The sequence below is a fragment of the Pseudomonas sp. PS01297 genome (genome assembly GCF_029959305.1).
In the GTDB taxonomy this organism is placed as follows: Bacteria; Pseudomonadota; Gammaproteobacteria; order Pseudomonadales; family Pseudomonadaceae; genus Aquipseudomonas; species Aquipseudomonas helleri.
In genome coordinates, this window is record NZ_JASCPQ010000045.1 from 1 (window position 1) to 41,443 (window position 41,443).

Annotated in this window: 42 protein-coding genes and 4 tRNA genes; 30 read left to right on the forward strand and 16 right to left on the reverse strand. The window is 58.3% G+C overall.

Annotation, left to right across the window (positions count from 1 at the left end):
- Window positions 1–82: 82 nt before the first annotated feature.
- The 3 genes from QMX84_RS14730 to QMX84_RS14740 all read right to left on the reverse strand — a co-directional run bounded on the left by QMX84_RS14730 (window position 83) and on the right by QMX84_RS14740 (window position 2,046).
- The gene (locus QMX84_RS14730; protein WP_262126663.1) at window positions 83–355 is read right to left on the reverse strand and encodes a hypothetical protein; all 273 of its coding nucleotides are present in this window, start codon (window positions 353–355) and stop codon (window positions 83–85) included.
- Window positions 356–549: 194 nt separating this feature from the next.
- Window positions 550–891 (reverse strand): zinc ribbon domain-containing protein YjdM, encoded by a 342-nt coding sequence (locus QMX84_RS14735; protein ID WP_048367396.1) that lies wholly within the window; start codon window positions 889–891, stop codon window positions 550–552.
- Window positions 892–1,077: 186 nt separating this feature from the next.
- Window positions 1,078–2,046 carry a polyprenyl synthetase family protein gene (locus QMX84_RS14740; protein ID WP_048388088.1) on the reverse strand — a complete coding sequence of 323 codons (969 nt, stop codon included), beginning with the start codon at window positions 2,044–2,046 and terminating at the stop codon, window positions 1,078–1,080.
- A gap of 241 nt (window positions 2,047–2,287) precedes the next feature.
- On the opposite strand from QMX84_RS14740, the gene rplU reads away from it, so the two are divergent.
- From rplU to QMX84_RS14765, 5 genes are all read left to right on the forward strand, one after another.
- Entirely contained in the window at window positions 2,288–2,602 is a 315-nt protein-coding gene (rplU, locus tag QMX84_RS14745; RefSeq protein WP_007950961.1) for a 50S ribosomal protein L21, read from the forward strand.
- Between the two features lie 34 nt (window positions 2,603–2,636).
- Entirely contained in the window at window positions 2,637–2,912 is a 276-nt protein-coding gene (rpmA, locus tag QMX84_RS14750; RefSeq protein WP_047273595.1) for a 50S ribosomal protein L27, read from the forward strand.
- Between the two features lie 195 nt (window positions 2,913–3,107).
- A complete protein-coding gene (gene cgtA / locus QMX84_RS14755) occupies window positions 3,108–4,334 on the forward strand; it encodes an Obg family GTPase CgtA (RefSeq protein ID WP_048388086.1) in 1,227 nt (408 codons plus the stop codon).
- Between the two features lie 124 nt (window positions 4,335–4,458).
- Window positions 4,459–5,577 carry a glutamate 5-kinase gene (gene proB / locus QMX84_RS14760; protein ID WP_048388168.1) on the forward strand — a complete coding sequence of 373 codons (1,119 nt, stop codon included), beginning with the start codon at window positions 4,459–4,461 and terminating at the stop codon, window positions 5,575–5,577.
- Between the two features lie 13 nt (window positions 5,578–5,590).
- Window positions 5,591–6,052: a CreA family protein gene (locus tag QMX84_RS14765; RefSeq protein ID WP_048367388.1), complete on the forward strand. Its 462-nt coding sequence runs from the start codon at window positions 5,591–5,593 to the stop codon at window positions 6,050–6,052.
- A 158-nt stretch (window positions 6,053–6,210) separates the two neighbouring features.
- On the opposite strand, the gene rpsT is transcribed toward QMX84_RS14765, so the two are convergent.
- A complete protein-coding gene (rpsT, locus tag QMX84_RS14770) occupies window positions 6,211–6,489 on the reverse strand; it encodes a 30S ribosomal protein S20 (protein ID WP_048367387.1) in 279 nt (92 codons plus the stop codon).
- A 249-nt stretch (window positions 6,490–6,738) separates the two neighbouring features.
- Here rpsT and murJ point away from each other — a divergent pair, with 249 nt between their 5' ends.
- The 6 genes from murJ (at window position 6,739) to ispH (ending at window position 14,128) form a co-directional block, all read left to right on the forward strand.
- Complete coding sequence (gene murJ / locus QMX84_RS14775) at window positions 6,739–8,277, forward strand: murein biosynthesis integral membrane protein MurJ (protein ID WP_153334938.1); 1,539 nt, start codon at window positions 6,739–6,741, stop codon at window positions 8,275–8,277.
- Between the two features lie 118 nt (window positions 8,278–8,395).
- On the forward strand, window positions 8,396–9,346 hold the full coding sequence (gene ribF, locus QMX84_RS14780) for a bifunctional riboflavin kinase/FAD synthetase (protein WP_048388080.1): 951 nt from the start codon (window positions 8,396–8,398) through the stop codon (window positions 9,344–9,346).
- The gene (gene ileS / locus QMX84_RS14785) at window positions 9,343–12,174 is read left to right on the forward strand and encodes an isoleucine--tRNA ligase (protein WP_262126662.1); all 2,832 of its coding nucleotides are present in this window, start codon (window positions 9,343–9,345) and stop codon (window positions 12,172–12,174) included. Before ribF ends, ileS begins: the two co-directional genes overlap by 4 nt.
- Window positions 12,167–12,685: a signal peptidase II gene (lspA, locus tag QMX84_RS14790; RefSeq protein WP_048367375.1), complete on the forward strand. Its 519-nt coding sequence runs from the start codon at window positions 12,167–12,169 to the stop codon at window positions 12,683–12,685. The genes ileS and lspA overlap by 8 nt, the downstream gene beginning before the upstream one ends.
- Window positions 12,678–13,115 (forward strand): FKBP-type peptidyl-prolyl cis-trans isomerase, encoded by a 438-nt coding sequence (gene fkpB / locus QMX84_RS14795; RefSeq protein WP_019411874.1) that lies wholly within the window; start codon window positions 12,678–12,680, stop codon window positions 13,113–13,115. The genes lspA and fkpB overlap by 8 nt, the downstream gene beginning before the upstream one ends.
- 65 nt (window positions 13,116–13,180) lie before the next feature.
- Window positions 13,181–14,128 carry a 4-hydroxy-3-methylbut-2-enyl diphosphate reductase gene (gene ispH, locus QMX84_RS14800; RefSeq protein WP_048388074.1) on the forward strand — a complete coding sequence of 316 codons (948 nt, stop codon included), beginning with the start codon at window positions 13,181–13,183 and terminating at the stop codon, window positions 14,126–14,128.
- Here the strand turns inward: ispH and QMX84_RS14805 are convergent.
- The gene (locus tag QMX84_RS14805) at window positions 14,125–14,664 is read right to left on the reverse strand and encodes a GspH/FimT family protein (RefSeq protein WP_282364142.1); all 540 of its coding nucleotides are present in this window, start codon (window positions 14,662–14,664) and stop codon (window positions 14,125–14,127) included. The genes ispH and QMX84_RS14805 overlap by 4 nt on opposite strands.
- Before the next feature lie 232 nt (window positions 14,665–14,896).
- On the opposite strand from QMX84_RS14805, the gene pilV reads away from it, so the two are divergent.
- Genes pilV through thiO form a run of 5 tightly spaced genes read left to right on the forward strand, consistent with a single transcriptional unit; the run spans window position 14,897 to window position 18,127 of the window.
- A complete protein-coding gene (gene pilV, locus QMX84_RS14810) occupies window positions 14,897–15,337 on the forward strand; it encodes a type IV pilus modification protein PilV (RefSeq protein ID WP_282364143.1) in 441 nt (146 codons plus the stop codon).
- Window positions 15,334–16,029 carry a prepilin-type N-terminal cleavage/methylation domain-containing protein gene (locus QMX84_RS14815; RefSeq protein WP_123751292.1) on the forward strand — a complete coding sequence of 232 codons (696 nt, stop codon included), beginning with the start codon at window positions 15,334–15,336 and terminating at the stop codon, window positions 16,027–16,029. The genes pilV and QMX84_RS14815 overlap by 4 nt, the downstream gene beginning before the upstream one ends.
- An 8-nt stretch (window positions 16,030–16,037) precedes the next feature.
- A complete protein-coding gene (locus QMX84_RS14820; protein WP_282364144.1) occupies window positions 16,038–16,580 on the forward strand; it encodes a PilX N-terminal domain-containing pilus assembly protein in 543 nt (180 codons plus the stop codon).
- A gap of 10 nt (window positions 16,581–16,590) precedes the next feature.
- A complete protein-coding gene (locus tag QMX84_RS14825) occupies window positions 16,591–16,992 on the forward strand; it encodes a type IV pilin protein (RefSeq protein WP_048367354.1) in 402 nt (133 codons plus the stop codon).
- Window positions 16,993–17,026: 34 nt separating this feature from the next.
- Complete coding sequence (gene thiO, locus QMX84_RS14830; protein ID WP_282364145.1) at window positions 17,027–18,127, forward strand: glycine oxidase ThiO; 1,101 nt, start codon at window positions 17,027–17,029, stop codon at window positions 18,125–18,127.
- 139 nt (window positions 18,128–18,266) lie between these two features.
- On the opposite strand, the gene QMX84_RS14835 is transcribed toward thiO, so the two are convergent.
- Complete coding sequence (locus QMX84_RS14835) at window positions 18,267–18,497, reverse strand: PP0621 family protein (protein WP_048367351.1); 231 nt, start codon at window positions 18,495–18,497, stop codon at window positions 18,267–18,269.
- Window positions 18,498–18,614: 117 nt separating this feature from the next.
- Window positions 18,615–19,628 carry an outer membrane protein assembly factor BamD gene (locus QMX84_RS14840; protein ID WP_048367350.1) on the reverse strand — a complete coding sequence of 338 codons (1,014 nt, stop codon included), beginning with the start codon at window positions 19,626–19,628 and terminating at the stop codon, window positions 18,615–18,617.
- A gap of 148 nt (window positions 19,629–19,776) precedes the next feature.
- Between QMX84_RS14840 and rluD the strand changes: the two genes are divergently transcribed.
- The 7 genes from rluD to QMX84_RS14875 all read left to right on the forward strand — a co-directional run bounded on the left by rluD (window position 19,777) and on the right by QMX84_RS14875 (window position 24,878).
- Window positions 19,777–20,739, forward strand: coding sequence for a 23S rRNA pseudouridine(1911/1915/1917) synthase RluD (gene rluD, locus QMX84_RS14845; RefSeq protein ID WP_048367800.1), 963 nt, complete (start codon window positions 19,777–19,779; stop codon window positions 20,737–20,739).
- Complete coding sequence (gene pgeF / locus QMX84_RS14850) at window positions 20,736–21,470, forward strand: peptidoglycan editing factor PgeF (RefSeq protein WP_282364146.1); 735 nt, start codon at window positions 20,736–20,738, stop codon at window positions 21,468–21,470. Before rluD ends, pgeF begins: the two co-directional genes overlap by 4 nt.
- 120 nt (window positions 21,471–21,590) lie before the next feature.
- Window positions 21,591–24,158 (forward strand): ATP-dependent chaperone ClpB, encoded by a 2,568-nt coding sequence (gene clpB / locus QMX84_RS14855; RefSeq protein ID WP_282364147.1) that lies wholly within the window; start codon window positions 21,591–21,593, stop codon window positions 24,156–24,158.
- Window positions 24,159–24,465: 307 nt separating this feature from the next.
- A tRNA-Asn gene (locus QMX84_RS14860) sits at window positions 24,466–24,541 on the forward strand.
- 9 nt (window positions 24,542–24,550) lie between these two features.
- Window positions 24,551–24,627 (forward strand) — tRNA-Pro (locus tag QMX84_RS14865).
- A 5-nt stretch (window positions 24,628–24,632) separates the two neighbouring features.
- A tRNA-Lys gene (locus tag QMX84_RS14870) sits at window positions 24,633–24,708 on the forward strand.
- A gap of 93 nt (window positions 24,709–24,801) precedes the next feature.
- A tRNA-Pro gene (locus tag QMX84_RS14875) sits at window positions 24,802–24,878 on the forward strand.
- A gap of 228 nt (window positions 24,879–25,106) precedes the next feature.
- On the opposite strand, the gene QMX84_RS14880 is transcribed toward QMX84_RS14875, so the two are convergent.
- Window positions 25,107–26,633 (reverse strand): amino acid permease, encoded by a 1,527-nt coding sequence (locus tag QMX84_RS14880; protein WP_282364148.1) that lies wholly within the window; start codon window positions 26,631–26,633, stop codon window positions 25,107–25,109.
- Window positions 26,634–26,657: 24 nt separating this feature from the next.
- Window positions 26,658–27,602: a glutaminase A gene (gene glsA / locus QMX84_RS14885; RefSeq protein WP_262126656.1), complete on the reverse strand. Its 945-nt coding sequence runs from the start codon at window positions 27,600–27,602 to the stop codon at window positions 26,658–26,660.
- Window positions 27,603–27,775: 173 nt separating this feature from the next.
- On the opposite strand from glsA, the gene QMX84_RS14890 reads away from it, so the two are divergent.
- A complete protein-coding gene (locus tag QMX84_RS14890) occupies window positions 27,776–29,173 on the forward strand; it encodes a glutamate decarboxylase (RefSeq protein ID WP_282364149.1) in 1,398 nt (465 codons plus the stop codon).
- A 58-nt stretch (window positions 29,174–29,231) separates the two neighbouring features.
- Here the strand turns inward: QMX84_RS14890 and QMX84_RS14895 are convergent, their stop codons facing one another.
- From QMX84_RS14895 to QMX84_RS14920, 6 genes are all read right to left on the reverse strand, one after another.
- The gene (locus QMX84_RS14895; RefSeq protein WP_262126655.1) at window positions 29,232–30,533 is read right to left on the reverse strand and encodes an NAD(P)/FAD-dependent oxidoreductase; all 1,302 of its coding nucleotides are present in this window, start codon (window positions 30,531–30,533) and stop codon (window positions 29,232–29,234) included.
- A 283-nt stretch (window positions 30,534–30,816) separates the two neighbouring features.
- Entirely contained in the window at window positions 30,817–31,446 is a 630-nt protein-coding gene (locus tag QMX84_RS14900; protein ID WP_282364150.1) for a DUF1780 domain-containing protein, read from the reverse strand.
- A gap of 80 nt (window positions 31,447–31,526) precedes the next feature.
- Window positions 31,527–31,733 carry a DNA gyrase inhibitor YacG gene (yacG, locus tag QMX84_RS14905; protein WP_048367331.1) on the reverse strand — a complete coding sequence of 69 codons (207 nt, stop codon included), beginning with the start codon at window positions 31,731–31,733 and terminating at the stop codon, window positions 31,527–31,529.
- Window positions 31,730–32,353, reverse strand: a complete 624-nt coding sequence (gene coaE / locus QMX84_RS14910) for a dephospho-CoA kinase (RefSeq protein WP_282364151.1) — start codon at window positions 32,351–32,353, stop codon at window positions 31,730–31,732. The genes yacG and coaE overlap by 4 nt, the downstream gene beginning before the upstream one ends.
- 1 nt (window position 32,354) lies before the next feature.
- Window positions 32,355–33,221 (reverse strand): A24 family peptidase, encoded by an 867-nt coding sequence (locus tag QMX84_RS14915; RefSeq protein ID WP_282364152.1) that lies wholly within the window; start codon window positions 33,219–33,221, stop codon window positions 32,355–32,357.
- Window positions 33,218–34,435, reverse strand: a complete 1,218-nt coding sequence (locus tag QMX84_RS14920) for a type II secretion system F family protein (protein WP_282364153.1) — start codon at window positions 34,433–34,435, stop codon at window positions 33,218–33,220. Before QMX84_RS14920 ends, QMX84_RS14915 begins: the two co-directional genes overlap by 4 nt.
- Window positions 34,436–34,655: 220 nt before the next feature.
- Between QMX84_RS14920 and QMX84_RS14925 the strand changes: the two genes are divergently transcribed.
- The 3 genes from QMX84_RS14925 to QMX84_RS14935 all read left to right on the forward strand — a co-directional run bounded on the left by QMX84_RS14925 (window position 34,656) and on the right by QMX84_RS14935 (window position 37,141).
- A complete protein-coding gene (locus tag QMX84_RS14925; RefSeq protein ID WP_241486629.1) occupies window positions 34,656–35,066 on the forward strand; it encodes a prepilin-type N-terminal cleavage/methylation domain-containing protein in 411 nt (136 codons plus the stop codon).
- An 84-nt stretch (window positions 35,067–35,150) separates the two neighbouring features.
- Complete coding sequence (locus QMX84_RS14930; protein WP_282364154.1) at window positions 35,151–36,647, forward strand: DNA-3-methyladenine glycosylase 2; 1,497 nt, start codon at window positions 35,151–35,153, stop codon at window positions 36,645–36,647.
- Window positions 36,644–37,141 (forward strand): methylated-DNA--[protein]-cysteine S-methyltransferase, encoded by a 498-nt coding sequence (locus QMX84_RS14935; protein WP_282364155.1) that lies wholly within the window; start codon window positions 36,644–36,646, stop codon window positions 37,139–37,141. Before QMX84_RS14930 ends, QMX84_RS14935 begins: the two co-directional genes overlap by 4 nt.
- Before the next feature lie 82 nt (window positions 37,142–37,223).
- On the opposite strand, the gene nadC is transcribed toward QMX84_RS14935, so the two are convergent.
- Window positions 37,224–38,072: a carboxylating nicotinate-nucleotide diphosphorylase gene (gene nadC, locus QMX84_RS14940; protein WP_048367315.1), complete on the reverse strand. Its 849-nt coding sequence runs from the start codon at window positions 38,070–38,072 to the stop codon at window positions 37,224–37,226.
- Window positions 38,073–38,421: 349 nt separating this feature from the next.
- Here nadC and QMX84_RS14945 point away from each other — a divergent pair, with 349 nt between their 5' ends.
- The 3 genes from QMX84_RS14945 to ampE all read left to right on the forward strand — a co-directional run bounded on the left by QMX84_RS14945 (window position 38,422) and on the right by ampE (window position 41,390).
- A complete protein-coding gene (locus QMX84_RS14945) occupies window positions 38,422–39,912 on the forward strand; it encodes a DUF1631 family protein (RefSeq protein WP_282364156.1) in 1,491 nt (496 codons plus the stop codon).
- 81 nt (window positions 39,913–39,993) lie between these two features.
- Window positions 39,994–40,557 (forward strand): 1,6-anhydro-N-acetylmuramyl-L-alanine amidase AmpD, encoded by a 564-nt coding sequence (gene ampD / locus QMX84_RS14950; protein WP_282364157.1) that lies wholly within the window; start codon window positions 39,994–39,996, stop codon window positions 40,555–40,557.
- Entirely contained in the window at window positions 40,554–41,390 is an 837-nt protein-coding gene (gene ampE, locus QMX84_RS14955; protein ID WP_262126646.1) for a regulatory signaling modulator protein AmpE, read from the forward strand. The genes ampD and ampE overlap by 4 nt, the downstream gene beginning before the upstream one ends.
- The last annotated feature ends 53 nt before the right edge of the window (window positions 41,391–41,443 follow it).

Genomic DNA, 41,443 nt, shown 5'->3' on the forward strand with positions numbered 1-41,443 from the left:
AGCTTGTCTCGCGATCTTTTGATCTTTTAAAAGATCGCGAGACAAGCTCGCTCCTACAGGGCCGTTTAGCTGCATCGTGCGGTCATATTTCTATTTTGGCGTGGTGTTCGTGAGGTTCTGCGGTGCCGATGGGGCGCAATGCCCGGGCATAGCAAAACAGGAACAGGTTACGCACCAGCTCTTTGAGCACCAGCGGCTCGCTTGAGTTGAGGCCGTTGAAGTCCAGGTCACCCTGGTCTTGCAGTTCGTTTAGCGCTTCTTCTTCCAGTACCGCGCAGACTTCGCCGGTTTCCCGGTGCAGGATTCGCAGGTAAGGGTGTGGACGGTCCAGCCATGCATCAATTAAATAAGTCATCGTTGTCATCTCCTAGATGAATGACAATGAGAATAATTCTTATTCAGTTAATAGCAAGTGCCTATTGGCGGATTTCTTTTTTTTCTACGTAAAAACTGCTGTGGGTCAACGTCGGCTGGCTTTTGGGCGGGGCGGGGAAAGTGTTGCGGGGAATGACCCCTTCCTGCGCGGACGCAGGAAGGTCAGCCACAGGATCAGACTTTGCGCACGAACTCGGACTTGAGCTTCATTGGGCCGATGCCGTCGATTTTGCAGTCGATGTCGTGATCGCCATCGCACAGGCGAATGTTTTTAACCTTGGTGCCCACTTTGACCACCAGGGACGTGCCCTTGATTTTCAAATCCTTGATCACGGTGATGGTGTCGCCGTCGTTCAGCACTGTGCCTGCGGAGTCTTTGTAGACTTTTACATCGCTGGCTTCGTCAGCGTCGCCGTTGGCGGACCACTCATGGGCGCATTCCGGGCAGATCAGCTGTGCGCCGTCTTCGTAGGTGTATTCGGAATTGCATTTTGGGCAGGGTGGCAACGTGCTCACTAAAGCTCCTTAAAAGTCAGGATGGCTAAAAGGCGCGCATTATATAGGGTTTTTGTGCCGAAGGGGTGGGGCAAGCACGGCGAACACTGTAGCCGCTGCCGTCAGGCTGCGATGGGTTGCGCAGCGACCCTCAATTTTTGAAGGTCCTGCGGCCCTTATCGCAGCCTGCGGCAGCGGCTACAAGGATCAGTGCGTGCGGGCTACCGCAAACTCACTCAGCTCAACCAGCGCATCGCGATATTCGCTTGGCGGCAGGGCTTCAAGGCAGGCAATGGCGCGGGCAACGAAGTCGCGGGCCAATTGTGCGGTGTATTCCAGCGAGCCCGAGGCTTCCACGGCCGCACGAATGCTTTCGAGGTCTTCAATGCCGCCTTTTTGAATGGCCGTACGCACCAGAGCAGCCTGCTCGGGGGTGCCTTCACGCATGGTGTAGATCAGCGGCAAGGTCGGTTTGCCTTCTGCCAGATCGTCACCGACGTTTTTGCCCAGGGTTTCGGCGTCACCACGGTAGTCGAGCAGGTCGTCAACCAGTTGGAAAGCCACGCCCAGGTGGTCGCCAAACGTGCGCAAGGCTTCGCGTTGCTCAGGGGTTGCACCGGCCAGCGCGGCGGCGCTGTGGGTCGATGCTTCAAAGAGCATGGCGGTCTTGCCGCGGATGACTTCCATGTAGGTTTCTTCGGTGGTGCTGGCGTCGCGGACCTTGGACAGCTGCAACACTTCGCCTTCGGCAATGATGCGGGTGGCTTGTGAAAGAATCTTCATCACCGGCATCGAGCCCAGCTCGACCATCATTTCGAAGGAGCGCGAGTACAGGAAGTCGCCCACCAGCACGCTCGGGGCGTTGCCCCAGGTGGCGTTGGCGGTCTTGCGGCCACGGCGCATGCCGGACATGTCGACCACGTCGTCATGCAGCAGGGTCGCGGTGTGCAGGAACTCAATGGTGGCAGCCAGCAAGCGCAGGTCATCGCCTTCACGGCCCAGGGCCTTGCCGCACAACAACACTAATAAAGGACGAAGGCGTTTGCCGCCGGCCGAAGTGATGTAGTCGCCAATTTTTGAGACCAGCGGTACGCGTGAAGTCAGCTGCTTCTTGATGATGCCGTCGACGGCGCTAAAATCGTCCGCCACCGCGCGGTAGAAAGCTTGGGGTTGCATCAGCGACAGGTGCTCCAGAAGGGTTGCGCGGCATGCTAGGTCGGGGGGCTGGGCCTGTCAAGGCGCGATGGACGGCCCCTTGCAACACCCGCGAGGCTTGCGTACAATCGCGCACCCTGAACTTCCTGGGCAGCACCTGCCTTACGCAATTGCACTTGGGCCGTTCCAGCCCCATGCAGCCATGCCAGCCAATACCTTTACCTATAAAGCGCTGGGTGAGCAGGATTATCGGAGAAATACCATGTCGTACGCAGTAATCGTTACTGGTGGCAAGCAATACAAAGTAGCACCGGGTGAATACCTGAAGATCGAGAAACTGGAAGTCGCTACTGGCGAATCCGTCACTTTTGATCGCGTTCTGTTGGTCGCCAATGGCGACGACGTAAATATCGGCGCTCCAGTTGTTGCTGGCGCCACTGTTGTTGCTGAAGTGATCTCCCAAGGTCGTCACGATAAAGTACGCATCATCAAGTTCCGTCGTCGTAAGCACCACATGAAGCGTATGGGCCACCGCCAGTGGTACACCGAGATCAAAATCACCGGTATTCAGGCTTAATTTCAGCCTAATTCCTCACTAGGAGAATTGACTCATGGCACACAAAAAAGCTGGTGGTAGTACCCGTAACGGTCGCGACTCAGAAGCCAAACGCCTTGGCGTGAAGATGTATGGCGGCCAGGCTATCGTTCCGGGCAACATCATCGTGCGTCAGCGCGGCACCCAATTCCACGCTGGCTACGGCGTTGGTATGGGCAAAGATCACACCCTGTTCGCGAAAGTGGAAGGCGTGATCAAGTTCCAGGTTAAAGGCGCCTTCGGTCGCCGCTACGTAAGCATCGTTCCGAAGACTGAAGTCGTCGCAGCGTAATAGCTTGGTAGCTGGAAGAGCCCTGTCTTGCGACGGGGCTTTTTCGTTTGTGGGGTGAGTCTCTTGCAAAACTGTTTGTATGGGCTTAGGCGCTGGATTTAACGGCTGTTGATTGGGTCGCTGCGCTCATTTTTGCAAGAGTCTTATGTCTTGGTTTTTATCGGCTCGTCCTGATGACGAGAGGCGTGTTTTGTTATGAAGTTTGTAGATGAAGTATCGATCAAAGTAAAAGCAGGCGACGGTGGTAACGGTTGCATGAGTTTCCGTCGTGAGAAGTTCATCGAAAACGGTGGTCCTAACGGTGGTGATGGTGGTGACGGCGGCTCGATCTACATGGTCGCTGACGAGAACCTGAACACCCTGGTTGACTACCGCTACACCCGTCACTTTGACGCGCAGCGTGGCTCTAACGGTGGCAGCACCGATTGCACCGGCCGCAAGGGCGAAGACCTGGTACTGCGTGTGCCGGTGGGCACTACCGTCATTGACGCTGGCACCCAGGAAATCATCGGTGACCTGACGGTTCCGGGTCAGCGTTTGCTGGTTGTACACGGCGGCTGGCACGGCTTGGGCAACACCCGTTTCAAATCCAGTACCAACCGTGCGCCACGCCAGACCACGCCGGGTAAGCCGGGTGAGCAGCGTGACCTCAAGCTGGAATTGAAGGTACTGGCTGACGTCGGTCTGCTGGGCTTGCCGAACGCGGGCAAAAGTACCTTTATTCGTTCGGTGTCTGCGGCCAAGCCAAAAGTGGCTGATTACCCGTTCACCACTCTGGTGCCAAACCTGGGTGTGGTGAGTGTTGATCGCTGGAAGAGCTTCGTGATTGCCGACATTCCGGGCTTGATCGAAGGTGCTTCGGATGGCGCGGGTCTGGGGATTCGCTTCCTCAAGCACTTGGCGCGTACCCGTCTGCTGTTGCACCTCGTCGACATGGCGCCGGTTGAAGGCACTGATAGCGCGGCTGATACCGCTGAAGTGATCGTTAACGAACTGATCAAGTTCAGCCCGTCGCTGGCTGAGCGTGACCGTTGGTTGGTGCTGAACAAGTGCGACTCGCTGCCGGAAGACGAGCACGATGCGCGCGTTAAAGAAGTGGTTGATCGTCTGGAGTGGACCGGCCCTGTGTACGTGATTTCGGCGATTGCCAAAATCGGTACCGACAAGCTGTGCCACGACATCATGCGCTATCTTGAAGACCGTGCTGACCGTCTGGCCAACGATCCGGTGTACAAAGAAGAGCTGGCCGATCTTGATCAGCGCATCGAAGACGAAGCGCGTGCGCAGCTTCAAGCCCTGGATGACAAGCGTGCCCTGCGTCGCAGCGGCGTGAAGAGCGTCCATGACATGGGTGATGATGACTGGGACGAAGAAGATGTTGATGACGAAGATGGTCCAGAAATCATTTACGTCCGCGACTGATTCGTTGCAGTAAACTACAGCGCCGCTCAATTGAGCGGCGTTTTGGTATCTGTGAAACTGTAATCAAGAATAAATCCATGGGTGGCGCTCGGTCGCGCTGCTCTCAGGCATAGGTTGGATGATGATGCGGAGCAAGGTGACAGGTGCGCAGCGTTGGGTTGTGAAAATCGGCAGCGCATTGCTGACAGCAGATGGCAAGGGCCTGGATCGCGCCGCGATGGGCGTGTGGGTCGAGCAGATGGTGGCCTTGCATGAGGCGGGCGTAGAGTTGGTGCTGGTGTCTTCGGGCGCAGTGGCGGCCGGCATGAGCCGCTTGGGCTGGACGGTCCGACCCAGTGCAATGCACGAGCTGCAGGCGGCCGCCGCGATTGGCCAGATGGGCTTGGTGCAGGCGTGGGAGTCGAGCTTTGCCGAGCATTCGCGGCACACTGCGCAGATTCTGCTGACCCATGACGATTTGTCTGATCGCAAGCGCTACCTGAACGCCCGCAGCACCTTGCGCGCCCTGGTTGAGTTGGGTGTGATCCCGGTGATCAACGAAAACGACACCGTAGTCACGGACGAAATCCGTTTTGGTGACAACGACACGCTGGCGGCGCTGGTGGCCAACCTGGTCGAGGCTGACCTGCTGGTGATCCTGACCGACCGTGACGGCATGTTCGATGCGGACCCGCGCAACAATCCGGACGCCAAGCTTATCTATGAGGCGCGTGCCGATGATCCTGCGCTGGATGCAGTGGCGGGCGGTACCGGTGGTGCGCTGGGTCGCGGCGGCATGCAGACCAAGCTGCGTGCGGCGCGTCTGGCGGCGCGTTCCGGAGCGCATACCATCATTGTGGGTGGTCGCCTGGAGCGTGTGCTGGACCGTCTGAAGGCAGGCGAGCGCCTGGGTACATTGTTGTCGCCTGAGCGTGGCATGCTGGCGGCGCGCAAGCAGTGGCTGGCCGGGCATCTGCAAACGCGCGGCACCCTGGTACTGGATGCCGGTGCTGTGGCGGCATTGTCCGAAGGGCATAAAAGCTTGTTGCCAGTAGGTGTCAAAGCCGTGCAGGGCGGGTTCCGTCGTGGCGAAATGGTGGTGTGTGTGGCGCCTGACGGGCGAGAAATTGCCCGAGGCCTGGCCAACTACAGTGCGGCTGAAGCGCAAAAAATTATTGGGCAGTCGTCTGAGGCGATTGTCAGCTTGTTGGGTTACATGGCTGAACCTGAGTTGGTTCACCGCGATAACCTGATCCTGGTTTGAATTGAGGTGTTGAATGCGCTTGCTTAGCGGTCTGTTGGGTTTGATCTTGGCGGTGCCTCTGTTGGCATCGGCTGAGGAAATTGGCACGGTGTCGACCGTGTTCAAATTTGTTGGGCCGAACGACCGCATTGTGGTCGAGGCATTCGATGACCCGAAGGTGGATGGCGTGACCTGCTACCTGTCGCGGGCCAAGACTGGCGGCATGAAAGGTGGTCTGGGCCTGGCGGAAGATCGCGCTGAAGCGTCATTGGCCTGTCGTCAGACCGGTCCGATCAGCTTTAAGGGTGATTTGAAAGATGGCGAAGAGGTGTTCAAGGAGCGCACTTCGCTGGTCTTCAAGACCATGCAAGTGGTGCGCTTTCTCGACAAAAAGCGCAACACGCTGGTGTATCTGGTGTACAGCGACCGCCTGATCGAAGGCAGCCCGCAGAATGCGGTGACCGCGATCCCGATCTTGCCGTGGCCGCAGCGCTGATAAAAGCGGTAAGTGACTGTGCAGGAGCTGCCGAAGGCTGCGATCTTTTGATCTTTTAACCTCAAAAGATCGCGAGCAAGCTCGCTCCTACAAGGTTTTACCAAATCGCAGGCAATAAAAAACCGACCCTGGGGTCGGTTTTTTTAAAAGCTTATCGCTTAAGCAGCAGTCGCAAGGTTCAACGCCTTGACGTGGCCATTCAGGCGGCTCTTATGGCGAGCAGCTTTGTTCTTGTGGATGATGCCTTTATCGGCCATACGGTCGATAACAGGGACAGCCAGAACATAAGCAGCTTGCGCTTTAACAGCGTCTTTTGCGTCGATGGCTTTAACTACATTCTTGATGTAGGTACGAACCATGGAACGCAGGCTGGCGTTGTGGCTGCGACGCTTCTCAGCCTGTTTTGCACGTTTTTTGGCGGAAGGTGTGTTGGCCACCGTCGAGCTCCTCGAAAGACTTTTGGAATTAACAAACAAAATAGGCCGCGAATCATGCCGATGACGACAACTCTTGTCAAGGGCGATTGATTCGAGCCGCTGAGTGGTTGATCGAGGGAGACGGGAGATTTATTTCCGGCGCTTGACCTGTAAACTCGCGAGCTTGGCTCTGTGCTGTTGCGGCGCGCAGTATCGCATAAGTGAACGCTTTGTTCGCCTGCTCTTTCTCTAAAGGCAAAAACTCTTTCAATGAATTTGCTCAAGTCGTTGGCTGCTGTCAGCTCCATCACCATGATTTCAAGGGTTCTGGGCTTTGTCCGGGACACTATCGTGGCGCGTATGTTTGGCGCGGGTATGGCCACAGATGCGTTCTTTATTGCCTTTAAGCTGCCCAATCTGCTGCGCCGGATTTTCGCCGAAGGCGCTTTTTCGCAAGCGTTTGTGCCGATTCTGGCCGAATACAAAAATCAGCAGGGCGAGGAGGCCGCGCGCACGTTTGTGGCCTATGTCGCCGGGTTGCTGACGCTGGTGCTGGCCATCGTCACCGTGCTGGGCATGCTGGCTGCGCCTTGGGTGATCTGGGCCACGGCGCCAGGGTTTGCCAGCACGCCAGAGAAGTTTGAGCTCACCTCCAACATGTTGCGGGTGACCTTTCCTTATATATTGCTGATCTCGTTGTCATCGCTGGCCGGGGCGATCCTCAATACCTGGAACCGCTTTTCGGTGCCGGCGTTCGTGCCGACGCTGCTCAACGTCAGCATGATCATCTTTGCCCTGTTCCTGACCCCGTACTTTGACCCGCCCGTAATGGCGCTGGGCTGGGCGGTGCTGGCCGGTGGCCTTGCGCAGTTGCTGTTCCAACTCCCGCACCTGAAAAAAATCGGCATGCTGGTGCTGCCGCGCCTCAATTTGCGCGATACCGGTGTATGGCGCGTAATGAAACAGATGGTGCCGGCCATTCTGGGGGTGTCGGTCAGTCAGATTTCGCTGATCATCAACACAATTTTTGCCTCCTTTCTGGTGGCCGGGTCGGTGTCCTGGATGTACTACGCAGACCGCTTGATGGAATTGCCGTCCGGTGTGCTCGGGGTGGCGCTGGGCACAATCCTGCTGCCAACGCTGTCCAAAACCTACGCCAATAAAGACCGACAGGAGTACTCGCGAATTCTCGATTGGGGGCTGCGCCTGTGCTTTTTGCTGGTGTTGCCGTGTGCACTGGCCTTGGCGATCCTGGCGGAACCGCTGACCGTCTCGTTGTTTCAATACGGTGAGTTCAGTGCCCTGGATGCGGCGATGACCCAGCGCGCCCTGATGGCGTACTCGGTCGGTTTGCTCGGTTTGATCCTGATCAAAGTGCTGGCGCCCGGCTTCTATGCGCAACAAAACATCCGCACCCCGGTAAAAATTGCCGTGTTCACCCTGGTGGTGACGCAGTTGCTCAACCTGGTGTTTATCGTGCCGCTGCAGCACGCCGGGCTTGCCTTGGCCATTAGCGTGGGCGCGTGCATTAACGCCGGGCTGCTGTTCTGGCAGTTGCGCAAGCAAAAGCTGTTTATCGCCCAGCCGGGCTGGTCGCTGTACCTGTTCAAACTGGTGTTGGCGGTTGCCGTGATGTCGGCGGTGCTGATGGGCTTGATGCACGTTATGCCCGCCTGGGATCAAGGCCATATGCTCGAGCGCTTTATGCGCCTTGGCGGCTTGGTGGCTGCTGGCATATTGGCTTATTTCGGTATGTTGTTGCTGTTGGGCTTGCGTTTGAAGGATTTCGCCCGCAAGTCTCTGATGTAAGGAAAATTACGGTCAAACGTCTATTTTGTCGGTTTGACCTGATTTGCCTTGCGCTGTCGCCTGTCGTCACGGGCCGGGTGTGGTTATAATCGGCCACTTTATGAGCAAGAAGCGCGTTATGCAGCTGGTTCGAGGCCTTCACAATCTGCGGCCCCAAGATCGGGGCTGTGTCGCCACTATTGGCAACTTTGACGGTGTACACCGTGGTCACCAGGCTATCCTGGAGCGGCTGCGTGAACGTGCACTGGAGTTGGGCGTGCCCAGCTGCGTGGTGATTTTTGAGCCCCAGCCGCGCGAATTCTTTGCCCCTGAAACCGCTCCGGCGCGTCTGGCCCGCCTGCGCGACAAATTGCAGCTGCTGGCTGACGCCGGGGTTGATCGGGTGCTGTGCCTGGCGTTCAATCAACGCCTGTGCAAGCTCAGCGCGGCCGAGTTTGTCGACACGATCCTGGTCGATGGCCTGGGTGTGCAGCACCTTGAGGTCGGTGACGACTTCCGCTTTGGCTGCGACCGGGTCGGTGATTTTGACTTCCTGCAACAAGCAGGTGTCATGCAGAACTTTACCGTCGAAGCCGCGCAAACCGTTGAGCTGGACGGCGTGCGCATCAGCAGCACCCAGGTGCGTGATGCGCTGGCCAAGGGCGATTTTGCCCAGGCAGAGCGCTTGCTGGGCCGCCCGTTCCAGATTGCCGGTACGGTATTGCACGGGCAAAAGCTGGCGCGCCAATTGGGCACGCCAACCGCCAATATCCAGCTCAAGCGTCGTCGTGTTCCGTTGACCGGGGTGTACCTGGTGAGCGTCGAGATCGACGGCAAAACCTGGCCCGGCGTCGCTAATATCGGCGTCAGACCTACCGTAGCAGGGGATGGCAACGCCCATCTTGAAGTACATCTATTGGATTTCGCTGGCGATTTGTATGGCCAGCGATTGACCGTGGCATTCCACCACAAGCTGCGTGATGAGCAGCGTTTTGCCTCCCTGGAGGCGCTCAAGACGGCGATCAATGCGGACGTCGCCGCCGCCCGAGCCTTTTGGCTGGGTCAACCGCTTAAAAAGAGCCTGAAATGACCGACTACAAATCCACGTTAAACCTTCCGGACACAGCCTTCCCAATGAAGGCCGGCCTGCCACAGCGCGAACCGCAAATTTTGCAGCGCTGGGACAGCATTGGCCTGTACGGGAAGTTGCGCGAGATTAGTAAGGATCGTCCGAAGTTCGTACTTCACGACGGTCCTCCGTACGCCAACGGTACGATTCACATCGGTCATGCGCTGAACAAAATTCTGAAAGACATGATCGTGCGTTCGAAAACCCTCGCCGGTTTCGATGCGCCGTACGTACCGGGCTGGGACTGTCACGGTCTGCCTATTGAGCACAAGGTCGAAGTGACTCACGGTAAAAACCTGTCCGCGGATAAAACCCGCGAGCTGTGCCGTGCTTACGCGACCGAGCAGATCGAAGGCCAGAAGTCTGAGTTCATCCGTCTGGGTGTGTTGGGTGACTTCGCCAATCCGTACAAAACCATGGACTTCAAAAACGAGGCCGGTGAAATCCGTGCCTTGGCCGAAATCGTCAAAGGCGGTTTCGTCTTTAAAGGTCTGAAGCCGGTGAACTGGTGCTTCGATTGCGGCTCAGCCCTGGCTGAAGCAGAAGTCGAATACCAGGACAAAAAGTCGTCGGCCATCGACGTTGCCTTCCCGGTTGCCGATGACGCCAAGCTGGCCGAGGCCTTTGGCCTGGCAACCTTGAGCAAGCCGGCTGCGATCGTGATCTGGACCACCACCCCGTGGACCATCCCGGCCAACCAGGCGCTGAACGTGCACCCGGAGTTCACCTACGCGCTGGTCGACGTGGGCGACAAACTGTTGGTGCTCGCTGAAGAACTGGTTGAATCGAGCCTGGCGCGTTACAACCTGCAAGGTTCGGTGATCGCCACCACCACCGGTTCGGCACTGGAACTGATCAACTTCCGTCACCCGTTCTACGACCGTCTGTCGCCGGTTTACCTGGCTGAGTACGTTGAACTGGGCGCTGGCACCGGCGTGGTTCACTCCGCACCGGCTTACGGCGTAGACGACTTCGTGACCTGCAAAGCCTATGGCATGGTCAACGACGACATCATCAACCCGGTTCAAAGCAATGGCGTGTACGTGCCGTCGCTGGAGTTCTTCGGTGGCCAGTTCATCTGGAAAGCCAACCAGAACATCATCGACAAGCTGACCGAAGTCGACGCGTTGATGTTCACCGAAACCATCAGCCACAGCTACATGCACTGCTGGCGTCACAAAACCCCGCTGATCTACCGCGCAACCGCGCAGTGGTTTATCGGTATGGACAAAGAGCCGGTAGCGGGCGACACCCTGCGTACCCGCGCACTGCAAGCCATCGAAGACACCCAGTTCGTACCGGCCTGGGGCCAGGCGCGTCTGCATTCGATGATCGCCAATCGTCCAGACTGGTGCATCTCGCGTCAACGCAACTGGGGCGTGCCGATCCCGTTCTTCCTGAACAAGGAAAGCGGTGAGCTGCACCCACGTACTGTCGAAATGATGGAAGAAGTGGCCAAGCGCGTTGAAGTCGAAGGCATCGAAGCCTGGTTCAAACTGGACGCTGCCGAGCTGTTGGGCGACGAAGCGCCGCTGTACGACAAAATCAGCGACACGCTGGACGTATGGTTCGATTCGGGTACGACCCATTGGCACGTGCTGCGCGGTTCGCACCCGATGGGCCACGAGACCGGCCCGCGTGCCGATCTGTACCTGGAAGGTTCTGACCAACACCGTGGCTGGTTCCACTCGTCCTTGCTGACCGGCTGCGCCATCGACAACCACGCACCGTACCGCGAACTGCTGACTCACGGTTTCACCGTGGACGAAGCGGGCCGCAAAATGTCCAAGTCGCTGGGCAACGTGATTGCACCGCAGAAGGTCAACGACACCTTGGGCGCTGACATCATGCGTCTGTGGGTGGCCTCGACCGACTACTCGGGCGAAATCGCAGTGTCTGACCAGATCCTGCAACGCAGCGCGGACGCCTACCGGCGTATCCGTAACACCGCGCGCTTCCTGCTTTCCAACCTCACCGGCTTCAACCCGGCCACCGACCTGCTGCCTGCTGATGAAATGCTCGCGCTGGACCGTTGGGCAGTAGACCGCGCCTTGTTGCTGCAACGTGAGCTGGAGCTGCACTACGGCGAATACCGTTTCTGGAACGTGTACTCCAAAGTACACAACTTCTGCGTTCAGGAACTCGGTGGTTTCTACCTCGACATCATCAAGGACCGCCAGTACACCACGGGCGCCAACAGCAAGGCCCGCCGTTCGTGCCAGACCGCGCTGTTCCACATCTCTGAAGCGCTGGTGCGCTGGATCGCTCCGATCCTGGCCTTCACCGCCGACGAACTGTGGCAATACCTGCCGGGCGAGCGCAACGAATCGGTCATGCTCAACACCTGGTATGACGGCCTGAGCGAACTGCCGGAAGGCACCGAGCTGGACCGCGACTACTGGGAGCGGATCATGGCGGTCAAGGTGGCGGTCAACAAGGAAATGGAAAACCTGCGCGCAGCCAAGGCCATTGGCGGCAACTTGCAGGCAGAAGTGACCTTGTTCGCCGAAGCTGAACTGGCCGCAGACCTGTCCAAGCTGAGCAACGAACTGCGCTTCGTCCTGATCACCTCTACCGCCAGTGTTGCGCCTTTTTCGCTGGCACCGGCTGACGCTGTGGTCACCGAAGTACCGGGCCTCAAGCTCAAAGTGGTCAAGTCGGCACACGCCAAGTGCGCGCGCTGCTGGCATTGCCGTGAAGACGTGGGCGTGAACCCGGAGCATCCGGAAATCTGCGGCCGTTGCGTTGACAACATCAGCGGCACCGGCGAGGTACGTCACTATGCCTAACACCAGCACTGCCGGGCGCTTCGGGCGCCTGGGCTGGCTCTGGTTGACTGTGCTGGTCCTGGTCATTGACCTGACCAGCAAGGTCTATTTCGACAACGCCTTGCAGATGTACCAGCAAATTGTGGTCATCCCGGACCTGTTCAGCTGGACGCTGGCTTACAACACCGGCGCGGCCTTCAGCTTTTTGGCCGACAGTGCTGGCTGGCAGCGTTGGCTGTTTGCCCTGATCGCCATTGTGGTCAGCGCCGTGCTTATCGTCTGGCTCAAGCGCCTTGGGCGCAATGACACCTGGTTGGCGATTGCGCTGGCGCTGATTTTGGGCGGCGCGCTGGGCAACCTGTATGACCGGATTGTGTACGGTCATGTGGTTGATTTCATCCTGGTGCATTGGCAAAACCGCTGGTATTTCCCGGCCTTCAACTTCGCCGACAGCGCGATTTGCGTGGGCGCGGTGATGCTGGCACTGGATATGTTCAAAAGTAAAAAGTCTGGAGAACCGGCTCATGACTGAGCAACGTATTGGCCAGAACACGGAAGTCACGCTGCATTTCGCATTGCGCCTGGAGAATGGCGACACCGTCGACAGTACATTCGACAAGTCCCCGGCGACTTTCAAGGTGGGTGATGGCAGCCTGTTGCCAGGTTTTGAAGCCGCCTTGTTCGGCTTCAAGGCGGGCGACAAACGCACCCTGGAGATCCTCCCGGAAAACGCGTTCGGCCAGCCTAACCCGCAAAACGTACAGATCATTCCACGTTCGCAGTTCAAGGACATGGACCTGTCTGAAGGTTTGCTGGTGATCTTCAATGACGCGGCCAACACCGAGCTGCCGGGTGTGGTCAAAGCCTTTGACGACGAGCAAGTGACCATTGATTTCAACCACCCGTTGTCAGGCAAAACCCTGACCTTCGACGTGGAAATCAAAGACGTTAAAGCGCTGTAATTCAGAGCTCGGCGTGTGCCGGGCCTGATTGGCATTATTTTTCTGCGCGACCCACGAGGCTCAGCATGCACATCAAACTCGCCAACCCCCGTGGCTTCTGCGCTGGGGTGGACCGAGCGATTGAAATCGTCAATCGCGCTCTGGAAGTCTTCGGTCCGCCTATTTATGTTCGCCACGAAGTGGTGCACAACAAATTTGTGGTCGAAGACCTGCGCTCCCGTGGCGCGATCTTTGTTGAAGAGCTGGACCAGGTGCCGGATGACGTCATCGTGATTTTCAGTGCCCACGGCGTTTCCCAGGCCGTGCGTACCGAAGCGGCAGGCCGTGGCCTTAAAGTGTTCGATGCCACCTGCCCGCTGGTGACCAAGGTGCACATCGAAGTGGCACGCTACAGCCGCGATGGCCGTGAGTGCATCCTGATCGGCCACGCCGGGCACCCGGAAGTCGAAGGCACCATGGGGCAGTACGACGCGAGCAATGGCGGTGCGATTTATCTGGTTGAAGACGAAAAAGATGTCGCCAACCTGCACGTCAACAACCCCGAAAAACTCGCGTTTGTGACTCAGACCACCTTGTCGATGGACGACACCAGTCGTGTGATCGACGCGCTGCGTTCGCGCTTCCCGGCCATTGGCGGCCCGCGCAAGGACGACATCTGCTACGCCACGCAAAACCGCCAGGATGCGGTCAAGCAACTGGCCGACGAGTGCGACGTGGTCTTGGTGGTGGGCAGCCCGAACAGTTCCAACTCCAACCGCTTGCGCGAGCTGGCTGAACGCATGGCCACCCCGGCTTACCTGATTGATGGCGCCGAAGACCTGCAAAAAAGCTGGTTTGACGGTGTACAGCACATTGGTATTACCGCAGGGGCGTCGGCGCCTGAGGTACTGGTGCGCGGTGTGATTCAGCAGTTGCATGCCTGGGGCGCAACAGGGGCAGACGAACTGGCTGGCCGCGAAGAGAACATCACCTTTTCGATGCCTAAAGAACTGCGCGTTCGCTCCCTGATTTAAGCCATGGCGCACAATGCCTGCGTCGCTTGATCGCTGCGCAGGCTGATGCGACCGCTCTTGGCGAGTACCACCTGGTAGTGGCTCAGAGTGGTGTCGGCCTGGCAAATATGTAATGTTCCCGCCTGAAATGCCCCGCCACTTAATAACGGTTCGCCCAGCGGGTTGAACCGTACGTAATGTTTTACCGGCGTATTACCGGCAATCGGTATTTGCGCGTTGCCTTGCCTGTGGGCAAGTACCGGGTTGCTCTCATCCAGGTGCCCCCGGCCGCTCTTATCCAGAATAATCCTCCAGCCTTTGCTCCAATCGTCTTCCAGCGCGTGTACCACTACATAGTTGTGGCGGACCAGCGCCTCGGTGCGCGCATTGCGCAAACCGCTGGCCAATTGTTCGGCCGCGACCTGACGGCGTTGCTGTTCAACCAGAACGCCGTAGGCCGGGCCGGCGAATTGCGCGGTAATCGCGACAATCGCCAGCGTGAACAACAGGTGGATCATGCTCATGCCGTGTTGGTACACGTTGTCCTCCTTGGTCATGCCTTCGCGCACTCCTTGCGCTTGTATTGGTATAGCTCAGCTATGACGGGTGCTGCTCACGCAACGATTTCAGCATGTTTAAAGCGTTATCAGGGTTAGGTAGCTGACCTGAATGGACGATTAGTCCCGGTGCTTTACCAGCCAGATCCTACAAACATGGCCCGTGTGCAGGGCTAGGCTTTTGGCAGGTCGACACAGGATGTGTCGGCGAGTGAAGGCCAGGGTGGCGTACATGAATCGATCGGATAAACGCCGGCAAAGTGGAGTCACCTTGATTGAGGTGCTGGTGGCGACGGTTATTTTGGCCAGCGGGCTGCTGGGGGCTGCCGCCGTACAGCTGAATGCGCTGAAACACACCGACAGCGCGTTAATGACCACCCAGGCCAGTTTTATTGCCTACGACATGCTGGATCGTATTCGCGCAAACCCTGCTGCAGATTACGCCGGGTCGTCTGCCGGAGTGGGGCTGCACAGTGTGCTGGGCCAGGATTTGAGTGACTTCAAACGCAATGTTCGCCAATTCGGCGGGGCAAGTGCCAAGGGCAGCATTGCGATCAATGAGCGTGAGGTGGCCATCACACTGGAATGGGATGACAGGCGCCCCGGGGAGTCGCTGCAAACATTCACCCTGACCAGCCAGATTGCATCCGGGTTCGCGGTGGGTGCCTCATGACACGCTGCAATGCCGGGTTTGGTCTGCTAGAGCTGCTGATTGCCCTGGCGCTGGGCGTGCTGCTGGTGTCGGGGGGCACTCAGGTTTTTTTAAGTGCTCGTGAGACTTACCTTGCGCAGTATGCCGCCGCCATCGCCCAGGAAGACGCCCGTTTTGTACTGAGCAAAATCGCGCAGGAAATTCGCATGATTGGCATGTTTGGCTGCCTGTCGACAGACAGCATCATCAATGCGCCTGCGGTGTTCCAGACGCCTGTTTCATGGCAGGGCGCAGCGGGTTCCAGGTCGTGGCGGTTCGTCAGTGGCGATGTCGGCCTGCAGGGCGCCCGGCCGGACTGGACGGTGGTGTCAGACTGTAAACGTTATGCACAGGCCTATGCCGGGCAGCCTGGGCCGCTTGAACCCGGTGAAACCGCCTTTGCATTACGTAACGTTGTTTACTGGTTTGAGAACGGGCAGCTCAAGACTGGCCCGGGTAAAGCGGTGCTGCTGGATAACGTGGCGGCGTTTGAGGTGACGTTTGGTGTCGCCAGTTCGGCAGCGGGGGCATCGGTTCAGCGCTATGAACAAAGCCCAAGTAGTTTGGCCAGTATCCGCAGCCTGAAAATAGCCCTGACACTGCGCGATCCCAAGGCACGGGTAAAGGATCAGACCTACCACCTGGTGGTGGCCCTGCGTAATCGGCTGGGTTAGGGGGAGTTATGCGTGATTACCCGCGTAAACAGTCGGGCATGGTCCTGTTGGTTTGCCTCACATTGTTGCTGTTGCTCAGTGTGCTGGGGCTTACCTCCTTACAGAGCGCCGTGCAGCAAGAAAAAATGGCGGGCAGTGTGTGGTTTGCCAATCACTCGTTTCAGGCCGCGGAAACGGGGCTGCGCATGGGCGAGGCGCAGGTGCAGACGCAGTGGCGTGAGCTGCTGGTATGCAGCGCGCCGGCTCAATGCGTGCCGCCTTTGTCGGCCCGCACGCAGGTCTTGCCCGGCCTGGACCCGCAGTCCGGTGTGCTGTGGCTTAAGGCGCCTGATGGCGTGTTCGGTATTCAAAGCCTGGGTGTGGGCGTAACGCCTGCACACTTGCCGGGTATTGCTTCAGCGCACTTTTACCGTGTGACTGCCGTTGGGGCGCGCGGCCCTTCACGTACGGTGCTGGAGAGCGTTTATGCGCGTTATCAGCCAACAGACAGCGAGGCGGGCGAACCCGTACGTCAGCAGTTTCGACGCATCATGTGGCGGCAAATCCAGTAAGGGCAACGGTATGAAAAGGTATGGAGCAGGGTTCACGTTGATGGAGTTGATGATCGTGGTGGCGATCATCGGCATCCTTGGCGCGTTCGCGTATCCGCTTTACAGCGACTCAGTGAAGCGCGGCTATCGCGCTCAACTTGTATTGCTGTTGTCAGAGCAATCCCAAAGTCTTGAGCGTTTTTATACGAAAAAAGGTTTATACAGTGGGGCGGAAAATGTCAGCCCGGGTAATCAGCACTACCTGATGACCTATGAGCTCGCCGATCACACCTACCTGTTGACGGCGACACGTCGAGCAGACTCGCCCATGGCGGGAGACGCCTGTGGTGACTACACGTTGAACCACGTGGGCCTGGCAGCCAATACAAACGCCGCCCCGGACCTGACAAGGCAACAGTGTTGGGGGCGCTGACGATTAATGTGCATTTTTTGAGCTGAGTGGATAGATGGCTAAGCAGCAACGAGTGGTGATTGTAGGCGGTGGCGTGATCGGGCTTCTGACGGCGTTTAACCTGGCGGCGGAGGTTGAACACGTGGTTTTGCTGGATCGCAGTGGCGTCGGGCAAGAGTCTTCATGGGCGGGCGGCGGGATTGTCTCGCCGCTGTACCCTTGGCGCTACAACCCGGCCGTCACGGCGTTGGCACATTGGTCTCAGGACTTTTATCCACAACTGGCCGACCGGCTGTTCACCACCACCGGTGTTGATCCAGAAGTCCACACCACCGGTTTGTACTGGCTAGACCTTGAAGACGAAGAGCAAGCGCTGGCGTGGGCGCAGCGTGAAGGTCGTCCTTTGAGCGCTGTTGAGATTCCGGCAGTTGAACAGGCCGTGTCCGTGCTGGGCGGTGGTTACTCGCGGGCGATTTACATGGCGGATGTGGCGAACGTTCGTAACCCGCGGCTGGTGAAGTCACTGAAAGCGGCGCTGCTCGCCATGGCGAACGTGACGATCCATGAGCACTGTGAAGTTCAGGGGTTTATCCGTGAGGGCAGCACCATTGCCGGTGTGAACACCGCGCAGGGTGAGATTCGCGGCGACCACGTGGTGTTGTCAGCGGGTGCCTGGAGCGGCGAGTTGCTGGGCCTTTTGGGCCTGGAGCTGCCAGTAGAGCCGGTAAAAGGGCAGATGATCTTGTACAAGTGCGCGCCTGATCTGCTGTCGAGCATGGTCTTGGCAAAAGGCCGTTATGCGATCCCGCGCCGGGATGGGCATATCCTGATTGGCAGTACGCTCGAACACGAAGGCTTTGATAAAACGCCAACTGACGTAGCGCTTGAAAGCCTTAAGGCTTCGGCTGTTGAACTGATTCCTGCGCTGGCTGACGCCGAGTTGGTTGGGCATTGGGCAGGCCTGCGACCGGGCTCGCCCGAAGGCATTCCGTACATTGGCCGGGTGTCAGGGTTTGACGGGTTATGGCTTAACTGCGGGCACTACCGTAACGGCCTGGTGCTGGCGCCAGCGTCGTGTCAGTTGTTTGCCGACCTGCTGCTGGGCCGTGAGCCGATTATCGACCCGGCGCCGTATGCGCCGACCGGGCGGATTTAAAGCACACCAACCCGTAGCCGTTGACGAGCCTTGCGAGGCTACGTCCGGCTGCGCAGCAGTCGTAAAACCAAGATCAAAAGATCGCGAGGCAAGCTCGCTCCTACAAGGGTGTGACCACCATTGGAGCGAGCTTTTGGCTTTAGCGGGGGGCTTGTGGCCCTTGCTGCAGGTGCTCTTGCGAGCAGAACCATTGCTGCTGTTTGCTCAGGGCGCGATCGCGGGGCAGGTGCACGCCGCAGTGGGCGCAACGCACCATCGGTTGTGCGCCCGGGTCGGCCGGTTTTTTAGGCGCCTGGAGGCTGGCTTTGTATTTGCGCCAGAACCACACGCCAGCCGCAATCAGAGCAGCCCAGATCAGTAAACGAAGCATGGTTATCCGCTATTCGAGAAAAGGTCAGCCAGTTTAGCCAAGGACTTGGCGGGCGCACAGCGGCAAATCATAGACAAAAAAAGAGCCTCGAAAGGCTCTTTTTTAATTGCCGAACAATCAGTCGAACAGACCAAAGGTCATGTAGCTGAACCACGAGCGGCTTTTGCTGGTGTCTTCCGGGTCTTCGATGATGTTGCCATCAGCGTCTTTGGCTTTGAGTTCCGACGGAATCGCGTCCTTGGCATCCTGGTATTGCTTCTGGATGTCGAGGTTGGCGCGGGTTTCACCCGGAGGCAGCGGTGTCGACGACTCGATCAGGCCCAGAGTGGCCTTGCTCAACCACGAACGGTTGTCAGACTCGGAAACCTGCGGCACAAACTCGCCGTTCACCAGGCTTGGGTGGTTCGGGTAGTTGTCCTTGAGCACTTCAAGGCTGGTGGCAGCCAGTTGGTCGAGGTGCATGCGCTGGTAAGACTCAACCATCACCGCCAGGCCGTCACCGACCGAAGGGGTTTCCTGGAAGTTCTCAACCACATAACGGCCACGGTTGGCAGCTGCGACATAAGCCTGACGAGTCAGGTAGTAGTCGGCCACGTGGATTTCGTATGCCGCCAGCAGGTTACGCAGGTAAATCATGCGTTGCTTGGCGTCAGGAGCATAACGGCTGTTCGGGAAACGGCTGGTGAGCTGGGCGAACTCGTTGTAGGAGTCGCGTGCAGCGCCCGGGTCACGCTTGGTCATGTCCAGCGGCAGGAAGCGCGCCAGCAGGCCAACGTCCTGGTCAAACGAGGTCAGGCCCTTGAGGTAGTAGGCGTAGTCGACGTTTGGATGCTGCGGATGCAGGCGAATAAAACGCTCGGCAGCGGACTTGGCTGCTTCCGGTTCGGAGTTTTTATAGTAGGCGTAGATCAGTTCGAGCTGTGCCTGGTCGGCATAACGGCCGAACGGGTAGCGCGACTCTAAAGCCTTCAGCTTGGCGGTGGCACTGGTATAGCTGTTGTTGTCCAGGTCGGCCTGCGCCTGCTGGTACAACTCGACTTCGCTCAAGTTTTCGTCAACGACTTCTTTTGTCGACGAGCAAGCGGCGGTCAGTGCGAGGATGGCGATCAGCAGCAGGTGTTTCACTTGCATGGCGGCTTGCGTCCCTATGACGGCCGCTGTCTTGGGCGGGTCCGTCCTGTTATGATGAGCGCCCCGTGAAAAGCCTCGGGGCAAAAGACGCCGTATTTAACCACAAGCGCGCAGCCGAAACCAAAGGCTTGGCGCGGTCCTGATGAGCATGTCCGAGAAAATTCAACTTCGCGAAGAGGTGCCGTCCGAACTGGGTGGCCAACGCCTCGATCAAGTCGCCGCACAATTATTCGCTGAGCACTCGCGCTCGCGCCTTTCCGCCTGGATCAAAGACGGCCGCCTTACAGTGGACGGAGCCGTCATACGCCCTCGTGATATCGTCCACGGGGGTGCCATCCTGGAGCTGACTGCCGAGCAGGAAGCACAGGGTGAATGGGTCGCCCAAGACATCCCTCTGGATATCGTTTACGAAGACGATGACATTCTGGTGATCAACAAGCCTGCGGGCCTGGTGGTGCACCCGGCTGCCGGTCACGCCGACGGTACGTTGCTCAACGCCTTGCTGCACCACGTGCCGGACATTGTGAATGTGCCGCGTGCGGGGATCGTGCATCGCCTCGACAAAGACACCACCGGTCTGATGGTGGTCGCCAAGACTATCCAGGCGCAGACACAACTGGTTGCACAGTTGCAGAGCCGCAGTGTCAGCCGTATTTATGAGTGCATCGTGATCGGTGTCGTCACCGCCGGGGGCAAGATCAACGCGCCCATCGGCCGTCACGGCCAGCAACGCCAGCGCATGGCGGTGATGGAAGGCGGCAAGCAGGCGGTGAGTCATTACCGTGTGCTTGAGCGTTTCCGTTCCCACACCCATGTGCGGGTCAAGCTCGAAACCGGTCGCACGCACCAGATTCGTGTACACATGGCACACATTAACTTCCCGTTGGTCGGAGACCCTGCCTATGGCGGTCGCTTCCGTATCCCGCCGGCAGCGAATGTGAACATGGTCGAATCGCTTAAAAACTTCCCGCGCCAGGCCCTGCATGCGCGTTTCCTCGAGTTGGATCATCCGACGAGCGGTGTACGCATGAGCTGGGAATCGCCATTGCCGGACGACTTTACCTGGTTGCTGACCCTGCTTAAGCAAGACCGTGAGGCTTTTATCGGATGAACACCTTCCTGATTCCTGACTGGCCCGCGCCGGCAGGCGTCAGGGCCTGTGTGACCACCCGTGCGGGCGGCGTGAGTGTGGCGCCGTTCGACAGCTTCAATCTGGGCGACCATGTGGGCGACGACCCCGTCGCCGTTGCACATAACCGCCATCGCTTGACCCATATTTTTGACGTACAGCCCGCTTGGCTTAGCCAGGTTCACGGGGTTGTCGTTGCGCCTGCCACCCCCGGCCAGATCGCAGAGGCCGATGCTAGCTGGACAGCCACCCCCGGCATTGCCTGTACGGTAATGACGGCTGACTGTTTGCCTGCCTTGTTCTGTGATCGCGCAGGCACTCGCGTCGCTGCGGCCCATGCCGGTTGGCGCGGGCTGGCAGCCGGTGTGCTTGAAGCGGCGGCGCAAAGCCTCGATGTTAAGCCTCAGGACATACTGGTCTGGCTTGGCCCGGCCATCGGCCCCAAGGCTTTTGAGGTCGGCGGCGAAGTGCGTGAGGCCTTTGTAAAAGACCTGCCCGACGCCGCTGCGGCTTTTGTTCCGAGCATCAATGAAGGCCGCTACATGGCCGACATCTATGAGCTGGCGCGCTTGCGTCTGGCCCGCTGCGGCATTACGGCGGTGTATGGCGGCGGTTTCTGCACCGTCACCGACCCACGTTTTTTCTCCTACCGGCGCAGCTCTCGCACTGGCCGTTTCGCCTCACTGGTCTGGATCGAAGCGCCTGCCAGTTGACGTACATCATTTTCTATACGCTTGAAACTCTCGAAACCGCCCGCATCTACTAAGGTATCTGGCAGGTTTCTTCATTCAGGAGTTTCCATCCCTCCGGCCTGCTCATAAGGAAGGTGACGAATGCGTATAGATAGATTAACCAGCAAGTTGCAATTGGCGTTGTCCGATGCCCAGTCATTGGCCGTTGGTCATGACCATCCGGCTATTGAGCCTGTGCACTTGATGCAAGCTTTGTTGGAACAGCAGGGCGGTTCGATCAAGCCGCTGCTGATGCAAGTCGGTTTTGATGTAAACAGCCTGCGTAAAGAGCTGACCAAAGAGCTCGACCAACTGCCAAAAATTCAGAATCCAACCGGCGACGTGAATATGTCGCAGGACTTGGCGCGTCTGTTGAATCAGGCAGATCGTCTGGCGCAGCAAAAAGGCGATCAGTACATCACCAGCGAGCTGGTCGTGCTGGCCGCGATGGACGACAACAACAAGTTGGGTAAATTGTTGCTGAGCCAGGGCGTAACCAAAAAAGCCCTGGAAAACGCCATCAATAACCTGCGTGGCGGCGAAGCGGTCAACGATCCAAACGCTGAAGAGTCGCGTCAGGCGCTGGATAAATACACCATCGACCTGACCAAGCGTGCGGAAGACGGCAAGCTCGACCCGGTGATTGGCCGTGACGATGAGATCCGTCGCACCATTCAGGTCTTGCAACGCCGGACCAAAAACAACCCGGTACTGATCGGTGAGCCTGGCGTCGGTAAAACCGCAATTGCCGAAGGTTTGGCGCAGCGGATCATCAATGGCGAAGTGCCGGATGGTCTTAAAGGCAAACGCCTGCTGTCGCTGGACATCGGTGCACTGATTGCCGGTGCCAAGTTCCGTGGCGAGTTTGAAGAGCGTCTGAAAGCAGTGCTCAACGAGCTGTCGAAACAGGAAGGGCAAGTCATTCTGTTTATCGACGAACTGCACGTCATGGTCGGTGCCGGTAAAGGCGAGGGCGCCATGGATGCGGGCAACATGCTCAAGCCAGCGTTGGCCCGGGGCGAGCTGCATTGCGTCGGTGCGACCACGCTCAACGAGTACCGCCAATATATAGAGAAGGACGCAGCGCTTGAGCGTCGCTTCCAGAAAGTGCTGGTCGATGAGCCCAGTGAAGAAGACACCATCGCGATTCTGCGGGGGCTGAAAGAGCGCTATGAAGTGCACCACAAGGTGGCGATCACCGACGGTGCGATCATTGCGGCGGTCAAACTCAGCCATCGCTACATCACTGATCGGCAGTTGCCTGACAAGGCGATCGACCTGATGGACGAAGCGGCCAGCCGCATTCGCATGGAGATCGACTCCAAGCCCGAAGTGCTGGACCGTCTTGAGCGCCGCTTGATTCAACTAAAGGTTGAAGCCCAGGCGCTGAAGAAAGAAGAAGATGAGGCGGCGAAAAAACGTCTCGAGAAACTGCAGGAAGAAATCGAGCGCCATGAGCGTGAGTATTCTGACCTGGAAGAAATCTGGACCTCGGAAAAAGCCGAAGTGCAGGGCTCTGCCCAGATCCAGCAGAAAATCGAGCAGGCTCGCCAAGAGCTGGAAGTGGCACGCCGCGGTGGCAACCTCAGTCGCATGGCCGAGTTGCAGTACGGGATCATTCCCGACCTGGAACGCAGCCTGCAAATGGTCGACGAGCACAGCAGCCAGACTGAGAACCAGTTGCTGCGCAGCAAAGTGACCGAAGAAGAAATTGCTGAAGTCGTCTCGAAGTGGACCGGTATCCCCGTGTCGAAAATGCTCGAAGGCGAGCGCGAAAAACTCATGAACATGGAAAACCTGTTGCATGAGCGCGTGATTGGTCAGGACGAGGCCGTGGTGGCCGTGGCGAACGCGGTACGTCGTTCGCGGGCTGGCTTGAGTGACCCGAACCGTCCAAGCGGCTCGTTCATGTTCCTGGGCCCAACCGGTGTCGGTAAAACCGAGTTGTGCAAGGCGCTGGCCGAGTTCCTCTTTGATACTGAAGAGGCAATGGTACGGATCGACATGTCCGAGTTCATGGAGAAACATTCCGTGGCCCGACTGATCGGTGCGCCACCAGGGTATGTGGGTTACGAAGAAGGCGGTTACCTGACCGAAGCGGTACGGCGCAAGCCTTACTCGGTGGTGCTGCTGGACGAAGTCGAGAAGGCGCACCCGGATGTGTTCAACGTGCTGCTGCAAGTGCTTGAAGACGGTCGCCTGACTGACAGCCATGGCCGTACGGTGGATTTCCGCAACACGGTGATCGTGATGACCTCCAACCTGGGCTCTGCACAGATCCAGGAACTGGTCGGTGATCGTGAAGCACAACGGGCTGCGGTGATGGATGCGGTGAGTACGCACTTCCGTCCGGAGTTTGTGAACCGGATCGACGAAGTGGTGATCTTCGAGCCTCTGGCACGTGATCAGATCGCGGGCATTGCCGAGATCCAGCTGGGTCGTCTGCGCAGCCGTCTGGCTGAGCGTGACCTGACGCTGGAACTGAACCAGGATGCCTTGGACAAGTTGATCGCTGTAGGTTACGACCCGGTGTATGGCGCACGGCCACTCAAACGTGCGATCCAGCGCTGGATCGAAAACCCGCTGGCACAACTGATTCTTTCGGGTCAGTTCTTGCCAGGCACCACGGTAGTGGCCAGTGTGAAAGACGACGAAATCGTCTTCGCATAAGGCTCAAGGCCCGTGTTTTAAGGAAGGCCTCACTGAGTGAGGCCTTTTTTTACTTAGGGTGTTGATCTGTAAGGAAAACGCTTGTAAGATGCGCCCCGCAGTAAGTCACCCGCAACGGCAACTTGGCCCAAACCGAGAAGCCCATTAGAAGACCTAAATCATTGTCTTCTAAGGAAAAAAAAGGGTTGACAAGGGTTTGAAAGGTTGTAAAATGGCCCGCCTCAGAGACGCCAACGCAGCGATGCGATGAAGTCAAAGAGAGCTGCAAAGATGTAAAGCAGTAACGTTGTAAATTGAAACAAATAGTTCCGCGATAGCTCAGTTGGTAGAGCAAATGACTGTTAATCATTGGGTCCCTGGTTCGAGTCCAGGTCGTGGAGCCAGTTTCAAGCCGGGGTATAGCGCAGTCCGGTAGCGCGCCTGCTTTGGGAGCAGGATGTCAGGAGTTCGAATCCCCTTACCCCGACCATTTTTGGGTCGTTAGCTCAGTTGGTAGAGCAGTTGGCTTTTAACCAATTGGTCGTAGGTTCGAATCCCACACGACCCACCATTTTTGGCTCCAGTTCGCTGGAGCTAGATCTTAAGATCAGAGGCCAAAAGCGCTGATCGCAGAAGGCGCCTCTTGAAGGTGCCTTTTTTTTACCGGGGTATAGCGCAGTCCGGTAGCGCGCCTGCTTTGGGAGCAGGATGTCAGGAGTTCGAATCCCCTTACCCCGACCATTTTCTGCCCGGCAGTAATGGGTGTGAAAAATCAGGCACTGATGCCAATCGCATCAGAGGCCATAAAAAAAGCGTCCTTCGGGACGCTTTTTTTATACCTGTAGAAACCCCCGCCCTTCGCGACCGTGTAGCCGCTGCCGCAGGCTGCGATGGACCGCATAGCGGTCCCGTTTTAAACCGAAGGCCCTTCGGGCCTTATCGCAGCCTTCGGCAGCGACTACAGGCCCATCAAGCCTTCGCGGCCTTGGCGTCGGCGTCCTGCAGATCTTGCAAGGCCGCTGAATATTGATCGGCTTCGGCTTTTGGCACCATCTGCCATGACGGCTTACGCACCGCATAGAAGATGAACGGCGGCACGCCAGCAATCACCAGCCCGATCAACAAGACCCCTGCGTACTCGAAAAACGGCATGCTGCTGAAGTTATTCGGCGGGATAAAGCCGAACACCAGCGCCACACACGTCGAGAACAACCCCAAATAACACCAGCCATGCAGCCCTTTAAGGACATAGCCGCGTTTAACGTTGGGCTGGGTTTTACGCAGCTTCATGGCGGACAGGAACATAAACACATAAATAATCAGGTACATCAGCGCCGCCATCGCACTGATCATCCAGAACGCATCGGACACGTTGTCGATAAAGATGTAAATCGTTGAGAGCAACGTGACGATTACGGCCTGCAGATACAAAATATTTTTCTGCACGCCTTTTTTGTTCACTTCTTGCAGTACGGGCGGGAGCATCCCGGCCTTGCCCACAAACAACAGACCCGTCGAAGGCCCCGCCGTCCAGGCCAATACCCCGCCCAACGCACCGATAATCAGCAAAATCGCCATGATCGGCGTCGCCCACGGCATGTTGAACCCTGCAAAGAAAGCGGCATAGGCCTGAATCACACCGGCCGTGAGGCTGGTTGAGTCAGCCGGTACGACCAGCGAAATCGCCACGGTCGGTGGGATGAACACCAGCAGGATCATAAAGAAGGCCAAAAGAATCGCACGCGGCATTTCTTTTTGCGGATTGCGCAATTCGCGGGCGTGGATGGCGTTCATTTCGATACCGGCAAACGCCAAAAAGTTACTCACAATCAACACCAGGCCGGTAATCACTCCGGTGAACTCGCGCCACAAGTCGGAGTGCAGGTTGTGTGGGCCCGCCTTAACCGTGGTGGTGTCGAAAATGGCCGGGATCAGCGCATCCAGAGTTAATGGCGCCGCAGACTTGTGCCCTAGTACCAGCCAGGCCACGCCCAGCAATACCAGCACGGCAGCAGGCAGGGCCGTGCCCAGCAGCATGAACCAGGATGTGAGTTTGGACAGCGCACCCAAGCCGTTAAGCGCGACAAACGTTGATAACCAATACAACACGATGATCACCGCCGCCGTGAACACCCCGCTTTTAGCCAGGTCCGGGTTGATCAAGTAAGCCATAGTACTGGCCGCAAATCCGAGCACGATGGGGTACCACACCACCACCTGTACCCACATGAACCACATGATGAAAAAGCCCGGACGGTCGCCGTACGCCTGCCTCACCCAGCCGTAAATGCCGCCGTTCCAGCCGGTGCCCAGTTCCGAGGCCACCAGTGACACGGGGATGAAGAACAACAGGGCCGGAATCACATACAGAAAAATCGAGCCCAGGCCATAAACAGCCATGGTCGGTAGTGAACGGATACTGGCAACAGCGGCCACCATCATGAAACAGATGGTGAGCCATGACATGTAAGTTTTTGCTTTGCTGGTCGTAGCCATTTGCGCCTCCCTTAATCTTCCTGATCAGTGCAGCAAGCTCAGGTTGAGCGTGCGGCTGAGATATTCAGCGGCCAATTGGCCGCGAACGCTGTTGCCTGCTACATCCAGTGGCGGGGCAAAGGCGGCGATGGCGCACACCCCGGGTACAACGGCCAGAATCCCGCCGCCAACACCGCTTTTGCCGGGTAAACCGACTTTGTAGTACCAGTCGCCCGTGGTGTCATAAAGGCCATTTAAGGTCATTTCGGACAGAATCGGCGCTACGTTTTTGGCCTCTACCACGCGTTTTCCGGTGAGCGGATTAACCCCGCCATTGGCCAGGGTCACGCCCATCGTGACCAGGTCCTGGCAGGTGATCGACACCGAACATTGGCGGGTATACACGGCGCAAACTTCCATCGGGTCTGCGTACATGTAGCCATAACTTTGCAGCAACCAGGCAATGCCGCGATTGTGCTGATTGCTGGCGGCTTCGGACTTGTACACCTCTTCGTTGACGCTTAACTCGCGCCCGGCAAAGGCGTTGTAAGTGGCCTGGATTTTCTCCCAGCGCACTTGCGGATTTTCGGCCTTGATCAAGCTGACGGTGGCCATGGCGCCGGCGTTGACAAACGGGTTGAGCGGTCGGCCTTTGTGCAATTCCAGCGCGACCACCGAGTTGAACGGCTCGCCGGTCGGGTCACAGCCAATCTTGCTGCGCAACGTTTGCGGGCTGAATTCGTCGAGCACATGGGCGAGGGTGAAGACTTTGGAGATCGACTCGATGGCGAACTCGTAATCGGTGTCTCCGACCTCGGCATGGGTGCCGTCGCAGAACATGATGCTGATGCCGAACAACTGCGAAGGGACAGACGCCAGATAGGGGATGTAGCTGGCGTTTTTACCGTGGTGATTGCTGGCGAAGCGTTTCAAGGCTTCCTCCAGGGCCTGTGTGACGGTGGCGTCGGCAGTCGTGACTTTTCGCTTCATTACGCTCGCTCCGTGAGTTCAGTACAGGAACGAAGACTATAGATCGGAAAAAAAGCGTTGATCGTAAATCGGACAGCAAACTCCAAATGCTTGGCTAAGCTGCATGGGTCGATGCTGAGCCGGTGGCAAGCGGTAGGTTCAGTTGTGTTGCTTATTACTCAAGGAGAGTTTTCATGGCACTGCACCGCGTCAAGCGTCACTCTGCGACTGACCCTATTTTTGGTTCATCGACTTTGGATCATGCCGCTGCGATCAAGCGCTTCCCGGAGTCGGAGCAGGTCGCAAGCGAGGTTTTCCAGCTGGTCCACGACGAGTTGTATCTGGACGGCAACTCCCGACAGAACCTCGCCACGTTCTGCCAAACCTGGGCAGAAGATGAAGTTCACCGGCTGATGGACCTGTCGATCGACAAAAACATGATCGACAAAGACGAGTACCCGCAATCGGCGGAGCTTGAGAGCCGTTGCATCCATATGCTGGCCGACTTGTGGCATTCCCCTGATGCGGCGAGCACCTTGGGCACCTCCACCGTGGGTTCCAGCGAAGCTTGCATGCTCGGCGGCCTGGCTGCGCTGTGGCGCTGGCGTGCTGCACGTAAAGCTGCTGGCAAATCGACGGCTAACCCGAACATGGTCTGCGGGCCGGTGCAGGTGTGCTGGCATAAATTCGCCCGTTATTGGGACGTAGAAATCCGCGAAGTGCCGATGTCCGAAGGCCACTGGTTCATGACCCCGGAAGACCTCGACGGCCGGGTCGATGAGAACACCATCGTGTTGGTGCCGACGTTCGGTCAAACCTTTACCGGCCTGTACGAGACGGTCCAGCCACTGTCAGACGCCCTCGACGAGCTGGAAAAACGCACCGGCCTGAGCGTTGATATTCACGTCGACGGCGCCAGCGGTGCATTCTTGGCCCCGTTCTGTGCACCTGAAGTGCTGTGGGATTTCCGTGTTGCACGGGTCAAATCCATCAGCACCTCAGGCCACAAATTCGGCCTGGCGCCATTGGGAGCAGGCTGGGTGGTCTGGCGCGATGCGCAAGACCTGCCAGAAGGGTTGATCTTCCACGTGAACTACCTGGGCGGCGACATGCCGACCTTCGCCCTGAACTTCTCTCGCCCGGCCGGGCAGATTATTTCCCAGTACTACAACTTCTTGCGTCTGGGGCGTGAGGGCTACGAGCGTATTCACTCGGAATGCTATGCAACGGCGCAGTACCTGGCACGTGAACTGGTCAAGATCGGGCCGTTTGAAATGCTCTTCAGTGGCGACCCCAAGCTCGGGATCCCGGCACTGACCTGGCGTTTGAAGCCGGGCGCTGACACCAATTACACCCTGTATGACCTGGCTGACCGTTTGCGTATTCGTGGCTGGCTGGTGCCCGCGTACAGCCTGCCGGCGAATGTTGAAGACGTCGTGGTGCAGCGGATTCTGGTCAGACAAGGCCTGTCGATCGACATGGCCAAGCTGCTGCTGGAAGACTTTGCGCGCAACGTGAAGTTTTTTGAAGACCACAAACCTCACGGCTTTAAAGGCCGTGAGGCGGAAGCGGGGAACCACGCAGGGCGTTGAAACCTGTGGTCGCTGTCCAGGCATGAGGCCGCGCCTCGTGCCTCGTCAGCGGCTACGGTTAATGCAGTTTCAGGCGCGGCTCAGTGCCGCGTCCGATTCTGCTGCCCAGCATCAGCATCAACGTACGGAACGTGCCATACAGCGCCATCTGGTGCATGCGGTACAGCGAAATGTAGAACATCCGCGCCAACCAGCCTTCCAGCATCACGGTGCCCATCAGGCTGCCCATCAAGTTACCCACCGCCGAAAAACTCGACAGCGAGATCAACGAGCCGTAATCGCGGTAGTGGTAGTCCGGTAATTGCGTTTTTCCTTCCAGGCGCAGCTTCAGCGATTTGGCCAGCAACGAAGCCTGCTGGTGAGCTGCTTGCGCGCGCGGTGGCACCATCTTGTCGGTGCCCGGTTGCGGGCAGGCTGCGCAATCACCAAAGGCGAAAATGTTCTCGTCGCGAGTGGTTTGCAGGGTCGGCAGCACTACCAATTGGTTGATGCGGTTGGTCTCAAGCCCCGCCAAATCCTTGAGAAAGCCCGGCGCACGAATACCGGCGGCCCAGACTTTCAGGCTCGCAGGAATCACTTGCCCATCGGCGGTCACCAAACTGTCCGCGGTCACTTCGCTGACGGCCGAGTTGGTCAGCACCTTGACCCCAAGTTTCTCCAGGGTTTTATGCACAGGCCCGCCAATGCGCTCAGGCAATGCAGGCAACACCCGTGGCCCGGCTTCGATCAGGGTGATGTGCATGTTTTCAGGTTTGATGCGGTCCAGGCCGTATGCCGCCAGTTCGTGCGCCGCGTTATGCAGTTCGGCGGCCAGTTCGACCCCGGTCGCACCGGCACCGACAATGGCCACGCTGATGGTTTCGACCGCATCTGTTTGTCCGGCATGGGCGCGCAGATAGTGGTTGAGCAATTGCTGATGGAAGCGCTCGGCCTGCTTGCGGGTATCCAGAAACAGACAGTGTTCAGCCGCGCCCTTGGTGCCGAAATCGTTGGTGGTACTGCCCACGGCAATCACCAGCGTGTCGTAGTTCAACTCGCGCGCAGGCACCAGCTCTTGCCCGTTTTCGTCGAGGGTCGCCGACAATGAGATCTTTTTCAGCTCACGGTCCAACCCGCTCATGCGCCCCAGCTGGAATTCGAAGTGATTCCATTTGGCTTGGGCTACATAGTTGAGTTCGTCTTCCGATGAGTTCAGCGAGCCGGCAGCGACTTCATGCAGCAGCGGTTTCCAGATATGGGTCAGGTTGGCATCCACCAGCGTGACGCTGGCTTTGCCGCGCTTGCCCAGGCTCTTGCCCAGGCGGGTCGCCAACTCCAGACCGCCAGCGCCGCCGCCGACGATAACAATACGATGGGTCATAGGTATCACTCACAAGGCTTAAAAAAATCGGTGCGCGGGTTATCCGGGCGAGCGCAAAGCAGCTCAAAGCGCGGGACAACCTGGAATTCGGTGTGCAACGGGTCATCTGGGTTATGGGACCAGGCATAAAGAGTGCCCCGTCAGATAGACGTTGCAGGGTGTGACAAAGCTACAGCATTAGCGCCATCAGGATCAAAGCCAGCATAACGGTTGCAGCTCAACGGCTCGACTCTCAGTTTGTCGTGTAGACGAACGAGGGTGTTTTCAATTAACCGCTTTGGGCTCACAAACTGATCCCGACATCGAAAATAATGCTACGGCCCAGATTGTTGCGCAGAAAATCTGGCGCATCCGGTTGGGCGAACAATACTCGGGCAAAGGTCGGCCCCACCAGTGAAAGCGAGCGCCAGCCCTGGCGCAAATACTCGGTGGGCGGCGGGAAATGACTGTTCAGGTCCAGCACCTCACGTTTGAGGCTGGAAAAAGCGACGATATCCAATTGGCCCAAGTCGATGTCGCGCTCTTGGTAGTTCTTGGCTTTTTTGTGCAGCGTGGGGGCCAGACGTTGCAGCAGCTTGCTGGCCGGGATCCGCTTGGGCCGTGCTTCGCGGCGCACCAGTTGGCTCAAGGAGTAAGCGCTGCGACGGCGCTGGAGTTCTTCGCGCCATTCATCGTTGAGACGGCGGCCTTCATCGAGCACAAAAAACACTTCAAAACGCGCCTCACCAAATAACACGTCGGGCGGTTCCTGGCTGGCTTGAGTGAAGTCCTCGGTGTGGTAGGCAATATTCAAGCCCTGAAGCAGCCGTTGGCATACCCAACGCTCACGCTCCCATTTGCGGGCATTGGATAAAAAAGCATTGGCTTGTTCGGCCTGACTCGTAAGCAGGCGCAAGTAATCAGAGTCGTCCATGCACGCAGCTTAGCCTTGAAACAGGTGTAACTGAAAGTGTGGGGGTGGAACGTTCAATTGCACCCCCACAGGCTTCACGATTAATGCAGACGTGTTGGCAAATCTTCTGAAAACAACTCGTCTTCAGCGTCCGGGGCTACCGGGATCTTGTGTTCTTCGCTGGCCCAGGCGCCCAGGTCGATGAGTTTGCAACGGTCCGAACAGAACGGCCGGAAGGCATTGGTGGTTGTCCATTGCACTGCGACGCCACACGTCGGGCAGTCTACGGTCATTGGGGGTTTGGTCATGGTTGGCCTCCATGCAGAGTTAAATAAAAGTGATGCAAGCGCTCAACTTCGGACTTGAGCGCCTTGAGGTCAGTGTCGTTGACCAGCACGTCATCAGCATGGCGCAGGCGCTCTTCGCGGCTGGCTTGGGCCTTGAGGATAGCCTGCACTTGCTCTTCGCTGGTGTTGTCGCGCAACAACGTGCGCTGAATTTGCAGGGCTTGCGGGGCGTCGATCACCAATACGCGTTGAGTGGTCTTGTGTTGCCCGGCCTCAATCAACAGCGGCGACACCAATATGGCGTAGGGCGATTGGGCCTGGGCCAGGTTTTGTGCGATCTCTTCACGCACCAGCGGGTGCAGCAGGGCTTCGAGCCACTGGCGCTCCTGCGGGTCGCTGAAGATCAGGCTGCGCAGCGCGCTGCGATTGAGCTGCCCATCGGCCTGCAGCACGTCATCGCCAAAGTGTTTAGCGATTTCGGCCAGTGCCGGGCGCCCGGGCTCGACCACCCAGCGCGCCGCATGATCGGCGTCCACTACGTGCACGCCCAACGAGGCAAAGTGCTCGGCGGCGGCACTTTTGCCGCTGCCGATACCGCCGGTGAGGCCGAGAATCCAGGGTTTGGAAGAGGGGGTATTCATTTCAAACCGAAATCTGCCAATAGAAGTCGGCCATTTGACCACCCCAGAGCAATGCAATCCAGCCAGCAATTGCCAGATACGGTGCAAACGGGATGGGCGTTGAGGTCTGCGCCCGGCGCAAAGCCAGCAGCACCAGCCCCACCATCGCGCCCAGCAGCGATGACAGCACAATCGTCAGCGGTAGAATCGCCATGCCGCCCCAGGCCCCGAACAGTGCCAGCAACTTGAAATCGCCATAGCCCATGCCGTCCTTGCCGGTGAGCAGCTTGAACAGCCAAAAAATCGACCACAGGCTCAGATACCCCAGCGCTGAGCCCCAAACGGCTTGGGTCAGGCTGGTAAAGATCTCGAAGGTGTTAAGCAGCAAACCCAGCCACAGCAGTGGCAACACCAGCACGTCCGGGACAATTTGATGGTTGAGATCGATCAGGCAAATACCCAGCAGGCCCCAGGTCAATAGCAGCATCCAACCAGCCTGCGGGCTCAGCCCGAAGTGCCATGCGACCACGCCCGACAACACTGCGCAGATCAGCTCAGTGAGGGGGTAACGCGGGCTGATGGCAGTTTTGCACTGCGAGCATTTGCCGCGCAGCACCAGGTAACTCAGCAGCGGAATGTTCTCCCGGACGCGCAAAGGGTGTTGGCAGTGCGGGCAATGCGAGCGTGGCAGCATCAAGTTATACACAGGGCCTTTGGCCGGGGCAGGCAGGCCAAGCAGTTCGCGGGCCTGCGCCTGCCAGTCCTGCTCCAGCATCTTGGGCAGCCGCCACGCCAGCACATTGATAAAGCTGCCCACCAGCAGGCCAAGCACCAGGGCGCAGGCGATAAAGGCGCCGGGAGACAGGGTGAAAACATCGATCGTGCTCAAATGACATGGCCCAGTTTGAAAATCGGTAAATACATGGCGATCACCAGCCCGCCCACCAAAACGCCGAGAACCGTCATGATCAGCGGCTCCATCAACGTTGTCAGGTTGTCGACCACACTGTCGACCTCGCTCTCATAATAGGTGGCGACGTGATTAAGCATGTCATCCAATGTGCCGGATTCTTCGCCAATTGCTGTCATCTGAATCGCCATGCCCGGAAACACGCCCGTCGCGCCCATGGCCACATGAATCTGGCTACCGGTTGCCACGTGCTGCTGGAGCCTGAGCACCGCCTCTTTGTACACGTGGTTGCCCGTTGCACCAGCGACGGCGCGCAACGCCTCGAGCAGCGGAACACCGGCCGCCAGGGTGGTGGCCAAGGTGCGGGCAAAGCGGGCGATGGCTGACAACCGCAGCAAGCTGCCGATGACCGGCAGTTTCAGCAGCCCTCGGTCAACCTGCTGGCGAAAGGCTTCAGAGCGTTTATAGCGATGGCCAAGCGCGAAAAAAATCAGGCAGCCACCGCCAAACAGCCACGCGCCGTGTTGCGTCAGCATTTCGGACAAAGCGATCACCGCCAGGGTGAAGGTGGGCAGTTGGGCATCAAAAGAACTGAACACGCCTTGAAACTGCGGTACCACCTTTATCAACAAAATGGCGCTGACCACCAGTGCCACCAGCACCACGGCGATGGGGTAGGTCATGGCCTTTTTGATTTTCTTTTTCAGGGCTTCGGTTTTTTCTTTGTAGGCCGCCACCCGTTGCAGCACGACATCCAGAGCACCGGCCTGCTCGCCTGCGTCGACAAGATTGCAAAACAGCGCATCGAACTGCGCCGGTTTTTTGCGCAGCGCCGTGGCCAGGCTGGTGCCCGCGCTGATGTCCTGCTTCAGCTCGCTGACCAATTGGCGCATGGTCATGTGCTCGAAGCCTTTGGCGATGATCTCAAGGGCCTGCAGCAGCGGGATGCCCGCTTTGATCAACGTGGCCAGTTGGCGGGTAAACAGAGAGATATCCAGCGCAGTGATCGATTTGCCCCTGCGCGGCTCGCGGTCACTATGACGGCGGATTTTACCTGCGGTAATACCTTGGCGGCGTAGCTGAACGCGGATCATGGCCAGGCTTTGGGCGCTGGTTTCGCCGCTCACAGGGGTGCCTTTGAGGTCCGTGCCTTCCCAGCGGTACACCCCGGTTTTAACTGGCTGTGTTGCCATGCTTCCATCCTTGAAGAGTGGCTCGCCCTGTTGGGCTGTGAGTCTGAAGGCTAGATGCGCCGGGCGCTGAGCGACTCACTGGAGCGTGTCCAAAGGTGTCTGCCATGCAGTGAGGGAGCATCCGCCAGCTAACCTTGATAGCCTGTGCGCACTTTTTTGCAGGCTTGGCACGGTTATGGCGTTTGGCCGCTGGGCCGCGTCCCACGTTTGGAGATTTTTTGTGAAACAACAACAACTCGGCATCACCCTGATCGAAATGATGATCGTGGTTGCGATCATCGGCTTGATCGCCTCGTTCGCGTTACCGGCTTACCACGAGCACACCATGAAGGCCCGCTTCGCCGAACTGAACACCATCAGCAACACGTACAAGACGGCAGTGGCCCTGTGCTACAGCGAGAGCAATGACTTGAGTGTTTGCGATGCCGGCAGCCATGGCATTCCTGGTCCGGCCGATCCGACGGACAACCTGGCGGCTGGCATGACCGTGATTGACGGCGTGATCACCATGACCGGCACCGAGGCAGCGGGTGGCTGGACCAGCGTCATGACCCCATCGCTGAGCAGCTCGGGCGGCACACTGGTGTGGAGCCAAAGCGGTACATGCCTGGAGAAGGGGGCGTGCAAGTAGCGGGTAATTCTGTGGGGGGCAGCCCAGACATTGACGTCCGAAAATGGCGAGAACCGCTAAAAACCCGGTGCTATTCTGCGGCTCATGAACACACAAGACAGCCTTCCCGCACCCAGCACCGCCGCCTGTGAAATCGCCCGCTTAAGCCGCGATGCGCGGTTTGACGGGGTGTTTTTTACCGCGGTTCTCAGCACGCGCATCTATTGCCGCCCGGTATGCCCGGCGCGGCCGCCCAAAGCCGAGAATGTGGTCTATTACCCCAGCGCTGCCGCCGCCCAGGCCCAAGGTTTTCGCCCGTGCTTGCGCTGTCGGCCAGAGCTGGCGCCGGGTAATCAGTTGTGGCTGCACGGCGAGCATTTGGTGGCGCGGGCGCTCAAGCTCATTAATGAAGGCTATCTGGCCGACCACTCGCTGGAGGCGCTGGCCGAGCGCATGCACATTGGCGCCCGGCAATTGCGCCGTTTGTTCGTCCAGCATTTAGGCGCGCCGCCGATGACGGTGCATGCCACCCAGCGGTTGCTGTTCGCCAAACAACTGCTGACCGAGACCGACCTGTCGATTACCGAAGTGGCCATGGCATCGGGTTTTCGTAGCCTGCGCCGTTTCAATGCCGCGTTTGCCGAAGCCAACCATGCCGAGCCAAGGGCGTTCAGGCGCAGCCCTAAACCCCGTGCAGACAAGGCTTTGGTGCTGCGTCTGGGCTTTCGTCCGCCGTACGATTTTCAAGCGTTGCTGGGCTTTTTGCAGACCCGGGCTTTGCCGGGCATCGAGCAGGTGGATGCACAGAGTTATCAGCGAGTAATGGGCGATCCGGCGGCGCCGGGCTGGCTGCGGGTCAGCGCCTGGCCCGGCGAACAGCATGCATTGCAACTGGAGCTACTGAATGTGCCGCCGAGCCAGATGCTCAGTGTGGTCACGCGAATTCGCCGCATGTTTGACCTCGACGCCGACCCGCTAGCCATCGCCCGAACCTTGAGTGCCAGCCCGCTGCTGGCGCCGGTCATCGAGCGTTACCCCGGCTTGCGTTTGCCGGGTGGTTGGGACGGTTTTGAGGTGGCGGTACGCGCCGTGTTGGGGCAGCAGGTCAGCGTGGCTGCGGCGCGCACACTCGCCAGTCGCATCGTGCAGCGCTACGGCATTGCGATTGAGCCGGTTGCTGGGGCGGATTTGAACCGGCTGTTCCCCGGCCCCGAGCAATTGGCGGACGCCGACATGGACCAAATGGGCATTACCCAGGCCCGCATCAATACCATTCAAGGCATTGCCCGCGCCTTGCTTGACGGGCGAGTCGATTTTGCCCTCGAACAACCGCTGCAGCACTTTATCAACCGCTGGGTGCAACTGCCGGGCATTGGCGAATGGACTGCGCATTACATCGCCATGCGCGTGCTTAAACACCCGGATGCGTTCCCGGCGGCGGACTTGATCCTGCGCCGCGAGGCCAATCCGCTGGGCGAGCCGGTGAGCACCAAAGCGTTGCAAACCCTGGCCGAAAGCTGGCGCCCATGGCGTGCTTACTCAGTGATGTATTTATGGCGTGCAGCCACCGATTCGGCTGCGGCGCGCAAGGAGCCAACATGACCCAAGTGTATTACGACCAAATGCCTTCACCGATTGGCCCGCTGTTTTTGGTGGCGGACGCTGAAGGCCTTCGCGAAGTCCGCTTTGAACTGGACCGCCGCCCGCACACGCCGCTGGACGGCTGGGAGCATGCGCCGCACAAACTGGCCGAAGTGCGCCGCCAGCTGGACGAGTATTTCGCGGGTGAACGCTTGACCTTCGAGCTGCCCCTCAAACCGCAGGGTACGGCGTTTCAACAGTCGGTGTGGCAAGCCTTGACCACCATTGCGTACGCCAAGACCACCAGCTACGGGCAGATTTCCCGGCAGATCCAGCGACCCAAAGCCTCACGGGCGGTGGGGGCTGCCAATGGGCGTAACCCGATTCCGATCATCATCCCGTGCCATCGGGTGATCGGCAGCAACGGCACCCTGACCGGTTTTGGCGGCGGGTTGGCGGCCAAGCAATGGTTGCTTGAGCATGAAGAACGCAGCCAAGGGTTCTCGCTGGCGTAATGACTGTAGGAGCGAGCTTGCCTCGCGATCTTTTAAACATTCAACAGATCGTGAGGCAAGCTCGCTCCACAGGTGAGGGTGGTTAGATGCTTAAACGCATCGACAGGTCCACCGCTTTGACATCTTTGGTCATGGCACCGATCGAGATGTAGTCCACGCCGGTTTCGGCAATCGGGCGCAAGGTGGCGTCGTTGATCCCGCCGCTGGCTTCAAGCTTGGCCTGGCCCGCGTTGATGCGTACGGCTTCGCGCATGTCATCCAGGCTCAGTTCGTCGAGCATGATGATGTCGGCACCCGCCGCCAGCGCTTCCTTGAGTTCGCTCAGGCTTTCGACTTCGATTTCCACCGGCTTGCCGGGCGCGATTTTGTGCGCGGCGTTAATGGCTTCGGCAATGCCGCCACAGGCCGCAATGTGGTTTTCCTTGATCAGGAAGGCGTCGTACAAGCCAATGCGGTGGTTATGGCAGCCGCCACAGGTCACTGCGTACTTTTGCGCCAGACGCAGGCCCGGCAAGGTTTTGCGGGTGTCGAGCAGCTTGACTTGAGTGTCAGCGACTTTGTCGGCCAACGACTGCGCGTGGGTCGCTACGCCCGACAACATTTGCAGAAAGTTCAGGGCGCTGCGTTCACCGCTGAGCAACGAGCGGGCAGGGCCTTCGAGGTGAAACAACACTTGGTTGGGGCTCACGCGCTCGCCGTCGACCACTTGCCAGTGCACGGCCACCCGCGGGTCAAGCTGGCGAAACACAGTGTCGACCCAAGCGGTGCCACTGATCACGGCTGCTTCGCGGGTAATGATCGTCGCTTTGGCCAGGCGTTCGGCGGGTATCAGTCGTGCAGTGATGTCGCCGCTGCCCAGGTCTTCGGCTAACGCACGACGCACGTTGGCTTCGATTTCGGCAGTGAGGTCGGCCAGATGTAAATTCGGCATAACGCGCTCCACAAACAAAGTGCGTCGATTATATGACTATGCCGCTGCGGAACCCAAGGCGCATGCAGCGCAGGAATAACACGCCTAACTGTGCGGCTTTTGGCAGTTTCAGGATTAATTTGCCCGCTCGCTCATTGAAATGCCGAGTGTGACTGGTACAAGCGAGTTCTTTTACCGATAATCCGCCTTCTATTTGGCGTCATAGCTTTGACGCACTAAGTGATGTTCTGATTTCGACCTGCCGGCGAGTGTGTAAACACTTGCCGGTAACTGTCTGTGAGCGTCAGGCGTGACCCATGAGTCACGTGCATTTCACGGGGCAGCGAAGAAACCATTACTGGAGGGCAGGATGCAAAATGACGGGAAAGTGGGGCCTGGCTACAGGACCTCTACGGAGTTGGCGATGCATTCGCCGCTTACCCGCCTGCCTGTGATCCTGTTGCAGGTGCATGACAAGGCCGCCCAGCAACTGAAATACGAGCTGCAAGTGCTGTTCGACAATGCCGACGAAACCCTGTTTGCAATGGCCGACAAGGCCCGCAGTGACGCCGAGCAAAGCCTGTATTTTGAAGCCATGCGCGACGTGCGGCTCAAGCGTAAAAACATCGAACGCGGCTTTCTTGAGCGACTGTTTTTCGCCTTCCTCAAATTGACCCAGCCAGATACCAGTGAAAGCGCCTTACAGGACCCTGTGCCGATACAGAGCGCCTTTTCATTGGTCATTATCGACAGCGAACGTGATCAAGCGATCAATGCGATGGTCACCCAAGTGCTGGCCCGGGATCAGCTCGACCTGTGCCACTTGACCACGCGCCTCAACACCTTGAGCTGGGTGACGCTCAATGAGCACACCAACCCGTTGGGGCCAGCGATGCTCTGCGAGTACTTCTTGCAGGCTGAGCGCGATCAGGGCGTTGATTTCAAGGTCAAACTGATCATGTTGCAACTCTTTGAAAAGTACCTGCTCAGCCAGACCTCACGCCTGTACGCCGATGCCAACCAGTTGCTGGTGGCCACGGGCGTGCTGCCCGAGATCTCGACCGGGATCGCCTGCTGTAGCTCAAGCAAGGCCGGGCACCAGCACGAATCGGTGGTGGCGGGCGAAGACGTGAATCAGTTGGTCGGCAAGCTGTTTGACTATATAAGCAGGGACCGCAACCTCGCGCCGCCGTTGAAAAAGCTCATGGGCCAGTTGCAAGAGCCCATGCTCAAGATCGCTCAACTCGATCCGCACTTCTTCAGCAGCGACAGCCATCCGGCCCGCAGCCTGTTGAACGTGATGGCCGATGCGGCGGTTGGCTGGGATGACAGCGTGGGCGTGCGCAACGAGCCGCTGTACCGCGAAATCGAACAGCTGTTGAAGCAACTGGCGCGTTGCCCCTGCGTTGACACGCCCGAGTTGCTGGAAGAGTTGCTGCATGACTTCTTGCGCTTTACTCACGCCGAACGCGGGCTGGTCGAGCAGCTTGAGCACCGCACCCGTGCCCGCGAGCAGTTACAGGCACGCAGGTTGCGCCCGTTGGAGGCTGGCCTGGCGTCGGCGCTGGATGAGCAGGATCACTTGGGTTTGCTGCTGGTCAGCCAGCTACGTATTGGCACCTGGATCGAGCTGCAAACCAACCCGACCTGCCGCCAGCGCTGCAAACTGATTGCGATTATGGAGCCCGAAGGTCGGCACATTTTTGTTAATCGCAGCGGTGTGAAAGTGGTGGAAAAGAGTCGCATCGACTTGATCGGCCAACTGCGCAGCGGGACGATTTCGTTACTGGATGACCGCCCGTTGTTCGACCGCGCCCTGGCATCAATGATTGGCAGCCTGGGGCAATACAGCGCTCATTGATCCACAGCAGGCAGATTGCTCCCCATCGCCGCGTTCATCGCGGCATACTGAGCCTTTCGTTAGCGTCGTTGAGGAGCCTGTATGCAGCTGGACCCCGCAAGCGGTTGGTGCAAAGGCGTGCGCCATTGCCCGTCACCCAACTTCAATGCGCGCCCTGAGAGCGAGATCTCCCTGCTGGTTATCCACAACATCAGCTTGCCGCCGGGTCAGTTCGGTACGGGGAAAGTGCAGGAATTTTTCCAGAATCAACTCGACTTCACTGAACATCCCTACTTTGAAGGCATCCAGAAGCTCACGGTCAGTGCGCATTTTCTGATTGAACGTGACGGCAAAATCACTCAGTTTGTCTCGTGTCTTGATCGCGCCTGGCACGCGGGTATTTCATGTTTCGACGGGCGTGAGGGCTGCAATGATTTTTCTTTGGGCATCGAGCTGGAAGGCACCGATGACCTGCCATTCACCGACGCGCAGTACGAGTCACTGCTAGCCTTGACCCGGCAATTGCAAGCCGCCTACCCGGCGATCACGGCGCAGCGCATATGCGGTCACAGTGACATCGCACCGGGGCGCAAAACGGACCCGGGCCCGGCTTTTGAATGGATGCGCTTTCGTGACGCGTTGCGCCACACAGGAGATAAGCAATGAGTTTTGTGGTGTTACTGCTGGCGATTCTGGTCGAGAAGTTCTCGGCGCTGCGCCAGCGTTTGCAGTGTGATAGCGGTTGGTTGCGCGAACTGCACAAACTGGAGGCCAGCCCCAAACTGGTGAGCAGGCCGTGGTGGGTGCTGGCCATTCTGATTCTGTTCCCGGTGCTGGTCCTGGGCCTGCTGTTGTGGGTGCTGGAGCCGGTGGCGTATGGCTTGCTGGTGTTGCCGGTGCACCTTTTGGTGCTGATTTACAGCCTGGGCCGGGGTGACCTGCTCGCGGGGCTGGGACCGGTTCGCGATGCCTGGCGGCGCGGAGATCTGCAAGCCAGTGCACATGTGGCCGAGCGCGACATTGGCGTGCGTGCAGACAGCGGCGAGCAGCTGCTTGAGAAAGTCCAGAGCCATTTGCTGTGGCAGGCGTATCAGAGCTTTTTTGCAGTGATTTTTTGGTACTTCCTGCTGGGCCCGGTGGCGGCCCTGAGCTATCGCTTGCTGGCGCTGGCGGGGGAGCACAGTAAAAATCCTGAGCTGGTTGAGCGTGCCCAGCAACTGCGGCATGCCTTTGACTGGTTGCCGGTGCGTTTGCTGGCGGCGAGTTTTGCGCTGGTGGGCAACTTTGCTGCGGTCACCCGGGTGATGTTGCACGAACTGCTGAGCTGGGACATCAGCGCAGAACAACTGATCAACAAAGCCGGGTGTGCCGCTGCTGAAATCCCGGCGCCGCAAGTCGGCCCGGAAGGCGTCGCCAGCCTCGACACGTTGTGGGCCTTGCTGCTGCGGGCGGCGGTGCTGTGGTACACCGGTTTTGCGGTGTGGACGTTGTTACTCTAAGCCAACCGCCTGTAGGAGCGAGCTTGCCTCGCGATCTTTTGCTGGTTTAAAAG

What these genes read in the sequence shown, in the direction of transcription:
- QMX84_RS14730 (WP_262126663.1), bottom strand. Translation starts at nt 355, where the DNA reads ATGACTTATTTAATTGATGCATGGCTGGACCGTCCACACCCTTACCTG.
- QMX84_RS14740 (WP_048388088.1), bottom strand. Translation starts at nt 2,046, where the DNA reads ATGCAACCCCAAGCTTTCTACCGCGCGGTGGCGGACGATTTTAGCGCC.
- rplU (WP_007950961.1), top strand. Translation starts at nt 2,288, where the DNA reads ATGTCGTACGCAGTAATCGTTACTGGTGGCAAGCAATACAAAGTAGCA.
- rpmA (WP_047273595.1), top strand. Translation starts at nt 2,637, where the DNA reads ATGGCACACAAAAAAGCTGGTGGTAGTACCCGTAACGGTCGCGACTCA.
- cgtA (WP_048388086.1), top strand. Translation starts at nt 3,108, where the DNA reads ATGAAGTTTGTAGATGAAGTATCGATCAAAGTAAAAGCAGGCGACGGT.
- proB (WP_048388168.1), top strand. Translation starts at nt 4,459, where the DNA reads ATGCGGAGCAAGGTGACAGGTGCGCAGCGTTGGGTTGTGAAAATCGGC.
- QMX84_RS14765 (WP_048367388.1), top strand. Translation starts at nt 5,591, where the DNA reads ATGCGCTTGCTTAGCGGTCTGTTGGGTTTGATCTTGGCGGTGCCTCTG.
- murJ (WP_153334938.1), top strand. Translation starts at nt 6,739, where the DNA reads ATGAATTTGCTCAAGTCGTTGGCTGCTGTCAGCTCCATCACCATGATT.
- ribF (WP_048388080.1), top strand. Translation starts at nt 8,396, where the DNA reads ATGCAGCTGGTTCGAGGCCTTCACAATCTGCGGCCCCAAGATCGGGGC.
- ileS (WP_262126662.1), top strand. Translation starts at nt 9,343, where the DNA reads ATGACCGACTACAAATCCACGTTAAACCTTCCGGACACAGCCTTCCCA.
- lspA (WP_048367375.1), top strand. Translation starts at nt 12,167, where the DNA reads ATGCCTAACACCAGCACTGCCGGGCGCTTCGGGCGCCTGGGCTGGCTC.
- fkpB (WP_019411874.1), top strand. Translation starts at nt 12,678, where the DNA reads ATGACTGAGCAACGTATTGGCCAGAACACGGAAGTCACGCTGCATTTC.
- ispH (WP_048388074.1), top strand. Translation starts at nt 13,181, where the DNA reads ATGCACATCAAACTCGCCAACCCCCGTGGCTTCTGCGCTGGGGTGGAC.
- QMX84_RS14805 (WP_282364142.1), bottom strand. Translation starts at nt 14,664, where the DNA reads ATGACCAAGGAGGACAACGTGTACCAACACGGCATGAGCATGATCCAC.
- pilV (WP_282364143.1), top strand. Translation starts at nt 14,897, where the DNA reads ATGAATCGATCGGATAAACGCCGGCAAAGTGGAGTCACCTTGATTGAG.
- QMX84_RS14815 (WP_123751292.1), top strand. Translation starts at nt 15,334, where the DNA reads ATGACACGCTGCAATGCCGGGTTTGGTCTGCTAGAGCTGCTGATTGCC.
- QMX84_RS14820 (WP_282364144.1), top strand. Translation starts at nt 16,038, where the DNA reads ATGCGTGATTACCCGCGTAAACAGTCGGGCATGGTCCTGTTGGTTTGC.
- QMX84_RS14825 (WP_048367354.1), top strand. Translation starts at nt 16,591, where the DNA reads ATGAAAAGGTATGGAGCAGGGTTCACGTTGATGGAGTTGATGATCGTG.
- thiO (WP_282364145.1), top strand. Translation starts at nt 17,027, where the DNA reads ATGGCTAAGCAGCAACGAGTGGTGATTGTAGGCGGTGGCGTGATCGGG.
- QMX84_RS14835 (WP_048367351.1), bottom strand. Translation starts at nt 18,497, where the DNA reads ATGCTTCGTTTACTGATCTGGGCTGCTCTGATTGCGGCTGGCGTGTGG.
- QMX84_RS14840 (WP_048367350.1), bottom strand. Translation starts at nt 19,628, where the DNA reads ATGCAAGTGAAACACCTGCTGCTGATCGCCATCCTCGCACTGACCGCC.
- rluD (WP_048367800.1), top strand. Translation starts at nt 19,777, where the DNA reads ATGTCCGAGAAAATTCAACTTCGCGAAGAGGTGCCGTCCGAACTGGGT.
- pgeF (WP_282364146.1), top strand. Translation starts at nt 20,736, where the DNA reads ATGAACACCTTCCTGATTCCTGACTGGCCCGCGCCGGCAGGCGTCAGG.
- clpB (WP_282364147.1), top strand. Translation starts at nt 21,591, where the DNA reads ATGCGTATAGATAGATTAACCAGCAAGTTGCAATTGGCGTTGTCCGAT.
- QMX84_RS14880 (WP_282364148.1), bottom strand. Translation starts at nt 26,633, where the DNA reads ATGGCTACGACCAGCAAAGCAAAAACTTACATGTCATGGCTCACCATC.
- glsA (WP_262126656.1), bottom strand. Translation starts at nt 27,602, where the DNA reads ATGAAGCGAAAAGTCACGACTGCCGACGCCACCGTCACACAGGCCCTG.
- QMX84_RS14890 (WP_282364149.1), top strand. Translation starts at nt 27,776, where the DNA reads ATGGCACTGCACCGCGTCAAGCGTCACTCTGCGACTGACCCTATTTTT.
- QMX84_RS14895 (WP_262126655.1), bottom strand. Translation starts at nt 30,533, where the DNA reads ATGACCCATCGTATTGTTATCGTCGGCGGCGGCGCTGGCGGTCTGGAG.
- QMX84_RS14900 (WP_282364150.1), bottom strand. Translation starts at nt 31,446, where the DNA reads ATGGACGACTCTGATTACTTGCGCCTGCTTACGAGTCAGGCCGAACAA.
- yacG (WP_048367331.1), bottom strand. Translation starts at nt 31,733, where the DNA reads ATGACCAAACCCCCAATGACCGTAGACTGCCCGACGTGTGGCGTCGCA.
- coaE (WP_282364151.1), bottom strand. Translation starts at nt 32,353, where the DNA reads ATGAATACCCCCTCTTCCAAACCCTGGATTCTCGGCCTCACCGGCGGT.
- QMX84_RS14920 (WP_282364153.1), bottom strand. Translation starts at nt 34,435, where the DNA reads ATGGCAACACAGCCAGTTAAAACCGGGGTGTACCGCTGGGAAGGCACG.
- QMX84_RS14930 (WP_282364154.1), top strand. Translation starts at nt 35,151, where the DNA reads ATGAACACACAAGACAGCCTTCCCGCACCCAGCACCGCCGCCTGTGAA.
- QMX84_RS14935 (WP_282364155.1), top strand. Translation starts at nt 36,644, where the DNA reads ATGACCCAAGTGTATTACGACCAAATGCCTTCACCGATTGGCCCGCTG.
- nadC (WP_048367315.1), bottom strand. Translation starts at nt 38,072, where the DNA reads ATGCCGAATTTACATCTGGCCGACCTCACTGCCGAAATCGAAGCCAAC.
- QMX84_RS14945 (WP_282364156.1), top strand. Translation starts at nt 38,422, where the DNA reads ATGCAAAATGACGGGAAAGTGGGGCCTGGCTACAGGACCTCTACGGAG.
- ampD (WP_282364157.1), top strand. Translation starts at nt 39,994, where the DNA reads ATGCAGCTGGACCCCGCAAGCGGTTGGTGCAAAGGCGTGCGCCATTGC.
- ampE (WP_262126646.1), top strand. Translation starts at nt 40,554, where the DNA reads ATGAGTTTTGTGGTGTTACTGCTGGCGATTCTGGTCGAGAAGTTCTCG.